The 57671-nt window shown below is 63.1% G+C and carries 49 protein-coding genes, 2 tRNA genes and 2 riboswitches (2 of these 53 running past the window's edge); of the genes, 17 read left to right on the forward strand and 34 right to left on the reverse strand.

Features of this window, described 5'->3' with window-relative positions; translation table 11 throughout:
- The 13 genes from hypB to GU3_RS12145 form a co-directional block, all read right to left on the reverse strand.
- Window positions 1-414: the 5' portion of a hydrogenase nickel incorporation protein HypB gene (gene hypB, locus GU3_RS12085; protein WP_014292821.1), read on the reverse strand. 339 nt of this gene lie to the left of the window's left edge; only the first 414 of its 753 coding nucleotides appear in the window; the start codon lies at window positions 412-414; the stop codon falls past the left edge of the window.
- Entirely contained in the window at window positions 414-740 is a 327-nt protein-coding gene (locus tag GU3_RS12090; protein WP_014292822.1) for a hydrogenase maturation nickel metallochaperone HypA, read from the reverse strand. The genes hypB and GU3_RS12090 overlap by 1 nt, the downstream gene beginning before the upstream one ends.
- 2 nt (window positions 741-742) lie before the next feature.
- Window positions 743-1777 (reverse strand): hydrogenase expression/formation protein HypE, encoded by a 1035-nt coding sequence (hypE, locus tag GU3_RS12095; protein ID WP_014292823.1) that lies wholly within the window; start codon window positions 1775-1777, stop codon window positions 743-745.
- On the reverse strand, window positions 1770-2909 hold the full coding sequence (gene hypD / locus GU3_RS12100; RefSeq protein WP_014292824.1) for a hydrogenase formation protein HypD: 1140 nt from the start codon (window positions 2907-2909) through the stop codon (window positions 1770-1772). The genes hypE and hypD overlap by 8 nt, the downstream gene beginning before the upstream one ends.
- Entirely contained in the window at window positions 2899-3156 is a 258-nt protein-coding gene (locus GU3_RS12105) for a HypC/HybG/HupF family hydrogenase formation chaperone (RefSeq protein WP_014292825.1), read from the reverse strand. Before GU3_RS12105 ends, hypD begins: the two co-directional genes overlap by 11 nt.
- A gap of 49 nt (window positions 3157-3205) precedes the next feature.
- On the reverse strand, window positions 3206-6016 hold the full coding sequence (hypF, locus tag GU3_RS12110; protein WP_014292826.1) for a carbamoyltransferase HypF: 2811 nt from the start codon (window positions 6014-6016) through the stop codon (window positions 3206-3208).
- 94 nt (window positions 6017-6110) lie between these two features.
- A complete protein-coding gene (locus tag GU3_RS12115) occupies window positions 6111-7412 on the reverse strand; it encodes a dicarboxylate/amino acid:cation symporter (protein WP_014292827.1) in 1302 nt (433 codons plus the stop codon).
- 168 nt (window positions 7413-7580) lie between these two features.
- Window positions 7581-9317 (reverse strand): PTS fructose-like transporter subunit IIB, encoded by a 1737-nt coding sequence (locus tag GU3_RS12120; protein WP_014292828.1) that lies wholly within the window; start codon window positions 9315-9317, stop codon window positions 7581-7583.
- Entirely contained in the window at window positions 9314-10264 is a 951-nt protein-coding gene (pfkB, locus tag GU3_RS12125) for a 1-phosphofructokinase (protein WP_014292829.1), read from the reverse strand. Before pfkB ends, GU3_RS12120 begins: the two co-directional genes overlap by 4 nt.
- Complete coding sequence (gene ptsP / locus GU3_RS12130) at window positions 10261-13113, reverse strand: phosphoenolpyruvate--protein phosphotransferase (RefSeq protein WP_041543190.1); 2853 nt, start codon at window positions 13111-13113, stop codon at window positions 10261-10263. Before ptsP ends, pfkB begins: the two co-directional genes overlap by 4 nt.
- Window positions 13114-13261: 148 nt before the next feature.
- Window positions 13262-13951: an SDR family oxidoreductase gene (locus GU3_RS12135; protein ID WP_014292831.1), complete on the reverse strand. Its 690-nt coding sequence runs from the start codon at window positions 13949-13951 to the stop codon at window positions 13262-13264.
- A gap of 100 nt (window positions 13952-14051) precedes the next feature.
- Window positions 14052-14699, reverse strand: a complete 648-nt coding sequence (locus GU3_RS12140; protein ID WP_014292832.1) for a TIGR01621 family pseudouridine synthase — start codon at window positions 14697-14699, stop codon at window positions 14052-14054.
- A 76-nt stretch (window positions 14700-14775) separates the two neighbouring features.
- Window positions 14776-14866 (reverse strand) — tRNA-Ser (locus tag GU3_RS12145).
- 196 nt (window positions 14867-15062) lie between these two features.
- Between GU3_RS12145 and GU3_RS12150 the strand changes: the two genes are divergently transcribed.
- The 3 genes from GU3_RS12150 (at window position 15063) to GU3_RS12160 (ending at window position 18323) form a co-directional block, all read left to right on the forward strand.
- A complete protein-coding gene (locus tag GU3_RS12150) occupies window positions 15063-15722 on the forward strand; it encodes a Bax inhibitor-1/YccA family protein (RefSeq protein ID WP_014292833.1) in 660 nt (219 codons plus the stop codon).
- Window positions 15723-15831: 109 nt separating this feature from the next.
- On the forward strand, window positions 15832-17967 hold the full coding sequence (yccS, locus tag GU3_RS12155; protein WP_014292834.1) for a YccS family putative transporter: 2136 nt from the start codon (window positions 15832-15834) through the stop codon (window positions 17965-17967).
- A gap of 26 nt (window positions 17968-17993) precedes the next feature.
- Window positions 17994-18323, forward strand: a complete 330-nt coding sequence (locus GU3_RS12160; RefSeq protein WP_014292835.1) for a TusE/DsrC/DsvC family sulfur relay protein — start codon at window positions 17994-17996, stop codon at window positions 18321-18323.
- A gap of 129 nt (window positions 18324-18452) precedes the next feature.
- Here the strand turns inward: GU3_RS12160 and dedD are convergent, their stop codons facing one another.
- The 6 genes from dedD to GU3_RS12190 form a co-directional block, all read right to left on the reverse strand.
- Window positions 18453-19082 carry a cell division protein DedD gene (dedD, locus tag GU3_RS12165; protein ID WP_014292836.1) on the reverse strand — a complete coding sequence of 210 codons (630 nt, stop codon included), beginning with the start codon at window positions 19080-19082 and terminating at the stop codon, window positions 18453-18455.
- Window position 19083: 1 nt separating this feature from the next.
- Entirely contained in the window at window positions 19084-20343 is a 1260-nt protein-coding gene (folC, locus tag GU3_RS12170; RefSeq protein ID WP_014292837.1) for a bifunctional tetrahydrofolate synthase/dihydrofolate synthase, read from the reverse strand.
- Window positions 20343-21206, reverse strand: a complete 864-nt coding sequence (gene accD / locus GU3_RS12175; protein WP_014292838.1) for an acetyl-CoA carboxylase, carboxyltransferase subunit beta — start codon at window positions 21204-21206, stop codon at window positions 20343-20345. Before accD ends, folC begins: the two co-directional genes overlap by 1 nt.
- A 106-nt stretch (window positions 21207-21312) precedes the next feature.
- Complete coding sequence (gene truA, locus GU3_RS12180; protein WP_014292839.1) at window positions 21313-22104, reverse strand: tRNA pseudouridine(38-40) synthase TruA; 792 nt, start codon at window positions 22102-22104, stop codon at window positions 21313-21315.
- A gap of 107 nt (window positions 22105-22211) precedes the next feature.
- Complete coding sequence (locus GU3_RS12185; protein WP_237711141.1) at window positions 22212-24260, reverse strand: FimV/HubP family polar landmark protein; 2049 nt, start codon at window positions 24258-24260, stop codon at window positions 22212-22214.
- 141 nt (window positions 24261-24401) lie between these two features.
- Window positions 24402-25511, reverse strand: a complete 1110-nt coding sequence (locus tag GU3_RS12190) for a 4-phosphoerythronate dehydrogenase (RefSeq protein WP_014292841.1) — start codon at window positions 25509-25511, stop codon at window positions 24402-24404.
- A gap of 113 nt (window positions 25512-25624) precedes the next feature.
- Here GU3_RS12190 and GU3_RS12195 point away from each other — a divergent pair, with 113 nt between their 5' ends.
- Window positions 25625-26368 carry a phosphatase PAP2 family protein gene (locus tag GU3_RS12195; RefSeq protein ID WP_014292842.1) on the forward strand — a complete coding sequence of 248 codons (744 nt, stop codon included), beginning with the start codon at window positions 25625-25627 and terminating at the stop codon, window positions 26366-26368.
- Between the two features lie 76 nt (window positions 26369-26444).
- Here the strand turns inward: GU3_RS12195 and fabB are convergent, their stop codons facing one another.
- On the reverse strand, window positions 26445-27659 hold the full coding sequence (gene fabB / locus GU3_RS12200; protein WP_014292843.1) for a beta-ketoacyl-ACP synthase I: 1215 nt from the start codon (window positions 27657-27659) through the stop codon (window positions 26445-26447).
- A 106-nt stretch (window positions 27660-27765) separates the two neighbouring features.
- On the opposite strand from fabB, the gene mnmC reads away from it, so the two are divergent.
- Entirely contained in the window at window positions 27766-29751 is a 1986-nt protein-coding gene (gene mnmC, locus GU3_RS12205; protein WP_014292844.1) for a bifunctional tRNA (5-methylaminomethyl-2-thiouridine)(34)-methyltransferase MnmD/FAD-dependent 5-carboxymethylaminomethyl-2-thiouridine(34) oxidoreductase MnmC, read from the forward strand.
- 4 nt (window positions 29752-29755) lie between these two features.
- On the opposite strand, the gene GU3_RS12210 is transcribed toward mnmC, so the two are convergent.
- Window positions 29756-30232: a DUF922 domain-containing protein gene (locus tag GU3_RS12210; RefSeq protein ID WP_237711142.1), complete on the reverse strand. Its 477-nt coding sequence runs from the start codon at window positions 30230-30232 to the stop codon at window positions 29756-29758.
- A 200-nt stretch (window positions 30233-30432) separates the two neighbouring features.
- Here GU3_RS12210 and corA point away from each other — a divergent pair, with 200 nt between their 5' ends.
- Together corA and GU3_RS12225 are read left to right on the forward strand one after the other, a co-directional pair.
- Entirely contained in the window at window positions 30433-31380 is a 948-nt protein-coding gene (gene corA, locus GU3_RS12215) for a magnesium/cobalt transporter CorA (protein WP_014292846.1), read from the forward strand.
- A gap of 124 nt (window positions 31381-31504) precedes the next feature.
- Window positions 31505-32682 (forward strand): IS3 family transposase gene (locus GU3_RS12225; protein ID WP_148265847.1). Its coding sequence is split into 2 segments (ribosomal slippage): window positions 31505-31796 and window positions 31796-32682, totalling 1179 coding nucleotides; the frame shifts between segments, so codons are not numbered across the junction.
- An 86-nt stretch (window positions 32683-32768) separates the two neighbouring features.
- Here GU3_RS12225 and nrdD read toward each other — a convergent pair.
- Both nrdD and nrdG read right to left on the reverse strand, forming a co-directional pair.
- The gene (gene nrdD / locus GU3_RS12230) at window positions 32769-34541 is read right to left on the reverse strand and encodes an anaerobic ribonucleoside-triphosphate reductase (RefSeq protein ID WP_014292847.1); all 1773 of its coding nucleotides are present in this window, start codon (window positions 34539-34541) and stop codon (window positions 32769-32771) included.
- The gene (gene nrdG / locus GU3_RS12235; protein ID WP_014292848.1) at window positions 34538-34993 is read right to left on the reverse strand and encodes an anaerobic ribonucleoside-triphosphate reductase activating protein; all 456 of its coding nucleotides are present in this window, start codon (window positions 34991-34993) and stop codon (window positions 34538-34540) included. Before nrdG ends, nrdD begins: the two co-directional genes overlap by 4 nt.
- A 186-nt stretch (window positions 34994-35179) precedes the next feature.
- Here nrdG and GU3_RS12240 point away from each other — a divergent pair, with 186 nt between their 5' ends.
- The gene (locus GU3_RS12240) at window positions 35180-35647 is read left to right on the forward strand and encodes a CreA family protein (protein WP_014292849.1); all 468 of its coding nucleotides are present in this window, start codon (window positions 35180-35182) and stop codon (window positions 35645-35647) included.
- Window positions 35648-35784: 137 nt separating this feature from the next.
- Window positions 35785-36234: a Dps family protein gene (locus GU3_RS12245; protein WP_014292850.1), complete on the forward strand. Its 450-nt coding sequence runs from the start codon at window positions 35785-35787 to the stop codon at window positions 36232-36234.
- A gap of 53 nt (window positions 36235-36287) precedes the next feature.
- Here the strand turns inward: GU3_RS12245 and uvrB are convergent, their stop codons facing one another.
- Window positions 36288-38288 (reverse strand): excinuclease ABC subunit UvrB, encoded by a 2001-nt coding sequence (uvrB, locus tag GU3_RS12250; RefSeq protein WP_014292851.1) that lies wholly within the window; start codon window positions 38286-38288, stop codon window positions 36288-36290.
- 151 nt (window positions 38289-38439) lie between these two features.
- On the opposite strand from uvrB, the gene GU3_RS12255 reads away from it, so the two are divergent.
- Window positions 38440-38515: transfer RNA gene (locus GU3_RS12255), tRNA-Asn, on the forward strand.
- 494 nt (window positions 38516-39009) lie between these two features.
- Here the strand turns inward: GU3_RS12255 and nagE are convergent.
- On the reverse strand, window positions 39010-40497 hold the full coding sequence (nagE, locus tag GU3_RS12260; protein WP_014292852.1) for an N-acetylglucosamine-specific PTS transporter subunit IIBC: 1488 nt from the start codon (window positions 40495-40497) through the stop codon (window positions 39010-39012).
- 155 nt (window positions 40498-40652) lie between these two features.
- On the opposite strand from nagE, the gene nagA reads away from it, so the two are divergent.
- From nagA to GU3_RS12280, 4 genes are all read left to right on the forward strand, one after another.
- On the forward strand, window positions 40653-41795 hold the full coding sequence (nagA, locus tag GU3_RS12265) for an N-acetylglucosamine-6-phosphate deacetylase (protein WP_014292853.1): 1143 nt from the start codon (window positions 40653-40655) through the stop codon (window positions 41793-41795).
- Window positions 41792-43006 carry an ROK family transcriptional regulator gene (locus GU3_RS12270; protein ID WP_014292854.1) on the forward strand — a complete coding sequence of 405 codons (1215 nt, stop codon included), beginning with the start codon at window positions 41792-41794 and terminating at the stop codon, window positions 43004-43006. The genes nagA and GU3_RS12270 overlap by 4 nt, the downstream gene beginning before the upstream one ends.
- On the forward strand, window positions 43003-43320 hold the full coding sequence (locus GU3_RS12275; RefSeq protein ID WP_014292855.1) for a translation initiation factor: 318 nt from the start codon (window positions 43003-43005) through the stop codon (window positions 43318-43320). The genes GU3_RS12270 and GU3_RS12275 overlap by 4 nt, the downstream gene beginning before the upstream one ends.
- Window positions 43321-43366: 46 nt before the next feature.
- A riboswitch (yybP-ykoY riboswitch) is annotated at window positions 43367-43540 on the forward strand.
- A gap of 23 nt (window positions 43541-43563) precedes the next feature.
- A complete protein-coding gene (locus tag GU3_RS12280; RefSeq protein ID WP_014292856.1) occupies window positions 43564-44127 on the forward strand; it encodes a TMEM165/GDT1 family protein in 564 nt (187 codons plus the stop codon).
- Window positions 44128-44184: 57 nt separating this feature from the next.
- Here GU3_RS12280 and nhaD read toward each other — a convergent pair whose 3' ends face one another.
- The gene (gene nhaD, locus GU3_RS12285) at window positions 44185-45630 is read right to left on the reverse strand and encodes a sodium:proton antiporter NhaD (RefSeq protein WP_014292857.1); all 1446 of its coding nucleotides are present in this window, start codon (window positions 45628-45630) and stop codon (window positions 44185-44187) included.
- 250 nt (window positions 45631-45880) lie between these two features.
- On the opposite strand from nhaD, the gene argA reads away from it, so the two are divergent.
- Together argA and lysC are read left to right on the forward strand one after the other, a co-directional pair.
- Window positions 45881-47209: an amino-acid N-acetyltransferase gene (gene argA / locus GU3_RS12290; RefSeq protein ID WP_014292858.1), complete on the forward strand. Its 1329-nt coding sequence runs from the start codon at window positions 45881-45883 to the stop codon at window positions 47207-47209.
- Between the two features lie 82 nt (window positions 47210-47291).
- Window positions 47292-47463: riboswitch (Lysine riboswitch) on the forward strand.
- Window positions 47464-47531: 68 nt separating this feature from the next.
- A complete protein-coding gene (lysC, locus tag GU3_RS12295) occupies window positions 47532-48869 on the forward strand; it encodes a lysine-sensitive aspartokinase 3 (RefSeq protein WP_014292859.1) in 1338 nt (445 codons plus the stop codon).
- Window positions 48870-48945: 76 nt separating this feature from the next.
- On the opposite strand, the gene GU3_RS12300 is transcribed toward lysC, so the two are convergent.
- Both GU3_RS12300 and ald read right to left on the reverse strand, forming a co-directional pair.
- Window positions 48946-50229 (reverse strand): DUF4010 domain-containing protein, encoded by a 1284-nt coding sequence (locus tag GU3_RS12300; protein ID WP_014292860.1) that lies wholly within the window; start codon window positions 50227-50229, stop codon window positions 48946-48948.
- A 2-nt stretch (window positions 50230-50231) separates the two neighbouring features.
- Complete coding sequence (ald, locus tag GU3_RS12305) at window positions 50232-51356, reverse strand: alanine dehydrogenase (RefSeq protein ID WP_014292861.1); 1125 nt, start codon at window positions 51354-51356, stop codon at window positions 50232-50234.
- Between the two features lie 159 nt (window positions 51357-51515).
- Between ald and GU3_RS12310 the strand changes: the two genes are divergently transcribed.
- On the forward strand, window positions 51516-52064 hold the full coding sequence (locus GU3_RS12310) for a cupin domain-containing protein (RefSeq protein WP_014292862.1): 549 nt from the start codon (window positions 51516-51518) through the stop codon (window positions 52062-52064).
- A gap of 3 nt (window positions 52065-52067) precedes the next feature.
- Here GU3_RS12310 and GU3_RS12315 read toward each other — a convergent pair whose 3' ends face one another.
- The 6 genes from GU3_RS12315 to GU3_RS12340 all read right to left on the reverse strand — a co-directional run.
- Window positions 52068-52610, reverse strand: a complete 543-nt coding sequence (locus GU3_RS12315; protein ID WP_014292863.1) for a cupin domain-containing protein — start codon at window positions 52608-52610, stop codon at window positions 52068-52070.
- 10 nt (window positions 52611-52620) lie between these two features.
- Complete coding sequence (gene potI / locus GU3_RS12320; protein ID WP_014292864.1) at window positions 52621-53466, reverse strand: putrescine ABC transporter permease PotI; 846 nt, start codon at window positions 53464-53466, stop codon at window positions 52621-52623.
- Between the two features lie 3 nt (window positions 53467-53469).
- Window positions 53470-54360: a putrescine ABC transporter permease PotH gene (gene potH, locus GU3_RS12325; RefSeq protein ID WP_014292865.1), complete on the reverse strand. Its 891-nt coding sequence runs from the start codon at window positions 54358-54360 to the stop codon at window positions 53470-53472.
- A 12-nt stretch (window positions 54361-54372) separates the two neighbouring features.
- Window positions 54373-55494 (reverse strand): putrescine ABC transporter ATP-binding subunit PotG, encoded by a 1122-nt coding sequence (gene potG, locus GU3_RS12330; protein ID WP_014292866.1) that lies wholly within the window; start codon window positions 55492-55494, stop codon window positions 54373-54375.
- A 197-nt stretch (window positions 55495-55691) separates the two neighbouring features.
- Entirely contained in the window at window positions 55692-56798 is a 1107-nt protein-coding gene (locus GU3_RS12335) for an extracellular solute-binding protein (RefSeq protein ID WP_014292867.1), read from the reverse strand.
- Between the two features lies 1 nt (window position 56799).
- A protein-coding gene (locus GU3_RS12340) for an aspartate aminotransferase family protein (protein WP_014292868.1) crosses the window boundary here: on the reverse strand, window positions 56800-57671 show its 3' portion. Its footprint extends 502 nt past the window's final position; only the last 872 of its 1374 coding nucleotides appear in the window; its start codon lies beyond the right edge, outside the window; its stop codon occupies window positions 56800-56802.

The raw sequence follows: 57671 nt of genomic DNA on the forward strand, positions 1-57671 counted from the left end.
CAGCCCCGCCTGTATCATGTGCGCGTCCAGATGACAGCCGGTGCCGGTGTTGATCTGCACCACCCGGCCGCCACAGGCCTGAATGCGCCGCGCATCGTTCTGAGTGTGCTGATCCCCTTCCAGCACCGCCATCGGCGGCCAGCCGGCGCCGGCCTGTCTGGAGGCATTGACATGGGTAAAGGTGGCTTCCAGCAGCCGGGTCTTGCCGGCGCCCGGGGTGCCCATCAGGTTGATGCAGGTAATACCATGGGCGGTCAGCCAGTCGCGGTTTTGCCGGGCCAGTTCATCGTTGCCGGCCAGCAGCGCCTGCTGAAGTTGCAGGCTGTCACCTTCATGGCGAAGGTGACGATGGATTTCGCTGCCCGGTGTCGACAACCGGGCCTTGTCGCCGGAACATCCGCAGTGACCACACATCAGCCGAATCCTATTTCCGTTAACAGCAGTTGCCTTCCTGACGTCAAAGTATAGTCGTGGCTGCTGCAGGGACAGGCGTCCCCCGCCTTGTCCGGGGTGAAATGCCGGCCGCAGTGCCGGCATTCGGCCCGGGCCGGCACCACCTGGATGACCAGCTCGGCACCGCTTAACCCGGCCTCTTCCTTGACCATGTCAAAACAGAACTGCAGCCGCTCACCATCCACGCAGCTCATGGTGCCCACCTCGACGGTAATGCGGCGGATCTCCCGGTGTTGATAAGGCTTGAGCCGGGTCAGCAGGGCCCGCACCACCGAGAGCTCATGCATGCTCAGCAGATCCGTGGCAATTGCAGGCCATGAGGCACCTCCAGCAGCCGCGCGCCACCGTAGGGACCGATCAGGCTGAGCCGTCCCGGCGAAGCCGGCGCCCTTACCTCGCCGATAATGCGGGCATGGCGGCCCAGGGGGTGAGCATGCCACAACGCCAGGGCCTGCTCGGCCTGCTCGGGGGCGATCACCATGGCGGCCAGCCCTTCATTGGCAAGCAGCAGCGGCTCCAGCCCCAGCAGTTCGCACAACGCCTGGGTCTGCGGGCGAATGGGCAGATCCTGTTCGGTCAGCCGAATCTCCACCGACGACGCTTCGGCCATTTCGTTCAGCACCCCTCCCAGGCCACCGCGGGTGGCGTCGCGCAGGCAGCGTACGCCCGCGCATTGCGTCAGCACCGGCTGAATAAGCGTGTGCAGGGCGGCACAGTCGCTGGCAAGCTCTCCCCCCAGTCCCAGCTCTTCCCGGGCCAGCATGACAGCGGCGCCGTGATCCCCTACATGACCGTTGATCAGCACTTTGTCGCCGGGCCGGGCCGCGGCAACGGACAGGGTCAGCCCCGCCGGGATCACGCCCACGCCGGTGGTGTTGATAAAGAGTTTGTCGGCCATGCCCCGTTCCACCACCTTGGTATCCCCGGTGACGATGGTAACCCCGGCCTGGCGGGCGGCCTCGGCCATGGAGCCGACCAGGCGTTGCAGCAGCGGCAGCGGCAGTCCTTCCTCGATGATAAAGGCGGCACTCAGATAAAGCGGCACGGCGCCGCCCACGGCCAGATCGTTCAAGGTGCCGCACACCGCCAGCTTGCCGATGTCGCCCCCGGGAAATTCCAGCGGGCTGACCACAAAGCTGTCGGTGGTCAGCGCCAGCCGGTCCCCCCGGGCCTGCAGGCCGGCCAATGGCAAGCGGGCCTGATCCTCCTTTTGCAGCAAGGGCATGTCGCCAAAGGCGGACAGAAACAGACCGTCGATCAACCCATGCATGGCCCCGCCCCCGGCCCCGTGAGCCAGGGTGATGGTCTTTTCGGCGCTAGTCACGGCGGGCCTCCTCGGGGTGGTCTTGCTCGGGCCGGTACTGGTAGTAGGCGGCGCAGGCCCCCTCGCTCGACACCATCAGGGCGCCCACCGGGTGCTCGGGGGTGCACCGGCGGCGAAACAGCGGGCACTGATCCGGCTTGATCCGGCCGGTGAGCACGCCATGGCACCAGGCAGGATCATCGGCGGCCTTGCCCGGCCCGGCCACGGCCAGCAGCCCGGTCGCATCCAGATGCCGGTATGGTGCGCGTATCCGCACCCCCGAGCCCGGCACCCGGCCAAGGCCGCGCCAGTGGCCGTCAACGCCCGATTCAAACGCCTGCTCCATTGCTTGCAGGGCGGCCGGGTTGCCGGTGTCCGCCACCACCCGGGCATAGGCGTTTTCGATGTCACAACGCCCCTGATCCAGCTGCAACACCAGCTGATACAGGGCCTGCAGAAAGTCCACCGGCTCAAAGCCGGCGATCACCAGCGGCTTGTGGTACTGCCGAGCAATGGGGGCATACACCCGGCTGCCGATCACCATGCTGACATGCCCCGGCCCCACAAAGCCATCCAGCTTCACCTCGTCCGCCTCAAGCAGGGCGGTCAGGGTCGGTATCAGCCGAATGTGGTGACAGAGAAAACGCAGGTTACCGATGCCGGCCCGGTCGGCGGCCAGAATCGAATGGGCGGTGCCCGGCATGGTGGTATCGAAACCGATGGCAAAAAACACCACCTGTTTGCGGGGATGTGCCTTTGCCAGCGTCAGGGCGTCATAGGGGGAATAAAGCACCCTCACCCCGGCGCCCTCGGCTTTGGCCTGCAGCAAACTGCCCCGGCTGCCCGGCACCCGCAGCGGATCACCAAAGCTTGCCAGGATCACATTGGGCTGCCGGGCCAGAGCGACCGCCTGATCCACCGCCGCCACCGGCAGCACGCACACCGGGCAGCCGGGGCCGTGAATAAACTCGATGGTGTCGGGGATGAGCTGGTGCAGCCCGAAACGAAAAATGGCATGGGTATGGCCGCCACACACTTCCATGATCTGCAACGGCCGGCCAAGGCGCGCCGCCACCCGCCCGGCCACCGGGGTCATGGCGGCCAGCAGGGCCCGTACCCGGTCGGCATCACGAAAGTCTGTGTTAAGACTCATCCCATTCCCTCTGCTCAATTTGCGACAGCAAGGCCAGGGTGCGGTCGGCTTCCTGCTGGTCAATCAGCGCCATGGCAAAACCCACGTGCAGCAACACCCACTTCCCCACCAGCGCCGAGGGCGCGCGCCCATCGGCAGCCAGCAGCGCGATATTGATTTGCCGGCGTACCCCGGCGGTCTCTGCCAGCGCCAGGCCGGCGTCGGCATCCACAATGCTCACGATTCGGGCCGGTATTCCCAGGCACATAACCACCCCCTTCCCCTCGGCGCAGGTCGAAACAACCTGCTCGCGCCGGCTAACGCGGCGCCTTCCCCCTGCTCCTGCCCCGGGCAAGGGCGATGGCGGCCTGACCCAGGGCAATGCCCCCGTCGTTGCTGGGCACCCGGCTTTGGGTCAGCACCGTCAGCCCCATGGCTTCCAGCGCCTCAATCAGGGCCGCCAGCAGCAGGCGGTTTTGCATCACACCACCGCTCAGGGCCACGACGTCAACGCGCGCTTGGCGTTGCAACTGCTGCACCATTCGGCACAGCCCACTCACTAAACTTAGGTGAAAATTGGCCGCCAGCACCGCTTCGCTTGCCCCCGCCAGCAGGGCATTGATCATCATGGGCCACATCGGGGCCGGATCCAGTTGCCAGAGTCCGCCTTCGCGGCTTACCCGAACGTCATAACAGGCGCTGGCCTGCGCCCGGCCGGCCAGGCTTTCAAGCTTCATGGCCGCTTCCCCTTCAAAACTCTGCTCGGCAGGCGCCACCCCCAGCAGTGCCGCCACCGCATCGAACAATCGCCCCGCCGATGAGGTCAGCGGAAAACGCGGCGCCATGGCCAGCAACGTCTCGGCCTCATCCCTGAACAGTAACGGACAGCGGGATTGCAGCTCCGGCCATAAAGAAAACGATGCCCGCTGGGCCAGCAGGTTGCGCCAGGGCTGGCGGCTGGCCTGATCGCCCCCCAGCAAAGGGAAAGGCCGAAGCCGCCCCAGCCGGCGGTAAGCGGCATAATCGGCCAGCATGAACTCCCCGCCCCACAGGCTGCCGTCATCGCCAAGGCCCAGGCCGTCGAGCACCACGCCCAGCACCGGCTCATTTGGCCCATGGCCGTTTTCCACCAGGCAGGACACCAGATGGGCATGATGATGCTGCACCCGGTACAGCGGCAGTCCGCGCTCCCTTGCCAGGCGCACGCCCAGCCGGGTGGCGGCATAGTCGGCATGCAAATCGACGGCAATGGCCCGGGGCTTGAGGCCCAGCAGCGCCGGCAGACGCTCCACCTCCTGCCCTAACGCATCCAGACAGGCCGGACTGGCCAGATCGCCCATGTGGGCAGACAGCACCGCCCGGCCTGAACCGGCCAGGCAGCAACTGTTCTTCAAATCCGCGCCCAGCGCCAGCACGGTGCCGTTCAGCCCGGCAGGCAGGGGGATGGGATCCGGGACAAAACCCCGGGCCCGGCGGATCAGCCTGGGCCGGCCGGCCACCACGGCCAGCACCGAATCATCGCAGCGGTTCACTATGGGTCGGTTATGCAGCAGAAACGCATCGGCCAGTGGGGCCAGCGCCGACAGGGCCTGCCGGTTACCGGTACAGATGGGCTCGCCTCCGGCATTGCCCGAGGTCATCACCAGCGGACCGTCCAGTTCGTTCAGCAACAGCCAGTGCAGCGGCGAGCTCGCCACCATCACACCGAGGTGCGCCAGCCCCGGCGCCAGCGCGTCGGCCGCCATGCCCGCCAGCCGCGGTCGCAGCCGCGCTCTGGGCAACAGCACAATGGGCGCCGCCGGGCTGCTCAGTTGCTCCCGCTCGGCGTCATTCAGTTCAAACCAGGCGTCCACTTGCGCCGAATCCCGCATCATGACCGCAAAGGGCTTGGCGGGTCTGTGCTTGCGCTCGCGCAATAACCCAATGGCCGTTGCCGAGCCGGCATCGCAGGCCAGCTGAAACCCGCCAATGCCCTTGAGCGCCAGCACTCGACCTTGCTTCAGCCAGGTGGCACATTGCGCCAGCAGGCTCGCCGCGGCCCCTCGAATATGCTGCCCTTCGGCACCTTGCAGCCACAAATGCGGACCGCAAACGGCACAGGCCACGGGCTCGGCATGAAAACGCCGGTTGCCGGGATCGCCATACTCTTCATCACAGGCAGTGCACAGGGCAAACGCCGCCATGGCGGTATGGGCCCTGTCCCAGGGCAGGGCCCGCACGATGGAATAGCGGGGGCCACAATTCGTGCAGTTGATAAAGGGATAACCATGGCGCCGGTCAGTGACGTCGTTGAGCTCTGCCAGACACGCCGGACAAGGCGCCAGATCCGGCGGGATCCGGGCGCCCTGTCCCTTCGTCTGGCTGTTCACCACCCCAAACTCACGGGGCACGGACACCCAGTGAAAGGGCTCGGTATCGATACGCTCAATGCGGGCATGAGGCGGGCATTCGGCCCGCAACCGCCGGCAAAATGCCGCCACCGTGGGCTCATCGGCGGCCAGCCGGATTTGCACTCCGGCGCCGATATTGCCGACCTCCCCCACCAGACCGAGCCCGGTGGCCAGCCGATAAACAAAGGGGCGAAAACCCACCCCCTGCACACACCCGGTAATGTGCAGGCGGTAACCCGCCGGCGCTTCGCTCACCAGACCCGGCGGCCTCAGCTCTTGCGTTACATAGCCATGCAGGCGCCGGCACAAGGCCGGCAGGGCACAAGCCAGCTCATGGCTGAGCTCGAGGGTACAGGGCGTAAAACGGTGCCCGCCAATCACCATCAGATCGACAACCGGGGCCGGTGATACCAGTTGCGGCACCAGCCTCAGCAGCCCCTTGATGCCGCCGCCATGTTCAGGCCCGTCACTGCCCGCCAGCACGTCCGCCGTCACATTGCGTAAAAGATTAATGCCGCCGGCGGGCCCGGCGGTCAAAAAAGTGTCCACCAGTATCACGCGCCGGCAGTGGCGAAACAGCGGCAGCAGACTCACTCCCCCGGTGCCCCCGTCCACCAGCTCGACCCCGTCGGGCCAGGAAAAGCGCCGGCACAGCGCCAGCGCGCGCAGACCGGCGGCGTCGTCCCCCCGCAGCGGATTTCCCAGAAACACAATCCGTACTTCGGCCGTCGCCTTCATTGCCGCCCTTCTTCGATGCCTGGTCTTTCAACTATGGCTCACCCACCAAAAACGGGCGCCGCAGCGCCCGTTTTTGGTGAAGCAGGTGCATTCGTCATTCCTTGCCAAAGTGCACGTCTTCTTCCTTTTCACCGGCATGAGGATCGTGAAAACGCGTCAGGTTCATGGCGCCTTCGCTCTTGCCCACGATGCAGGTGACCACAGCGTCACCGGTAATGTTGACGGCGGTGCGGATCATGTCGAGCAGGCGGTCCACCCCGATGATCAGCGCAATGCCTTCCACCGGCAGCCCCACCTGGTTCAGCACCATGGCCAGCATCACCAGGCCCACGCCGGGCACCCCGGCGGTACCGACGGAGGCCAGGGTCGCGGTCAGGATCACCATCAGATAGTCGTTGAAGGTAAGATCGATGTTAAAGGCCTGGGCGATAAAGGCGGTGGCCACCCCCTGCATGATGGCGGTGCCGTCCATGTTGATGGTGGCGCCCAGGGGCACGGTAAAGGACGCCACCCGGTTTTCCACCCCCATGCGGCGGGTGGTGGTTTCCAGGGTGACCGGAATGGTGGCGTTGGAGGACGCGGTGGAAAAGGCAAACATCACCGCGTCTTCCATTTTCCTGAAGAACATCAGCGGATTCAGGCCGGTAAGCGCCCGGAACAGGGTGGAATAGGTCACCAGCGCATGCAGCAGCAGGGTGCCCGCCAGCACCAGGAAGTAACCGATCAGGTTGAGAATGGCGTCCAGCCCGAGCGAGGTGAACAGCTGGGCCATCAGGCAGAACACCCCGTAGGGCGCCAGGTTCATCAGCAGCGCCACCAGCTTCATGATCACTTCGTTCAGATCCACAAACAGCGCCGCAATCCGCTCTCCGGGCTTGCCCGCCAGGCTGATGGCAATGCCGAACAGCACCGCAAACACGATGATCTGCAGGGTATTGCCCTCGGCCATGGCGTGAATGGGGTTGGTGGGGAACATGTTGATGATCACCTCGGCCAGGGACGGGGCTTCCCGGGCGGCAAAGGTACTGGCGGTCACCAGATCGGCCCCTTCCCCGGGCCGAAACAACTCGCCCATTCCCAGTGCCAGGCTAATGGCCACGGCGGTGGTGAAGAGGTAGAGGATCAAGGTCTTGCCCCCCAGCCGTCCCAGGGTGGAAATGTCTTTGAGGGAGCTGGTGCCGCACACCAGTGATACGAATATCAGCGGCACCACCAGCATGTTGAGGCTGGCGATAAAAATTTTGCCGCCCACCAGGAACAGGCCATTCACCAGATAGTCCTGTACCGGGGCCACATCGGCAAACAGGCCGCGAATAACAAAGCCGGTCAGCACACCGGCTCCCATGCCCAACAGTACCCGCGTGGTCAGTGACCACTTTTTTTCGCTCGCATTCATGGCGGAATACTCCTTATTCAGGATCCCTTGCGGGGTTGCAATAAAGAGGCGCAAGGGTACCAGTACCGAGCGAGAAAAACTTAACCAAAAGCCAAAAAGTTGAAATATTCGACCAAATTAACACCGAAAATCTAACATTAAACACCAAAAAAACTGACCCTTGTCACATTAAGCTCCAGTCTCGCTTTCTTCGGCGCTGACTGCCAGCAGTTGGGCATCGCTGCGCTTGAGCACAGAATAGACCACGCCGGTGAGCAGGGCACCGGCGGCAATGGCCAGCACATACCACGTCAGTTGCTGGATGGCGTTGGGGATGAACAGCACGAAGATGCCGCCATGGGGTGCCAGCAGCTTGGCGCCAAACAGCATCGACAGGGCGCCGGTCAGTGCCCCGCCGGCCATGCAGCAGGGGATCACCCTGAGCGGATCCCGGGCCGCAAAGGGAATGGCCCCTTCGGAAATAAAACACAGCCCCAGCACGAAGGAGGCCTTGCCCGCTTCCTGCTCATTGAGGTTGAACTTGCGCCGGGCCAGGAAGGTGGCGATGCCCATGCCCAGCGCCGGCACCATGCCCGCCGCCATGGCCGCCGCCATGGGTCCATAGGTTTGCGAGGCCAGCAGCCCGACCGAGAAGGCATAGGCGGCCTTGTTGACCGGACCGCCCATGTCGAAACACATCATGGCCCCGATGATGATGCCGAGCAGCACGGCGTTGGCCGAGCCCATGTTGTTGAGGAAGTCGGTCATGGTGTTCATGATGGCCGCCACCGGCCCGCCCACCACATAAATCATCACCAGGCCGGTAAAGAGGCTGGCGAACAGCGGGATGATCAATATCGGCTTGAGCGACTCCAGGCTTTTGGGTATGGGCACCCGCCTCGCCAGCCAGTGAGCACTGTAACCGGCCAGAAAGCCGGCAATGATGCCGCCGAGAAAGCCGGCCCCCAGGGTACTGGCCAGCATGCCGCCGATCATGCCCGGGGCAATGCCCGGCCGGTCGGCAATGGAATAGGCGATGTAGCCCGCCAGCACCGGTATCATCAGAGCAAAGGCCGAGCCGCCCCCAATCTGCATCAGGGCCGCCGCCAGGGTCCCTTCCTCTTTGAAGGCCTCGATGCCAAAGACGAAGGACAGGGCGATAATCAGCCCGCCGGCCACCACCATGGGCAGCATGAAGGAGACCCCGGTCAGCAGGTGCTGGTAGGGGCCGGGCGCTTTTTTGTCCTGCCCGGGGCTTTGGGCTGCCCTGCCTTGCTGCTGCCAGACGCGGGCCTCGGCAAGCGCCGTTGCTATGGTCTGTTGCGGCTTTTTCAATGCCGGGCCGGTGCCGGTGCGATAGACCCGCTTGCCGTTAAACCGGGCCAGGTTCACCTCGATGTCGGCGGCCACGATCACACAGTCGGCCGCACGAATGTCGTCGGCGGTCAGGGGGTTCTGGGCGCCTACCGAGCCTTGCGTTTCCACCTTGATATCGTACCCCAGGCTGCGGGCGGTCTCGGTCAGGGCTTCCGCCGCCATAAAGGTGTGGGCCACCCCGGTGGGACAGGCGGTGATCGCCACCAGCCGCACCGGCTGGTCCGCAGACGGCTCGGCCTCAAGGGGCGCGGCCCGGGCCGCCGCCTGCTGCAACCAGGTCCTGGGGTCGTTCAGCGCCGGCTGCAGGTCATCCACAAAGCAGGGCTTGCCGACAAAGCGGGACAGATCCAGCTCACGGCTGCTGGCCACCACCACCAGCTCCGCCTGGTTGATCTGGGTCTGGGTAAAGGCCGTGACCGGCGCCAGCTGACTGTGGCATTCCACCGCCACCTGCCAGCCCTGCTCCTGGGCAGCCCGCTCCAGCATGCGGGCCGCCAGGTAGCTGCCGGCCATGCCGCTGGGGCAGGCGGTAATGATAAGAACCTTCATGCTAATGCTCCCGGAACATGGATGGGCTCGATATGAATGTCGCGCTGAAAGGCGGCAAAGACGGTGTGATCGTAAATACCCACGCCGATCTGCGTCACCGCCATCAGCGACAGCGCCGCCGCCCGGCGCAGGGTGTCGGGCTCATTCAGCCCGTCCAGCAGGCCGGCGCACAACCCCGCCACCAGGGAGTCGCCGGCCCCCACCGTGCTGACCACCCTGACGCTGGGTACGCGCGCGCGCCAGTGGCCATGGGGGCCAAACCAGTACACTCCCTCATCACCAGCCGAGACCACCACCTGCGTGATGCCCTGGGCCCTGAGCGCCTGAGCGCTGTCAATCAGGGCCGCCTCGCTGTCGATGGGCCGGCCCATCAGACTTTCCAGCTCGTCCCGGTTGGGCTTGATCAGGTAGGGCCGGGCGCGCACACCGGCCTTCAGCGCCGCGCCGCTGGCATCCAGCAGGACGGTTTTTCCCCGCTCCCGCCATTGCACCAGCAAGGCGTTCAGCTGCGCCGGGCTGACCCCCGGCGGCAGGCTGCCCGCCACCACCAGCACATCCAGGTCGTCGGCCAGGGCCTGGAGCCGGGCCTGCAGCCGGTGCCAGTCGTCCTCGCTCACCCGCAGCCCGGGCAGGTTGATGTCGGTGATCCGGCCATCGGCTTCGCTCACCTTGACGTTGACTCGAGTATCACCGGGCAGGCGAACAAAGTCGTCGGCAATGCCATGGCGCTCAAACAGGGCACAAAACGGAGCCTCGTTGTTCGCGCCGAGAAAACCGCTGGCGCGAGGAGAATGCCCCAGCTCCGCCAGCACCCGGGCCACGTTAATGCCTTTGCCCGCCGCGCCCAGGTGGCCGGCGCTGGCCAGGTTAACCTGGCCGGGGTGAAGCTGGGCCAGCGACACGGTCAGATCCAGCGCCGGGTTCAGGGTCAGGGTCAGTACCTTCATTGCATGTCTCCCACCAGCGCCCGCACCGCCTGCGCGTCTGATGCCGCCAGGGCTCGCTCGGCCAGCGCCCGGCACCGGGCCAGGCTGCACTCACGCACCCGGGCCTTGACCAGCGGTACCCGCTTGGGACTGACCGAGACTTCGTCCACCCCCAGCCCCAGCAACAGTGGCAGGGCCTGGAGATCCGCGCCCAGCTCACCGCACACCCCCACCCACCTTCCTTTGGCATGGGCCGCCTCCACCGTCATGGCAATCAGTTTGAGCACCGCCGGGTGCAGGCCGTCGGCCAGGGCCGCCAGCTCGCCATTGCCCCGATCCGCCGCCAGGGTGTACTGGGTCAGATCATTGGTGCCAATGCTGAAAAAGTCCGCCTCCCGGGCAAACAGCCCGGCATTCAGGGCAGCGGACGGCACCTCCACCATGATGCCCAGCTGAACATTCGCCGCCCGCACTTCGGCCTGGATTCGGTCGAACAGCTCCTTGGCAAAGCGCCACTCGGCCCAGTCCGCCACCATGGGAAACATGATGCGCAAGGGCCGGTCACCGGCGGCGGTGAGCAGGGCCCGCAGCTGGGTTTCCAGCAGTTCGGGGCGGCGCATGCACAGACGAATGCCGCGTACCCCAAGAAAAGGGTTGTCCTCTTTGGGAACCGGCCAGTAAGGCAGCGGCTTGTCGCCGCCCACGTCCAGGGTGCGCGCCACTAGGGGCCGGCCATTGAGGGCGGCAAAGACCGCCTGGTATTCGGTTTGTTGCTGCGCCAGATCCGGTGCCCGGCTGCGCCCCATAAACACAAACTCGGTACGCAACAGCCCCACCCCATCGGCGCCGGCGGCCACCGCCGCGGCGGTGTGCGCGGTATCGCCCAGATTGGCCCCCACTTCAAGCCGGTGCCCGTCTGTGGTGATCGCCGGCTGGTCACGGTGGGCCCAAGCCGCCGCGGCCCGCTGTTGCTCCTGTTGCTGCTGCGCCTTGGCCCGCGCCAGTACCTCGGGTTCAGGCGCTACGTGCAGGGTACCGGCGTCGCCGTCGAGAATGACCTCGGTACCGGCATTCAGGCTCATCACGGCCCCGCCCATGGCCACCAGTGCAGGTATGCCCAGGGCCCGGGCCAGAATGGCACTGTGGGACGACGCCCCGCCGCCGGCGGTGACCAGCCCCAGCACCCGCTCGGGGTTCAGGTTCACCACCTCGGACGGCCCCATGTCTTCCGCCACCCAGATATGGGGATGGTCGGGAGGCATGGGCAGCGGTACATCGCACAGTATGGCCATGACCCGGCGGCCGATGTCACGAATGTCGGCGGCACGCTCCGCCAGCAGGGCATTGGGGCTGGCCGCCTGCCGGGTGGCGGCGGCGTCGATTTCCGACCACCAGGCGGCGGGCGCCGAGGCGCCCTGGCGCAGCCGCTCGCCGGCGCCGTCCAGCAGCGCCGGATCGCTCAGCAGCTCCCGGTGCATGGCCAGAATGTCCCGGGCCTGGGGCTCACTGGCGGCGTCGGCCGCCTCGGCCAGTGCCTGATCGGCTCGATTCAGGGCCTGGTTCAGCCGCTCTTGCTCGGCCTGTGCATCGCAGGCGATATCGGCATAGTCAAAGCGCATCGGCACAGCCATATACACAGGTCCGATGGCAATACCGGGCGAGGCCCCCACGCCCCGCACTTCGGTGTTGGGCGCCAGTTCATGTACTTGGTGCACAACCCCGTTGTCGGCGGCTATTGGCACCGGCGCTTCCCCCAGCCCGTCATTGACGGCCGCTTCCAGCTGCGCCAGAGCTTCACTGGCATCGCCACCCTCGGCGGTAAACCGCAGCTGATGCCCGGGCCGTACGCCCAGACCAATCAGTTTCATCAGGCTTTTGGCATTGACCTCATGACCATCGCCGTCCAGGTTGCACACGCGAATGTCGGCCTTGAACTGCCTGGCAAGCTGCACCAGCATGGCCCCGGGCCGGGCGTGCAGCCCCTGAGGGTTGCGCACCGTCACCACCCGTTGGTTACTGGCCAGGCCCTGCTCGCCGGGCGCCCCGGGTCCCTGGCTCAGGGCACGCCGCAATGCATCGGCGCCGGCCAGGCCGGCCAGGTGCTCTCCCTTGCCTGCCACCAGCCAGTCGGCCAGTTGCCCCAGCAGGTGTTTATGGTCCAGGCCGTTGACCGCCAGGGCCAGCAGGGCCCGCACCGGCTGGCCGTCATGCTCAAAGCCCGGCGTGGTCACCACCGCCGCCCGGGGCTCACCGGCGGTGGCCGCCTGGCTCAGCCACCAGCCCTGGCCCAGGTGCAGGCGGTGTTGCTGCCAGGCCGCCAGTTCCTGCTCAGTGGCCTGCAACAGCTCGGCGGCGGCACGCTGCAAGGTGTCCAGATCGCCGACCTGTACCCCGGTGCGCAGGGTGTCGCTATCCCATTCCAGTGCCGAAGGCACCTCCCTCTCATCCCCCTGCAGCAACTGCAGAATGTCGTCGCTGTCCACCGCCCGGCGCACCCGCTCGGCCAGGTCGTCCCGGGACAGCGCCCGCGCCAGCCGGCGCAGCAGCGCCAGGTGTTCATCGGAGCCGGCGGCAATGCCCAGCACCAGGTAGGCCTTTTCGCCGTCCCCCCAGTCCACCCCGTCCGGCAGGTGCAGCGCCTTGACGCCGGTCTTGTTCACCAGATGGCGGCACGCCTGCGTGCCGTGAGGAATGGCAATCCCCTGCCCCAGGTAGGTGGCGGTCTGGGCTTCCCGCTCGAGCATGCCGGCACCGTAACCGGCCTGCACGTTGCCGTCCTGCTCAAGCCAGTGGGCCAGCGCGGCGATCACCGCCTGCTTGTCGGCCAGGGTCTGGCCCATTCTTACATCCTGAGGAGTCAGAGAAAGCATGACATCACCTGTTTAAAAACCGGAATATTGACAGCCTAGAGGAAATACCGGCATTTGCCTGCTGCATCATGCTGTCCTGTTTGAGCGGTCCGGACAAGGACGGGAACGTCACGGCGTGACACCGGACGGCTTCGCCGAGCCGGGAAGGTCAGGGCTGAATTTCCTGACCATCCCAGGCAAACAGCCGTCCCGACTGGGCGGGCGTGAGGCCGTCAAGTACCCTCAGCAAGTGCCGGGCCGCCTGCTCGGGTGTCTGCAATTGTCCCGGAGGCAGGCCGGCGCGAAAGGGGGCCGACAGCTGAGTGGCCACGGTGCCCGGGTGCAGCCCCACCACGCAGGCGGCGGGAAAGCGCCGGCTCCATTCCACTCCCAGGTTTTTGATGGCCATGTTGAGGGCCGCCTTGCTGATGCGGTAGCTGTACCAGCCCCCGCCGCGATTGTCACTGATGCTGCCCACCCGGGCCGAGAGCGCCGCCAGCAGCAGCGGCTGACGCCGCTCGAGGCGCGCCGACAACAGCCGTGCCAGCGCCAGGGTAGGCCAGGTATTGACCCGCATGTGCTCGAGCAGGGCGGTCTCGGTGAGCTGCTCAATGCGTTTTTCCGGCTGCCACTGCGCGCTGTGCAGCATGCCCACGGTATTGATCACCCGCTCCGGCAGGGGCAGTCCGGCGCAGACGGCCTCCAGGGCGGCTTCGTCGGTGACGTCAAGGGCATGCCAGTGCACGCCCGCCAGCCCGGGGTCTGCGCGGCTGAACAGCCTCACCTCGTCGCCCCGCTCAAGGCAGGCCGCCGCCAGCGCCCGACCAATGCCGCCGCCCCCCATGATCCAGTAACGCATACAGGCTCTCCGGTTAATAATGGTCGCTATTGAGACCGTAACAAAGAATGTTTGGTTGCAGCCGGTGGCACGTGAGACGGCAGACGTGAGGCGTGATAACTTACCGCTCTGTGCTTTGAGCCCATTCACTCAAGGGCTGATACCACTGAGTAAACAACTCGCCCTCGATGGCGGGGGCCGTTACCGTCATGCGCTCGCCCTGCCAGTCAAAGGCCAGCCGCCAGGCATGCAGGTAGCCCCGATCGGCGGCAGTGCCACCGTAGCGGGTGTCACCCAGTATGGGACAACCCAGGCTCTTCAGGGCCACCCGCAGCTGGTGGGTGCGGCCGGTATGGGGCTCCAGCACAACGCCCCTCAGGCCCGGTGCCAGCGAGGTACTGAAAAACCGGGTCACCGCCAGATGCGCCTCCCCCCGGGTCAGCTTCCAGCTGCCGTTACGGGCCTTTTCCATGCCGCCCTTCACCCAGCCCTGCTTTTTGACGGGCTTGCGATCGGTCAGCGCCAGATAGTGCTTGGTGGTGGTGCGCCCGGCAAACTGGCCACTGAGCACCCGGTTGGCCTCGGGATTGCGCGCCAGCAGCAGGACGCCCGTGGTCATCTGGTCGAGCCGGTGCACCGGGTAAAGCGGCTGGTTCAGTTGTTCACTCAGCCGCCGCACCAGGCCGGGTTCATCCCCTTGCTGGTGCATGCCGATGCCGGCGGGCTTGTTGATGACAACAAAGTCGGTATGGTCGAGCACAATGTTCATGGCAAACTCCGGCGGGTCTGATGCAATCAGTCCAATGCAAAAAGCCCGCTGCAAATGCAGCGGGCTTTTTGGTGTCTGGCGGAGGAGGTGGGATTTGAACCCACGGTGGGCTATTAACCCACGCCGGTTTTCAAGACCGGTGCATTCAACCACTCTGCCACCCCTCCTGACGGGCGCCAATACTACTGAGCCCGGTGAACCTTGTAAACCGTTAAATGCCGTCTACGGTTCAAATGAGCAAGAAACCGCCAGCCAGTTCCACACAGGCGAAACACAATGCTCGACAACCGGGTCATAATATGTCCAGAATAAGAGCAAATTCATTCGAGTCATTTTGAGTCAGATACCCAAGGAGTCTGGATCATGCGTTACAACAACACCCTTTCACGCACCCACAGCGGCGCGCTGGAAACCAACAAGGTATTGCGCAATACCTATATGCTGCTGGGCATGACCCTGGTGGTGGCCGCCCTGTCCGCCGGGGTCAGTGCCATGCTGGCCCTGCCGCACCCGGGCCTGATCATTACCCTGGTCGGTTTTTACGGTTTGATGTTCCTGACCGAGCGCAACCGCAACAGCAGCCTGGGCCTGCTGTTCATCTTCGCCTTTACCGCCTTCACCGGCTATACCATCGGCCCCATTCTGAACTACTACCTGAGCACCAGCTCCGGCACCGAAACCGTGATGCTGGCCCTGGGGGGCACCGCCCTCACCTTCCTGGCGCTGTCCGCCTATGTGCTGACCACCAAAAAGGACATGTCGTTCCTGGGCGGCATGATGATGGCCGGCTTTGTGGTGATCCTGGTGGGCTTTGTGGCCAATATCTTCCTGGCCCTGCCGGCCCTGAGCCTGGCCCTGAGCGCCCTGTTTATTCTGTTCTCGTCCGGCGCCATTCTGATGCAGACCAGCGCCATCATTCACGGCGGCGAGCAGAACTACATTTCCGCCACCGTGACCCTGTATGTGTCCATCTTCAACATCTTCCTGAGCCTGCTGCAACTGCTGGGCATGAGCCGCGACTAAACGGAAAATGCCTGACCAGGGCGGCCATAAGGCCGCCCTTTTTTATGCCGCTGCGTTCCCGTCCGGGTTCCGGTATGATGACAACACGCCCCCTGTAACGAGACACTCCATGCCCCCTGCCAGCCAGTGGCTGAGACGCATTTTCACCGACAGTCATTTTTTCTTCGCCCTCAAGGTGTTGCTGGCGATGGCCAGCCTGCTGCTGGCCGGCTGGTGGCTGGAGCAGGTGCCCGCGGCGGTCACCCTGTCCCTCGGCGCCATGGCCGGGGCCTTGAGCGAAACCGATCAACCTCCGGCCCGGCGGCTGGGCCAGTTGCTGCTGGGGCTGCTGTGTTTTTTTGCGGCCATTACCGGGGTCACCGCCCTCATCGACACTCCCTGGCTGTTTGGCCCCGTGCTGGTACTGGTGACGTTCGGGCTGATCCTGGCCGGTGCCTGGGGCCAGGCCGCCGGCAAGCTTGGCTTTGGCACCCTGCTGGTGTCCATCTACGCCATGCAGGGCCATGTGGACAGCCCCGGGTTCTGGTATCAGCCGCTGCTGCTGACCGCCGGTGCCGCCTGGTATGGCCTGCTGTCCTGGCTGGTCCTGCTGGCCTGGCCCTACAAGCCGGTGCATGAACAACTGGCCCAGTGTTATTTCGCCCTGTCCCGTTACCTGCTGGCCAAATCCCGCTTTTTCGACAGCCCCGACGAACTGCACCGGGGCCTGCGCCATGAACTGGCCCAGCTCAACATTCAGCTGGTGAACCATCTGGAGCTGAGCAAACAAATGCTTAACCGTCGTCTGCGGGGCGGGCCCGAAGATGCGGAGCTCAATCGCCTGCTGGAGCTGCATTTGCTGGTGCAGGGCATGCATGAGCGGGCGGCCTCCAGCCATTATTCCTATGGCCGGCTTAACCAGGCCCTGGATCATGCGGATGTGCTGGCCGGCTACCAGATCCTGCTGGTGGAGCTGGGTGAGGCCTGCTACCGGCTGGGGCTGGCCATTCTCACCCACCACCCCTTTCAGCCCGGCAAACGCATTGCCTGGGAGCTGTCGGCGCTCAAGGATCAGCTCGACTACAGCCACCTGCGCCGCCACTACGCCGCCGAGCTGATCATTCCGCTGCGGTTTCTGACCCGCAACATGGAGCATGTGCATCAGGCCCTGCTGAAGGCCGAGGCCCTGACCGCCCATCATCAGGATAATGAAGCCGGCAGCCCTGCCGCCGAGCTGGCACGCCCGGCCCCTCAGGGCCTTGGCGAGCGACTGCGGAGCCTGCTGACCCCCAACGCCATTCTGTTTCGCCACGGGGTACGACTGAGCGCCTGCTTCGCCCTGGGCTATGGCCTGATCACGGCACTGGAGCTGGAGCGGGGCTACTGGATCCTGCTGACCATACTGTTCGTCTGCCAGCCCAGCTTCAGCGCCACCCGCCAGCGCCTGACCGAGCGGACCCTTGGCACCCTGGCCGGCATCGCCGCCGGCGCGCCCCTGCTCTGGTTGTTTCCGTCGGTGGAAAGCCAGCTGCTGATCCTGCTGGTCTGTGCCTTTGTGTTCTTTACCCAGGTCAGGGTGCATTACAGCTGGGCCGTCTGTTTTATTACGCTATTCGTGCTGCTGGCCTTCAACCTGCAGGGCGTGCACCGGGATCCGGTACTGCTGCCCCGCCTGCTCGACACCCTGGCCGGGTGCGTGCTGGCCTTTGTGGCGGTGTGGTTAATCTGGCCCGACTGGCAGCGCCGCCACCTGCCCCGGTTGCTGGCCGACGCCATGGAGGCCAATGCCGCCTACCTAAACGCCATCAGCCGGCAGCCCGCCGACGGCAATCCGGAGAACCTGCCCTACCGCATCGCCCGCAAGCAGGCCCACCTGGCCGACAACCAACTGGCCCAGGCCTGGCAGAATATTCGGGTGGAGCCGGTCTCCAGGCACTGGCTCAACCTGGGGTTTGAAATTGCCTACCGCAACCATGCCCTGCTGTCTTACCTGTCGGCCCTGGGCGCCCATCGCCGTCCGGATCAGGCGCTGCCCCAGGCCTTTGTGACCGGGCTCAACGAACGGCTGTGCGCCGCCGCCAACGCCCTGCGCCACGGGACGCCCCTCCCTGAGCAGCCTCCCCTGCCGGCCATGATGACCGACAACGAAGACGACTGGCAGGTTCTGGTGCGCCAGCTGCTCAACAACATGGCGCTGCTGGTCAACGATCTGCATCAGCTGGCCGGTGGCGTGCGCCAGGATGCACAAGCCACCCGGCTTGGGTAAGATAAGCGCTCCAACGAGGAGACCCCATGTTTGAATTTGAAGGCCGCCCCATCGAAACCGATGCCCAGGGCTATCTGAAACACCACCAGGACTGGCAGCCGGCCATGGCCGAGCGGCTGGCCGAAGAAGAAGGCATTACTCTCACTGCCGAGCACTGGGAAGTGATCCACTTTGTGCGCACCTTTTACCTCAAGTACAACACCTCGCCCGCCATTCGGGCGCTGGTCAAGGCCATGGCCAAGGAGCTGGGGGAAGACAAGGGAAACAGCCGTTACCTGTACCGGCTGTTTCCCAAGGGGCCGGCCAAGCAGGCCACCAAGCTGGCGGGCCTGCCCAAACCGGTGAAGTGCATTTGAGTCAAGCGCCTGACGGCGCTGATGCAGGCTGGCAGCCTACGCTCCAACCCACTGTGCAACAGGCAAAAAAACTCCGGCTCAACGCCGGAGTTTTTATATCGCAATTCCGGCCGCCGAGCCGGCATTTTGCTATTGGGCCATCACCCGGCCCTTGAGACCGGTGAGACGCTCCAGGGCCGGCAGTTGCTGCTCCAGCCGGCTTTTGGCATCGGGGCCAATCCACACTCGGTTAAGCTCGCCCTGACGAGGCACCGAGGGCGTGGTCTGCACCCGGTAACCGGCTGCCTGCAGCTTTCTCACCAGGGCATTGACGTTGTCGGCATTGCGAAATGCCCCCAGCTGCACAATGAAGTGGCCGCCGGCGGGTTGTACCACGGGAGCCGGCTTGGGAGCAGGCGCAGGGGCCGGCTTGGGCGCCACCGGTTTGACCTCGGGGGCCGGACGCACCGGCCCCGGGGTGGGTGCCGGGGCAACCACCGGGGCCGGCTCAGGCGCGCTGGCAACGGGGGGCTGGGATGCCGGCGGCACGGACGGCGCTTCCTTCACTTCTTCCAGGGTCCAGGTTTCGGCCTTCGGCGCGTCTGCCGGTGCAGCAGGCACCGGAGGACGCACCGGCTCCAGCTCGGGTCGCAGGGGAATACTCACCGCCTGATCCGGCAGGGGCGGCTGTTTGCCGTCCAGCAGATCCGGCAGAAAAATCACCCCCAGCGCGACCAGCAAGATGGTGCCTACCAGACGGTGCTGAAACTGGGTGGCCATTTCAGTGCTCTCCTTGTTGAACGCCATGCCAGGCCAGGGCCTCGGCCACGGTAAAGAAAGAGCCGAACACGATCACCCGCTCCCCGTCGGCGCACGCGGACAGGGCCGCTTGCAGGGCCTCGGTCACCGAGCCGAAATGATGTTCAACGCCCACGGCCTGCGCCAATACCGCACCGCTTGCGCCACGAGGGCCGCCCAGGGTCGCCGGATACCAGTGGCGAACCAGGGGCTGCAGCGGTGCCAGGGTGGCGGCAATGTCCTTGTCTTTGAGCATGCCCACCACCCCATGAATGGCGCCGTTGCCGCTGTCGACTTGCAACCGTGAGGCCAGATAAGCCGCCGACTCCGGATTGTGCGCCACATCCACCCAGAGGTTGGGCGCCAGCCGCTGCAGCCGGCCGGCAAGCCGGGCCTCACGTAGCCCAGTGGCAATGGCCTCGTCAGTCAGGGCAAAGGGCGAGGCCGCCAGGGTGGCCAGGGCCGTGGCCGCATTCATCAGCGGCAGGCCGGGCACCGGCAGTTGCTCAAGTTCAAGGCCCAGCCCCGCAAAGGACCAGCTATCGCCCTGCTGCTGCCAGTGAAAGTCCCGGCCGCTGAAGGCCACCGGGGTGCCGAGTTTGCCGGCCTGCTCGCCAATGCTGGCGGGTGGGTCGAGATCGCCGCACACCGCCGGCTTGCCGGGACGCAGAATGCCCGCCTTTTCAAAGCCGATGGCCTCGCGATCACTGCCCAGCCAGTCGGTGTGATCCAGGGCAATGGTGGTGATCACCGCCTGATCCGAGTCCACCACATTGGTGGCGTCGAGCCGGCCGCCCAGGCCCACTTCCAGCAGCACCACGTCCGGGCACGCGGCCCGGAACAGCCAGAGGGCCGCCAGGGTGCCAAACTCGAAATAGGTCAGTGCAATATCACCCCGGGCCGCTTCCACCGCCGCAAAGGCCTCGCAAAAGGCCTGTTCGGCGGGAACGTCCCCGTTGATGCGTACTCGCTCCCGGTAGTCGAGCAGATGGGGCGAGGAATACACGCCCACACTCACGCCGCCGGCGCGCAGCATGCTCTCCAGCAGGGCACAGGTGGTGCCCTTGCCGTTGGTGCCGCCGACCGTGATCACATGGGCCGGCAGGCTCAGCAAGCCGAGCCTGCCGGCCACGTGCTGCATGCGCTCCAGACCCAGCTCAATATGGGAAATATCAAGGCGTTCAAGCACCGCCAGCCAGTCGGCCAGCGACCGGGAATGCGGCTTGGCGACGGGACTTTGCATCAGAGGTCCAGCGGCTCCTGGTTCATCAGCTTGCCGAGCAGGCCGGCCAGCCGATCGCGCATTTCGCGACGGTCAATGATCATGTCGATGGCGCCGTGCTCCAGCAGGAACTCGCTGCGCTGAAAGCCTTCGGGCAGCTTTTCACGCACAGTCTGTTCAATCACCCGGGGGCCGGCAAAGCCGATCAGCGCCTTGGGCTCACCCACGTTGACATCGCCCAGCATGGCGAGGCTGGCGGAGACCCCGCCCATGGTGGGATCGGTGAGCACGGAAATATAGGGCAGGCCGGCCTCGGACAGGCGGTTCAAGGCGGCACTGGTCTTGGCCATCTGCATCAGGGAAAACAGGGCTTCCTGCATGCGGGCGCCACCGGAGGCGGAGAAACACACCAGGGCCCGGTTTTCTGCCAGGCAGGCTTCCACCGCCTTGACGAAACGGGCACCCACCACGGACGCCATGGAGCCGCCCATAAAGGAAAACTCAAAGGAGCAGGCCACCACCGGCAAACCGCGCAGGGTGCCTTTCATCACCACCATGGCGTCTTTTTCGTTGCTGCTCTTCTGGGCGGCAGAAATACGGTCCTTATAACGCTTGGAGTCCTTGAACTTCAGAATGTCCTGGGGCTCCAGCTCGCCGCCCAGCTCTTCGCGGCCGTCCTGATCCAGAAACTTGTCGAGGCGGCTGCGGGCGCTGATGCGCATGTGGTGGTCGCACTTGGGGCAGACTTCCAGGTTGCGCTCAAGCTCGGCACGGTACAGTACCTGCTCGCACTGGGTGCACTTGGTCCAGACCCCTTCCGGAATATTGTGACGACGAACGCCGATGTTCTTGTTCTTGGGGAGAATTTTCTCAAGCCAGCTCATGGAAATCCTTAATCATTTTTCGTGGTTGTCACGCAGCGGTCATTAAATCATATATCCGGCCGCGGGTTGATAAAAATTAAGGTCGCAGATCAGTGCCTGCCACCTGTCAGAGTGGGTCCGGCAGCCACAGCGGGCCAGGAATGGTCACGGGCAACCCGAACTCCTGCGGGTAATCCACCCCCACCAGATAAAGCCCACCGGCCTTGGCGGTGACCCCGGCCAAATTGCGATCCCGGCCTTCCAGCACTTCCTGTACCCAGGCGCCGTCGGCCTCCCCCATGCCCACCTTCAGCAGGGTGCCGGTGATGTTGCGCACCATGTGGTGCAAAAAGGCATTGGCCTTGATGTCGAGCACAATATAGTGGCCAAATCGCTGCACCTTAAGATGCATCACGTTGCGATACGGGCTTTTCGACTGGCACTGTACCGCACGAAAGGCGCTGAAATCCCGTTCGCCCAGCAGGCACTGACCCGCCTCGTGCATACGGTCGGCGTCGATATGACCGGCGTAGTGACTGACGCCGGCACCGTGGATGGCCGGGCGCATATTGTGATTGAAGATAATGTAGCGGTAGCGACGAGCGGTGGCGCTGAAGCGGGCGTGAAAGTCATCGGGCACCGCCTTCACCCAGCGCACTGCGATATCCGGTGGCAGGTTGGTGTTCATTCCCAAGGTCCAGGCGCCGTCCGGGCGGCTGGCCTGAGTGTCGAAGTGCACCACCTGGGCGGTGCCGTGCACCCCGGCGTCGGTACGACCGGCACACTGCACGTCCACCGGGTGATCGGCGATTTTTGAAAGGGCTTTTTCCAGCTCTTCCTGGACACTGGGGACTTCCCGCTGCCGTTGCCAGCCGTAATAGCGGCTACCGTCATACTCTATGCCAAGGGCGATGCGCATATTCAGTTCCAAGAAAAAAGGAGGGCAATTATACCCGTTGCCACGACAAAATGAAGAACCGGCCGTAAGCGGCCGGTTGGTACTCAACACTCGGGGTGGCGTTAGATTTAGCGTCTGCCGAGCCGTTGCAGCAACTTGCGGGCGTCGTTCTGCTGCTGCTCGTTGCCTTGCTCCAGGGCCTCGTTGAGCAGCTCCCGGGCACTGTCGAGATCGTCGATTTCAATGTAGGCCCGGGCCAGATCCAGCTTGGCGCCCATGCCGCCTTCGTCCAGATCGATGTCCACGTCCTGACCATTGCCCAGCAGACTGGCATAATCGTCGAGCTCATGACGGGCTCCCTCACGAGCGCCGGAGAAAGACGAAGCATCCTCCGGCTTTGCTGTTTGCTCCCCGGCCCCGGGGCCCTGCTGCTCGGCCAGGGAGTCGGCCAGCACATCGTCAAAACGACTGACGGCGTCATCGTCAAAGGCGCCCTGATCCGCCAGCGACACCGGCTCGGTCTGCGTTGGCGGCTCCGGTGCCGGCCCCTCATCCGGTTCATCCAGATCGAACAGGCTGTCGTCCAGGTCCTGCTCGGCGTCGGCAGGCCGCTCTTCAAACAGCCGCTCGTCGAGGGAGTCGTCAAAGGCCAGATCCGCTTCAGGCTGCATGGCCGCGTCATCAAACAGGGTATCGTCGGGGGTGTCATCAAAGGCCGGCTCCCCCTGCTCACGGGCCGCCTGATCATCAAACAGGGTGTCGGCGAAGTTTTCGTCCGGATCCGCAGTGGCGCCGGCTACTTCATCGTCAAACAGCAGATCATCGGGGTTTTCTGCCTGAGGCGATGCCGCCTGGCCCCTGGGGGGCTCGTCATCAAACAGCACTTCATCCACATCCGTTTGGGGAATGTCCGCAGCCGTCCCGGCCTCTTCCCGTTCCTGACGTTCCTGCTCTTCCAGGAAGCGGGCAAAGGCGTCTTCGTCGATTTCCACCTCCTCGTCGGCACCGGCAGTGCGGGATGTCGGCTCCTCGTCCACGGTACTCAGCTCGGTGGCAAAGAGATCATCAAAGTCGTTAGGCTCGTCTTCCATCATCAGCGGGGAAGCCTCCGCTTCCTGCTCGGCCAGATCGTCCCGGATCCGCTTGCGCCACCACAGGGTGAACAGCGCCAGCAGCAGCAGGGCCGGCAGGGTCAGCAGCAGGGCCAGGTTGAGCGGCTGTTTCAACAGTTCACTGAACCAGCCGCCCTGCTCCACCGCCGCCTTGGCCTCGGGCATGGCCTGCTGCGCCCGCACCATTTTCAGCTCGTTGACTTCGGCGGTGAGCTGTCCCAGACGGTGACGCAGGGCCTGATTGTTGTCGGCCAGTTGCGCCAGCTGCTCGTTGGACATCGCCACCTGTTCGCGCAGCTCGTCCAGCAGCCGGGCCTGTAACCGCTCCAGGGCGGCCTGCTCGGCCCGCTCGGGACCGCTGGCCACGGCTGGTTCTGGCGCAGCTTCTGTCGCGCTGGGCTGGGGCGTGGCGGTTGCCGGCTGCGCCGCCCGGGGCTCACTCAGACCAGTGGCCTGGCTCGGGGCGGGTGCACTGGCCGGCTCGGCTTGGGCCGTGGCCTGAACGGAGGCCACCGGTGCCGGCCTGGGCGCGGTTTCCGCCACCGGCGGCGTCGCCACCGCCGGCGCCGCGGTGTCGGCCGGCCGGCTGCTGGCTACCGGGGCCGCGCGCGACGGAGCAGGCGTGGCCGGCGCCCGGGTCACACTGCGGTTGCCCTGGCGGCTCAGCCGGCGAAACTCGGTCTCCGCTTCCCGGGCCGAGCGTTGCTGGGCCTGACTGACCGTCGGCAACCGCAACATGGCGCCCCGCTGCAGGTAGTTGATGTTGCCCCGCACAAAGGCGTTGGGGTTGAGATAATACAGCGCCACCATGGTCTGCTGCACCGTCACCGGAGACCGGGTATGCCGGGCCGCAATGGACCAGAGGGTATCGGTGGGCGTGATGGGGCCATAGCGGCTGGCCTGGGCCGGGGCCGGCGGCGCTTCAGGCGTCGAAGACGCCGGGCTGCGTACGGCCGGCGTGTCCGGGCCTCTCAGCTCGATATAGAATTCCTGTGCCGTGGCCGACAAAGTACAGGACAGCCACAGGGCCAGCACGGAATAAAGCGGTGGTCGGCGTCTTTTCATTATGTCGTTGGTATCCCTTGTTCTGACCGGGGCCGGCATTGGCGGCCGCCCGGCTGACCATGGCACAAGTGTAGAAAAAAACAGTCCCAATAGGAACTTATCTATTGGCACATCAGATGAATGGTTATCGGCCAAGGGCGCTCAGGCTTTAAATCCCAAGGCCGCGGCCCCCGCCCTGCCGCCGCACCACTGCAACGAGCCCAGCTCCCGCCGCTCCGGGTATTCCTTGCGCAACCGGTCGAAAAAGCCCGGCTCGCCCGAGGCCAGGCCACAACGAAAATGGCGATCATCCCGCTCAAGGTCAACCACCAGCCGTACCAGCCGCTCAAGCAGCGCCTGATCCGGCGCCTCATTGAGCATGACCGACGACACCGCCGGGGCCGGCAACAGTTCATCCAGCGTATGCTGCTCCGGCCGCCCGGCATGCCGGCACAGTGCCCGGTACAGGGCAAAGGTGCCTCTGGCCTTGCCCTCCAGGCTATAGCCGGCAATATGGGGCGTGGCGATCAGCACATGGGGCACCAGTTCGGCCAGCACGGCGGGCTCATGCTCCCACACGTCCATCACCAGTGTCAGGGGCCATGCCCCCTGCTGGCGCGCCAGCAGGGCCTGATTATTCCAGACATCGCCCCGGCAGGCATTGATCAGCACCTGATTTTCATCGAGCCGATCAATGCGCTCCCGGTTCAGCAGGTGATGGGTGGCATGGGCCCCCTGATGGGTGATGGGCACATGAAAACTGATGATGTCGGCGGTCAGTGCCCGTTCGATGTCCACCAGCCCCACCGCGCCGGCCTCGGCCCGGGGCGGATCGCAGCGCAGTACCGTCATGCCCAGCCCTTCGGCCCGGCCGGCGACCTCGCTGCCGGTGTTGCCGGCGCCGATCACCGCCAGGGTCTTGTCCGCCAGTTGCCAGCCTTTGTGAGCCGCCACCCGCAGCAGGGCCGCCAGCACATAGTCGCCCACCGCCACCTTGTTGCAGCCCGGGGCACTGGCAAAGGCAATGCCGCGCCGGGCCAGCAGGCCGGTGTCGATGTGATCGCAGCCAATGGTGGCGGTGCCAACAAAACCGAGCCGGCTGGCTTCACTCAGCAGGGGCTGATCCACCCTGGTGATGGAGCGGACCAGCAGGGCATCGACATCGCGCAGCTCCCCCGGGCTGAGCGCCCGGCCCGGGCGGGTGATCACCTCGGCCCAGCCGGCAAACAGCTCGCGGACAAAGGGCATGTTTTCATCGGCCAGCACTTTCATCGTTGTCTCCTGGTTATAACGGCCGTCATTGTACTCCGACTTGAGCCTGGCTTCACTGCCGCCGTGACCGGCTTTCTGCTAGACTGCCGGCCTTGTTGTTGCCGAGATGCCTCATGACCCTGCGTTTGCTGTTGTATGTATCCTTGTTGCTGATCCTGCCGGTGGCCCTGGCGAGCCTCGCCTGGCAGTGGCAGTGGTACTGGTTTCCGTTGCTGGACCTGGACGAGCCGCCGGCACTGTTGGCCTACGGCCTGACCCTGACCGTGGGCAAACTGGGTATTGGTCTTACCCTGCTGGTATTGAGTGCGGTCACCCTGCATCGCTGGCGCCGGCGCCCCGGCCAGCTGGCCGTGTTTCTGATCTGCCTGTTGGCCGCCCTGGGCGGCGCCTTCATTACCAAAACCGTCGCCAAGGTCTATTTCAAGGAGCCCAGGCCCTATGTACTGTGGCTGGAGCAAGAGGGCAAGCTGGCGGACAGCCGCAGCTTTTACGCCAGTCCCGAGGCGGAGCGTGAAACCCAGCTGGCCCGAAGCCTGCTGAGCGTGAACGAGGCGCAAATTCCCGGCTGGCTCAAACACCACTGGCAGGAAGAGGTCAACTACTCCTTTCCGTCCGGTCATGCCATTGCGGCCATGACCATTGCCGGTTTTTTCTGCCTGTTGCTGGGCTATCGCCGTCAGCCCTCCTGGATGATGGTCACCCTGGCCGGCTGGGCGGTGGCGGTGTGTTACTCGCGCCTGCTGCTGGGCCTGCACTGGCCGGCGGATATTCTGGCCAGCAGTGTGCTGGGGGTGTTGTTTGGCGGTGCCGGGGCCTGGGGATTTGTGATGCTGGACAAACGACTGGGAGAAAGCTGAAAGCCCTGTGTGCCGTGTTCCCAAACGGTGAATATAAAAAAAGCGCCCACAGGCGCTTTTTTCATTTCCAGTCTGTTCAGCCCTTGTACTTGCTGAACACCAGGCTGGCGTTGGTGCCGCCAAAGCCAAAGCTGTTGGACATGACGGTGTCCAACTCGGCGTCCTGGTACTCGGTGACGATGGGCAGGCCCACGGCCTTTTCATCGAGCTCGGTGATGTTGATGCTCGGGGCGATAAAGCCGTGCTCCAGCATTAACAGGGAGTACACGGCCTCGTGCACACCGGCGGCACCCAGGGCATGACCGGTCATGGCCTTGGTGGCGGAGATATAGGGAGCCTTGTCGCCAAACAGGGCGTGAATGGCTTCCAGCTCTTTCACATCGCCCACCGGGGTGGAGGTGCCGTGGGTGTTGACGTACTGCACGGGCACCGGCGCCGTGGCCATGGCCTGCTTCATGCAGCGCACCGCGCCCTCGCCGGACGGGGCCACCATGTCGTAGCCGTCGGAGGTGGCGCCGTAGCCGGTGATTTCGGCGTAGATCTTGGCACCGCGGGCCAGGGCGTGCTCCAGCTCTTCCACCACCACGATGCCGCCGCCGCCGGAGATCACGAAGCCGTCACGGCCGGCATCATAGGTGCGGGACGCCAGCTCAGGGGTGTCGTTGTACTTGCTGGACAGAGCGCCCATGGCATCAAACTGCAGCGCCAGGGTCCAGTCCACTTCTTCGCCGCCGCCGGCAAACACGATGTCCTGCTTGCCCATCTGGATTTGTTCCAGGGCATGGCCGATACAGTGGGCCGAGGTGGCACAGGCGGAGCTGATGGAGTAGTTGATGCCCTTGATCTTGAAGGGGGTCGCCAGGCAGGCGGAGGTGGTGGACGACATGGTGCGCGGCACCATGTAAGGACCCACACGACGCACACCTTTCTCGCGAAGGGTGTCGCAGGCCTCAATCTGGTTCTTGGAAGACGCGCCGCCGGAGCCCACCACCAGGCCGGTACGCTCATTGGACACCTGGCTTTCATCCAGGCCGGCGTCGGCAATGGCCTGCTCCATGGACAGATAGGCAAACGCGGCGGCGTCACCCATAAAGCGCATCACTTTACGATCGATGTGTTCGGCCGGGTTAAGCTTGAGGTTGCCCCAGACTTGGCTGCGCAGCTTGTAGTCGGCAAACTGCTGGGAAAAGGAAATGCCGGAACGGCCGGCCTTGAGGGAATCAAGCACCTCTTCCTTGTTGTTGCCTATGCTGGAGACCACACCGATACCGGTAATGACTGCTCTTCTCATCTATCGTTCCTACTGTTTCGATTTGGTGCCAATTCTAACCACAAAGCATGGTCAAACTGGTCAGCTTTCACATAAAATGACCGTTTTTTGCGGCCCCGGAGCGTCAGTGTCACACCGTTTTATTACCACCGCCCGTCTCAACTGGAATGACCAGGGAACCCCGGTCGCCACCGCCTTTGACGATGTCTATTTTTCCAACGACAACGGCCTGGCCGAAACCCGTTACGTGTTTCTTGGTAACAACGGCTTGCCCCAACGCTTTGCCGACCACGATCGCGACCTGTTCGTGGTGGCCGAAACCGGCTTCGGGACCGGCCTGAATTTTCTGGCGACCTGGCAGGCCTTTGCCGACTACAAGCGGCAGCAGCCCCAGGGCAACACGCGCCGGCTGCACTTTATCAGCGTGGAGAAATTTCCGCTCTCCCGCGACGACCTGCAACTGGCCCTGCGCCAATGGCCAGAGCTTACCATTTTAAGCGAACATTTGTTAGCTGAATATCCGGTACTGGTTGATGGCTGTCACAGATTGTGGCTTGCGGAAGACGTGTGTCTGGACTTGTGGCTGGGGGACGTGGCCGAGGTGCTGCCGCAAATGGATGCAGGGCTGGCCGGCCGGGTGGATGCCTGGTATCTGGACGGCTTTGCGCCGGGTAAAAACCCGGAGATGTGGACCCCCGAGCTGTTCACGCAACTGGCCCGCCTGGCCCGTAACGGCGCCACCCTGGCCACCTTTACCGCCGCCGGTTTCGTGCGCCGCGGGCTGATGGAGGCGGGCTTTGAGGTAAAGCGGGTCAAGGGCTTTGGCCGCAAGCGGGAAATGCTGGCCGGTTACCGCCGCACCGACAACCGTGCCCCCTGCCCTGCCCCCTGGTACTGGCGTCGGCCTGGGCTGGGCGAGCACACCCTGATCGTCGGTGCCGGGGTGGCCGGCGCGGCCCTATCCCGCACCCTTGCTCGCCGCGGCCAGCGGGTGACCCTGGTGGAGCAGGCAGACGCCCCCGCTCGAGGCGCCTCCGGCAACCGCCAGGGCGCCATTTATCCGCTGCTGAACGGCGATCACGACACCCTCAGCCAGTTTTATCTGCCCGCCTTTCTCTATGGCCGGCGCGAACTTGCGCGCCTGGCCCGGCGCCGACCCTTTACCCATGACTGGTGCGGCGTGGTGCAGCTGGCCCACGACGAAAAAAGCGGTAACAAAATCGACAAACTGACCGCCGGCGGTTTTCCGTTAGCGCTGGTACAGCCGTTGTCGGCCGAAGAAGTGAATGAAACGACCGGCATAGAGGCCCATCTGGGTGGCGTGGCCTATCCGCTGGGGGGCTGGGTGTGCCCCCATGAACTGACCGCCGCCCTGCTGGCAGACGCCGGTGATATTGAGTGCCACTTCAGCACCTCCGTCACCGGGCTGGAGCGGACTCAAGAAGGCTGGCAAGTACAGACCGGGAGCGGAGAAACCTTCAGCGCCGACAATGTGGTGCTGGCCAACGGCCATGCCTTGACCGCCCTGGCGCAAACCGAGGCCCTGGCGCTCTATCCGGTGCGCGGCCAGGTTAATCACCAGCCCACCACCCCTGCCCTGGAAACGCTCAAAACCGTGGTCTGTTATGAAGGCTACCTCACGCCCGCCTGGCAGGGCCTGCATTGCGTGGGAGCCAGCTATGACCGGCGCGACGCCGGGCTGGATTACCGGGAAAAAGACGAAACCGACAACCTGGCCAAGCTGCAGGCGACCCTGCCCGCGCTGGGGGAGTTGCACGCCAGCCCCGGGGACGGCCGGGTGGGCATTCGCGCCGCCTGCCGGGATCACCTACCCCTGGCCGGGGCTGCGCCCGACAAAGCCGCTCAGCTTGACGATTATAAAGACATGCCCAAACGGGCCGGTCAGGCCTTTCCCCTGGCCACCGATCATGCGGGCCTCTATGTGCTCTCAGGCATGGGCTCCCGGGGCATGTGCTCGGCGCCGCTGCTGGCGGAGCTGCTCGCCGCCCAGATCCACGACGAGCCGCTGCCCCTGGGCCAGGAGGTGCTGGATGCGCTCAATCCCAACCGTCACTGGCTGCGCAAAATGTTGAAGGGTAAACCGGTGGAGTAAGGCGTTATTCCGCCGGGCGAATAAGACCCAGCTGGCGACCGAAGTCGTGCTGGCGCTGAAAATCCCCGAGCAGGGTCTGGGCAATGCCGAGCTGGTGGTAACCCACGTTGTCGGCCACCTGGTGCAGCTGCAGGCAGTCGGCCTGAGGAGCAATGTCGAACAGGGAGCGTTCCAGCCACTCGGCGGCCAGCAGGGCGCGCTCGCGCACCAGCCGCTCATAGGCGGTGAGCGCCAGCCGGTAGTTCTGCCATTCGGGGGTTTGCGGCCACTGCAGCGGCTCGGTCACGGTGGCGGTGAGTGACACCAGTACCTGAGACGGCACACAGCCGTCTTCCACCAGTTCGCCGCTGAGCTGCCACGACATGCGGTAATCCACGTCCGCCAGGCTGGGCTGCAGGGCCGAGGAGCCGTACACATCCACCGTTTGCCGGGCCTTGAGCTCCATGGCGCCCAACGCCGGCATGGCAAGCAATGCGAGCAAAGCACAAGAAACCACTTTCACCACTTCTCTCCCGGTAACGGCGCTGGCGCCATGTCCTGATTATAAACCCGCCGTCGCCTCAAGTCATTTGAGTCTATGGTCGAAAAGCCCGCAATTGGCGGAGACCATCCCATCCCCCGCCTGACAAGCACGGCGCCGCTCTATATAGTGCAATCAAGCATGACTGGTTGGAGCGCTGCATGATCACCGCCTATATCCTCAACGGAAAATCCCTTGAAATTCAGCCCCTGAGCCTGAGCGACAAACCGCCGGCCAATACCCTGTGGCTGGATATTCACAAGCCCGACGAGCAGGAGCAGAGCTGGATGAAGCAGCTGTTCGTGGAAGAAGTACCCGAACTGGACGAGCTCGACGACATCGAGGCCTCGGCCCGCTTTTACCGGGACAAGGACGGCCTGCACATTCATTCCCTGTTCCCCCAGCGCCTGGGCAAGGAAATCGACGGCATCAACGTGCTGTTCACCCTGCGCAACAACATGCTGATCAGTTTCCGGGAGGACGATCTCGGCCTGATGAGGCTGCTGCGTCATTACATGCGCCAGGACCGGCTGGAAGTGGAAGACGCCACGGATCTGCTGCTGGAGATCTTTCAGCTCAAGATCGAGTACATCTCGGATCTGATTGAAGACGGCTACAAGACCCTGGAAGACACCGCCAAGGAAGTGCTGCATGTGGAAGACTTGCGCGAAACCATGTCGAACCTGATGTTGCAGGAAGACGGCAACGGCCATATTCGGCTGGCCTTGTACGACACCCGTCGCGCCCTGCGCTTTATGCGCCGTACCCTGCGCAAGCAGGCCAGCGACGAACAACGCAAATGGATCGACGAGCTGCTCTACGACATTGAATCGCTGCTGCCCCACACCCAGTTTCTGTTCGACAAGATCAATTTTCAGCTGGAGGCGGCCATGGGCTTTACCAGCCTGGAGCAGAGCAAGGTGATCAAGATTTTCTCGGTGGCTGCCGTGGTGTTTCTGCCGCCCACACTTATCGCCAGCATCTACGGCATGAACTTTGCCTTCATGCCCGAGCTGGCGCTGAAATACGGTTATCCCCTGTCCCTGGTGCTGATGCTGATGTCCGCCTGCGGCACCTATTACTTCTTCAAGCGCAAGGGCTGGCTGTAAGCTTGAGGGGTTAGGGATTAGGGATTAGGGATTAGGGATTAGGGATTAGGGATTAGGGATTAGGGATTAGGGAAAGTGGACTGGCCCGAAAAAAGTAGACACCTTCATTTAATGAGAAGGTGTTATGAAGTACAAACCCCACCGTCACTTTAGCGATGCATTCAAACGTGAGGCCGTCGAGGCCTCGCTATCCACCACAGAGACACAAGCTCAGCTTGCTGGCAGACTCGGGATCCATCCTAACCAATTGAGTCGCTGGCGCAGAGAGTGGATCATGACCAAGAAATCATCTGACAAAGCAGTTGAAAACATCGGACCAGAAAAAAGCCTGCAGGAGCTGGAGCGCGAGGTGGCTCGGCTGAAGAAGCAGCTTGAGCGGAAAGAGCTGGAGAACGAAATCCTAAAAAAGGCACAAGAGTACTTCGCCAAGCACGGCAAGTAAGGTTTGCCTTTATCGAGGCTCACCGAAGTCAACGCTGGCGGGTCTCGATAATGTGTGAAGTACTCGATGTGTCACGAGCGGGATATTATCGCTGGCGAGCACGTCAGCACTCGCCGGGAGCGCGTACCATCGAGCGACGGACGCTGAGCACCTTCCTGCTCGAGCGAGCCAGGCAACTGAAGAATGTGCCGGGTTATCGCAAGATGTGGCTGGAAGCACGGGATGCCGGGTTCTGCTGCGGCAAGAACCAGGTTCAGGGCTTGCTGAAAGACGCTGGTTATCGTTCATGCACGGCTCCTAAAGCAGGATATCAAAAGCCAGCATCATCCTTGCCTGTGTTGCCGAATCTGCTGAATCGCCAGTTCTCGGTGGGGTCAGCGAACCGAGTTTGGGTATCAGATATCACCCAAATCCGGTGCAGTGAAGGCTGGCTCTACATTGCTGCAGTCCTGGACCTGGGCACACGCCGCGTGGTGGGCCGAGCCATGGGTGCGATCAATAGCGCTCAGCTGGTGCTGGAGGCCCTTGAGCAGGCATGGCAACATCAGCTGCCAGATGGGACACAGCTGTTGTTCCACTCGGACCAAGGGAGTCAGTATCGGAGCGAAGAGGTGATGAGATGGCTCAATACACGGGGAATCACCATCAGCATGTCACGCCGAGGTAACTGCTGGGATAACGCCTGTTCGGAAAGCTTCTTCGCGCTGCTCAAGAAGGAATGGACACATCCATTAGGAATGCTCGGAAGAGACGAAATGGCAGATGAAGTCCGGTATTATACGGACGAGTATTACCCGAAAGTGCGGCGCCACATGGCGCTGGGAGGAATAACTCCCAATGCCTACGCAGCTGCCGCTTAACTTAAGTGTCTACTTTATCGGGGCCACTCCAAAAGAGCTTAAAACGGCTCCTCGAATCCCTATTCCCCATTCCCAACTCCCTGTTGTTAAACGTGGTAGAAACGCCGACCGTGCTCCTGCCGGCGACCGGCGCTGAACGCAGATACCCGCTTGAGATAACCGATCACCCGGGTGGCATGATCGATGTTGTCGCTGCCGCATTCACCACACTGCCAGTCGGTGTGCTTGCTGATGTGGCCGCAGTCATTGCACAGGGTGCTGCGCACGTTCACGGTAAAGTAGTGACAGCCGGTTTGGGCGGCGATGCGGTACAGCTGTAAATACCCCGCCGCCGACAGGTGCTCATCCAGGTTCAGGTGCAACGCCGAGCCGCCGTCCAGGTACTGCACCAGCTCGCGGCCGTGCAGCACAAACTTGTCCAGCACCTGGGTGTCATCGTCTTCCACCACATAAAAGTAGGAGTTGTAGCAGTCCCGGGGCACCGCATAGCCGTCGGCTCTGTCCCATTTGGCATTTTTCACCCCCAGGTTCTCGGCGGGCACAAATTCGGTATTGAACAGGTAGCCGAACTCCCGCCGCGCCGCCCGGTTGGCGTCGTAAATGACTTTCAGCCGCTCCCGCACAAAGGCCCGGTAACCGGCGTGATTGCCGGCGCGAATGCCCCGGGATTCCGCCGCTTCCACCATGCCGTTGACGCCGATGGTCAGAAACTGCTTGTCGAGGCTGATAAAGCCGGCATCGTACACGGTCAGCAGGCCCTGCTGCTGAAATTCTTCCATCAGCCGGCGGTAGGCCACCTGATAACGCTGGATCTTTTGCACCTCGGTGCGCAGATCCCGGCCGTCCTGCTCCAGCCTGTTCATGTTCAGGGTGATCACATTGATGGAGCCGGTGGCCACGCCCCCGGCTCCCAGGGTATAGGAAAAGGTATTGTCGGTCATTTCGTTGCGCAGCCGGCAGCAGGATGCCAGGGAGTCGGCACTGTCGGACATGTACACAAAAAAGCTGTTGCCCCGGCTCATCTCAGCGGCGCACAGGGCGGCAAACTCCTCATCGGCCGGCGCCCCGTTTCGAGTGAGCATGGCGGCGGTGACCACCGGAAAGGTCAATACGGCCTTGCGCCGCTCTTCGTTGAACCAGTTGAGAAAATACGCCTGTAGCCGGCGCACCGACGCGGCCACGGGTGCCGTGCCATCGGGAAACACAAAGTGCTCGAACAGGCTGGCAAAGTAGTCCCGGTCAAACAGGGACATGTTCCAGAACACGCTCTGGTAGCCCCGGGCCGCCGCCGGCTGGTTGATGGCGTAGACCACATGCTGCAGGTGGTTGTCGATGGCCTTGCCATGGGTGTTCAGGTAATCGTCACCGTAATCCTGGCGGGCGAAGTAATCGAAGTAGACCAGAAACTCCACCGTGGCCACGGCCCCGGCGAACTGGCTGCTGACCGCAAACACCAGGTTCACAAAGGCGCCGCAGAACGACTCCAGATGCCGGGGCGCCCGGCTCTCGCCGCCGAGTCGGGTCAGACCATCGAGCAGAAAGGGGTACATGGTCATGGACACGCAGTAGGGCTTGAGGCTGGTTTCGTCATGCACGTAAATTTCGTGGGTCTCAATCTGGCGCTCATATTCCGCCGCCAGCTCACTGCCGAACAGGGCGGCAATCTTGTTTTTGACCAGGCCCCGGTTCACCTGCACGAAAAAGTCCTTCATCAGCTCGGCTTCGGCCGTGGCGATGTTCTTGTGGGTGACGTTGGCGTTGGGATCCATGCTGGAGCCATCGGCGGCGTTGGCCGCCATCATGTAGCGGTGAAAACTGTCCAGCTTGGCGTTCAGTTGCTCCGAGTGCAGGCGAATCATGGTGCTCTCCGAAAATGATGGTTAAGCGACTCGCCGGTATTCAGACAGCGCAGCCGCTGGTTGGTATGAGGAGAATCGAGGCCGCCCAGGCTGGCGCGCCAGGGGCCGGTTTTAAGGTAATCCAGCTCCGCCATCAGCAGCCCCGACACCCGCTCGCGGCCGGTGTAAAGGCAGGTTTTCAGGCCCTGGCTGCGGCAGTGGCGCAGCAGCGCCAGTAGGCCGTGGCGATCCCATTCTCCGCCAAAAAACAACACACAGCTCACCAGCCCCGCGTACCGCTCCAGCCATTGCTTCAGCCGCGCCTCGGTCAGCGGCGTGCCCGCAGTCGGGTTCCAGCTGTGCTGGCTGTGACAGCCGTCGCAGGCGAGCGGACAGCCGGTCACCAGCCAGGCCAGGCTGACTTCGCCCGGCACTTCCTGCAATACCACCCGGGGTTCAAAGGCATTCAGCATAACGACCCTCGAATAACCATATGTTGTGGTTACACTCTAGATAAAACCACAACATATTGTAATCGCGTTGTCGGGCGATCTGCGTTTTCCCTGATCTGGATCAGCCTGGTGCAATGGCTGCTGCCATTGGCCTCGGGGTCGGCTTTGTGTTATCACAACCGGTAACGTCACCAATCAAGGAATGGCATGAAAAACAAGCGCATCACGATACTGCTGGCGGCCCTGGGGCTGGCCGGGTGCGACAACAACGAGGTGGGAGATGTGTCTCTGGGGCTGTTCACCACCAAGGACATCAAAATTGAAGTGCTGACGGATCCGGAGGTGCCCGGTGTCACCTGTCACATGTCCAACATAGTGGCGGATCTGGATCTGGCGGACCCGTCCGACATGTCGATCAGTTGCCGTCAGACCGGCGAGATCACACCGGCCATGATTGCCGGCATCGACCGTTCCACCAGCGGCGATATTGTGTTCAAGAAATCGAAGAGCATCTTTCTCAAGAGCCTGAAGATTCGCCGCATCTTTGATGACACCAGCCAGAGCCTGCTGTACATCGCCTACAGCACCAAGGAAACCAGCGGCAGCTACAAGCATTCCATGTCGACGGTGCCGCTGTGGGGTACCGCAGCCTATCAGCTCCCCAATGCAAAATAACCCCCATGCGTCCGCGGTGACGTGGTCGCTTGTCAAGCAGAGAGGGAGAACGTCAAGAGGGCGAAATTGGGGGGCAGGCTGTTGATATTCCACATTATCTTTACTAGCCTGAAGGCTCAACCACAGGAGGAACGTTCATGACAGACCATTCCAGACAGGCCTGTGCAAACGCGCTGTCGCGCGTGCTTGCCGACACCTATGTACTCTATCTCAAGACCCACAACTACCACTGGAATGTGGAAGGGCCCAACTTCCGGCAACTGCATCTGCTGTTTGAAGAGCAGTACCAGGACATGTGGGCGGCATTGGATGACATTGCCGAGCGCATCCGCGCCCTGGGTGAATATGCCCCCGGCACCTATGCCAAATTTGCCGAGCTGGCAAAAATCAAGGAAAACCAGAACATTCCCCGGGCCAACGACATGCTGAAAGAGCTGACCGCAGACAACGAGCAGCTGGTTGCCACCATTGCCGAAGCCACCAAAATCGCTCAGGACGCCGGCGACGAGCCGACTGCCGGGCTGCTTACCGATCGTCAGACCATTCACGAAAAAGCCGCCTGGATGCTTCGCTCCATGCTGGCCTGATGCCCGAGCACGCCGCCGGCCACCGGCGGCGTTATTCTCCTTCCCTTCTTTCTTCAACTGCGGATCAGCTGCTCCCTGAGCAGGTGAATACGATCCCGCACCGCCGCCGCCTGCTCGAATTCCAGGTTCTGGGCATGGGCCAGCATCTGTTTTTCCAGCTCGTCAATCTGCTGGCTGAGCTCCCTGGCGCTGGGCAGATGCTCGGGCAGCGGGGTTTTCTCTTTCGCCCGCTTGGAGCCTATCCGCTTGGTACCGTCGAGATCCATCACATCGGTAATGCGCTTGTTGAGGCCCCGCGGCACTATGCCGTGCGCTTCGTTAAAGGCCTGCTGCTTGGCCCGGCGCCGCTCGGTTTCCCCGATGGCGGCGGCCATGGAGCGGGTAATGCGGTCGGCGTAAAGAATGGCCTTGCCATGAAGGTTGCGCGCCGCCCGGCCTATGGTCTGAATAAGGGAGCGCTCGGAGCGCAAAAAGCCTTCCTTGTCCGCATCGAGAATGGCCACCAAGGACACTTCCGGCATGTCCAGGCCTTCCCGCAGCAGGTTGATGCCCACCAGCACGTCAAACTCGCCCAGGCGCAGATCGCGAATGATCTCCATACGCTCCACGGTGTCGATGTCGGAATGCAGGTAGCGCACCTTGACGCCGTGCTCGTTCAGGTACTCGGTGAGGTCCTCCGCCATTCGCTTGGTGAGGGTGGTGACCAGCACCCGCTCGCCCCGCGCCACACGCAGCCGGGCTTCGGAGAGCAAGTCATCCACCTGAGTGGCCACCGGTCGCACCTCAAGCTCGGGGTCAAGCAGGCCGGTGGGCCGCACCACCTGCTCGGCGATGTCGGTGCCGGACTTGTCGAGTTCATAAGGACCCGGCGTGGCCGACACGAACACCGTTTGCGGCATCAGCGCCTCGAACTCCTCAAAACGCAGGGGCCGGTTGTCCAGCGCCGAGGGCAGACGGAAGCCGTATTCCACCAGGGTTTCCTTGCGGGAACGGTCGCCCTTGTACATGCCGCCGATCTGGGGCACGGTGACGTGAGACTCATCAATGATCAGCAGGCCGTCGCCGGGCAGGTAGTCAAACAGGGTGGGCGGCGGCTCGCCTTCGGCCCGGCCCGACAGGTAACGGGAGTAGTTCTCGATGCCGGAGCAATAACCCAGCTCCTGGATCATCTCGATGTCGAACTGGGTGCGCTGGCTGATGCGCTGCTCTTCCAGCAGCTTGTTGGCCGAGAGCAACTGGGCCTTGCGCTCATTAAGCTCCTGCTTGATGTGCTCAATGGCCTGCAGCAAGGTCTCCCGCGGCGTGACGTAGTGGGTTTTGGGGTAGATGGTGAAACGGGCCAGGGTTTGCAGCACGGCACCGGTGAGCGGGTCGAACAGGCTGATGCGCTCGATTTCATCGTCGAACAATTCCACCCGCACCGCCTCACAGTCCGATTCCGCAGGAAAGATATCCACCACCTCGCCCCGCACCCTAAAGGTGCCCCGCTGAAAGGCGGCGTCGTTGCGCGTGTATTGCAGCTCCGCCAGCCGGCGCAGCATGTCCCGCTGCTCCAGCACATCGCCGGTGCGCAGGTGCAGCATCATGCTGAGGTAGGACTGGGGATCCCCCAGACCGTAGATGGCCGATACCGAGGCCACGATGATCACATCCCGCCGCTCCATCAGCGCCTTGGTGGCGGACAGCCGCATCTGCTCGATGTGATCGTTGATGGAGGCGTCCTTTTCAATAAAGGTATCGGTGGTCGGCACATAGGCCTCGGGCTGGTAGTAGTCGTAATAGGAAACGAAATACTCCACCGCGTTGTGGGGAAAAAATTCCTTCATCTCACCATAAAGCTGGGCCGCCAGGGTCTTGTTGGGCGCCAGCACCATGGTGGGCCGGTTAAGGGTGGCAATGACGTTGGCCATGGTGAAGGTCTTGCCGGAGCCGGTCACCCCCAGCAGGGTCTGGTGTGCCAGTCCGGACTCAATCCCGTCCAGCAGTTTTGCTATGGCGGTGGGCTGATCGCCCCCCGGTTGATAATCGCTCACCAGTTGAAATGTTTTACTCATCGGCCCTGCCTCCTCACTGTGCCGGGCCAGTGTACCCCCGACCGGTGTTTTTAGGCAAAAAAGCACGCTGACCGCCGCCAGGGGCAAAACGTCATTTTAGGCTTGACCCGCCCCCCCATGGCACGTATTATTCGCGGCCTCTTCATGAGATTCCCCCTTAGTTCAGTCGGTAGAACGGCGGACTGTTAATCCGTATGTCGCTGGTTCGAGTCCAGCAGGGGGAGCCAGTTTTTCGCCTTCCGGCCCTTGACTTATCCACTTCGTCAACCACTCTCCCGAACAAACATTCACATTCTTGTGTTTTTGTTCCATGCCTCGCCGGTGTTCATAAACCGAGCGGGATTTTTCCGTTGCATTTTTTATCTTATTGATTTTATTAATCTTATTTTTTGCCTGTTTTTTTACCGCCTTAATTGAAAGCCGCGTCCTGTCTGGCTTCTCACCGGTTCCGCTCACTCAATCCACACCCTTATCCACAGAAATGGTGGATAACCTGCTGCATCCCTGCCGGCACAAGGCTTTCCGCGGCTGTGTATAACCCGCGGCCATTTCAGTGCCGAACGAAACACAAAAAATTGTCGACAGGTCAAGGCTCGAGAGTGGCACGGGTCTTGTTGGTTTTTTACAGACAGGGTCGCCGGAAAGGGGCCCCGAGCCGAAGGATGAGGTGTTTTTTATTCCCTTTAACGCTAAATACATCGCTAAAGCATGAAAAGCGTCATTATGATGACGCTCGCCGCCGCCGCAGGGCCTCGGCCATGGCATCGGCGCGGGAGCCCAGCACCACCTGCAGATGATGTTTATCCAGACGGACCACCCCACGGGCACCCAACGTCCTGAGCCGGGCATCGTCTGCCAGGGCGGTATTGCGCAGGGTTAGCCGCAGCCGGGTAATGCAGGCGTCAATGTGCTCCAGGTTCGCCGCCCCGCCCAGGGCGGCAATCATGTCGTCGGCAAGATCCTCGCCGGCCTTGGCCGGTGGCGCCGTATCGGGCTCCCGACCGGGCGTAGCCAGATTCAACATGCGAATGGCGGTATAAAATACCGTGAAATAGACCAGCGCCATGACCAGCCCCAGTCCCAGCAGCCGCCAGGGATGGGTGGCCAGCCCCCAGTTCAGCACCAGATCAAACAGGCCGGCAGAAAAGCCAAAGCCGTGCAGCACGCCCAGTCCGTTGGCCGCCACCAGCGCCAGCCCGGTCAGCAGGGCGTGCAGACCGTACAGCAGCGGCGCCAGAAACATGAAGGTAAACTCCAGCGGCTCGGTAATGCCGGTCAGAAAGGACGTCAGCGCCACCGACAGCAGCAAACCGCCGATGCGGGCGCGCCGTCCCTTGGGAACGGCCAGCACCATGGCCAGGGCCGCCGCCGGCAGGCCGAACATCATCACCGGAAAAAAACCGGCCATAAACACCCCGGCGGTGGGATCCCCGGCAAAAAAGCGGTTCAGATCGCCCCGAATCACCTCATCGGCCACCTGAGTAATAGTGGCGCCGTCCACCCCGGGCACGGCGCCACCCAGGCTGAGGGTGCCCGCCAGTGCCGGCGACAAGCAGATATTCTGCAACGGACCCGCCGCCTCAAAGCTCACCTTGACGCACTCGCCCAGGCCAAACCAGAACAGGGAATTGAGCACATGGTGCAGGCCCACCGGGATCAGCGCCCGGTTCAGCACGCCGTAGGCAAACTGCCCCAGTGGGCCCGAGCCGGCAACGGCGCGGCCAAAGGCGTCGATACCCTGCTGAACGGTCGGCCAGACCCATCCGACGCTCACCGCCGCCAGCAGGCACAACAGGCCGGTCATGATCGGCACCAGCCGCTTGCCGCCAAAAAAGCCCAGCGCGTCGGGCAACTGGACCCCGTGAAAACGGTTATAACTGTGGCCGGCGATGATGCCGGCGATAATGCCCCCGAAAAACGACAGCCTGATGTCGGCGTTGATGGTGACCACGGCCCCGGTCAGCACCACATAGCCCACGGCCCCGGCCAGGGCCGCCGTCCCCGCCTCGTCTTTGGCCAGCCCCACGGCAATGCCTAAGCCAAACAGCAGCGGCAGTTGATCGAAAATGGCACCGCCCGCCGCCGCCATAAAGGGTATACTGAGCAAATCCGGCTGCCCCAGGCGCAACAGCAGGGCCGCCACCGGCAGGGTGGCAATGGGCAGCATCAGGGCCTTGCCCAGTTTTTGCAGATATCCCAACAGCTTCACGGTGTTCTCCTTGCGTATCACAAGCCAGCCCGCCGGCCCATGGTAAGGAACCGACACATTTTTTATTATAAAAACAACATTGCCCATCAAGGTTCCAGACATGCGCCATTTTCAGCAGCACGACGCCCGTCTGTTTTGCTGCCCGGAGTAACCCCATGTACGCCCTGACTCACTGCACCCTGTTTGACGGCGAACGCCTGCATACCGACACCGCCCTGGTGATCGACGGCGAGCGCATCCTGGCCCTGGTCCCCGAGCAGGCGCTCGATGCCGGGCTCACGCAAATTCCGCTGCACGGCGCCGTGCTCAGCGCCGGCTTTATCGATCTGCAGCTCAACGGCTGTGGCGGCGTCATGTTCAACGATGCCATCAACGCCGATACCCTCGACCGCATGCACGCCACCAACCTGGCTTTCGGCACCACCACCTTTTTGCCCACCCTCATCACCTGCCCCGACGCGCACATACGCAAGGCGGTGGCGGTGGTGCGCGATTACATGGGCAAACACCCCTACCGGGTGCCCGGTCTGCACCTGGAAGGTCCCTACACCAACCTGGCGCGCCGGGGCATTCACCCGGCGGCACAGATCCGGCGCCTCAATGCCGCCATGCTGGAATTTCTGTGTGACAACGCCGCCGCCATCGCCATGCTGACCCTGGCCCCCGAGGTGAACGAACCGGCACACCTGGCACGGCTGAAGGCCGCCGGCATTCGTCTTGCCATGGGCCATACCGGCGCCGACTACGATCAGGCCATGGCCGGCTTTGCCGCCGGCATCGGCTTTGCCACTCACCTCTACAACGCCATGACCCCCACCGCCAACGGCCGCCAGCCCGGCGCCGTGGGGGCGGTCTTTGACGCCCCCCATGTGGGCGCCGGCATTATCGCCGACGGCCATCATGTTCATTACGCCAATATTCGGCTGGCCCACCGGGTGCTGGGCGAGCGCCTGTGCCTGGTAACCGACGCCACCGCCGCCGCCGGCGCCCCGGCAGGCTTTGCGCAGTTCGACTTTTGCGGCACCACCGTTTACCTGCGAGACGGCCAGTGCGTTGATGAACAGGGCACCCTCGGAGGCTCGGCGCTGACCATGATCGAGGGGGTGAAAAACCTGGTACAGCAGGCGGGGCTGAGCCTTGAACATGCGCTGGCCATGGCCAGCCGCAATCCGGCCCGGGCGCTGGGGCTGGAGGCCCATCTCGGCACGGCCTCTCCCGGCCGGGTCGCCAATCTGGTAGCATTTGACGCACACTTCAACGTCGTGACCACCGTCGTCAACGGACAGCTTTCATCATGACCCGCGGAAAAATCGCTAACGTCGACCTGGTCAAACAGGTCAACAGCTCGGCCGTGTATCGGCTAATCGACAGCCGGGGCCCCATTTCCCGGGTGCGCATCGCCGAGCTCAGCCACCTGGCGCCGGCCAGCGTCACCAAGATCACCCGCGCCCTGCTGGAGCAGGGGCTGATTCGCGAGCTGGAGCACCAGGCCTCCACCGGTGGCCGGCGCGCCATTTCCCTCACCACGGTCACTCAGGACTTTTACCTGGTGTCGGTCAAGCTGGGCCGGGAAGAGCTGCAACTGACCCTGTATGATTTGTCCGGCAGGGAGCATGGCCGTCAGGTGATTCCTTTTCCCCGCCGGGAACGCGACATTCTGCTGGCCGCCCTGCACCGGCACATCGCCGACTTTATTCAGCGCCACGCCAGTGAACGCCGGCTGGTGGCGGTGGCCGTGATCATGCCCGGCCTCACCGATGCTCAGGCCGGCCGGGTCATTTATCACCCCAGCTATCCCCTGGCCGGGGAGCCCCTGGCACAACAACTGGGGGACGCCCTGGGGCTGCCGGTGTTTATCGGCAACGACATTCGCGCCCAGGCCCTGGCCGAACATTATTATGGCGCCTCCAGGGACAGCCTCGACTCGGTGCTGGTCAGTGTGCATCACGGCGTGGGCGCCGGCATCATCACCGAGGGCCGCATTTTCAAGAGCCAGGGCCGGGACGTGGCCGAGATCGGGCATATTCACATGGACTCGCTGGGGGACCGCTGCGATTGCGGCAATGTGGGCTGCCTGGAAACCATGGTGGCCGATGCCGCCCTGCTGCGTCAGGCCGAACGCCTGCTGGAGCAGGGCTATGACAGCTGCCTGGCGGGCCAGCCGCTGACCATGAGTGCCTTGTGCCGGGCGGCGCTGGCCGAAGACCGGCTGGCGCTGACCATTTTGCGCCGAGCCGCCGAGCGCCTCGGCCAGGCGGTGGCCATTGTGGTCAACCTGTTCAATCCGCAGCAGGTGCTGCTGAGCGGCGCCCTGTGCGAGGCCGAGGAGATCGTGTTTCCGATCATCAACCGGGCCATCAGCCATCAGTCCCTACCCGGCTTTCATCAGGGCCAGCCCATTATACGCGCCCGCTTTCAGGACGATCAGACCATCGGCGGCCTCGCCCTGGTCAAGCGCGCCCTGCTGGAAGGCGAGCTGTTGCAACGCATTATGGAGCCAAAAGCATGAGCAATATTGTTTTCAGTACCGATCCCGACTGGCAGCCGGAGCAAAACGGCGGCCAGGCCGATCCGGGTCTGTTTCCCGATGACGGCCTGGTGCGCCTGCGCCGGGAAACCAAAGGCCGCAAGGGCGCCGGCGTCGTTTGCGTATATGGCATCGGCCCCGACCGGGTGGGCGAGGTGGCCAAGAAACTCAAGAAACAGCTGGGCACCGGCGGCGCGGTGAAAAAAGGCGTGATCGAAATCCAGGGCGATCGCCTCGCGCAGATAAAACAATGGCTGGAAAAGGCCGGTTTTTCTGTGAAGCAGGTCGGGGGCTGAGCACAATGGCCTTGAACTGGCAGATCAAATGACTAAAATAGCCACTTCCCTGCTCAAGGGGGAGTAGTCGCTATCGGGAGCCATCCCGAAGACGGTCGTCAACATAGTTGGTGCACAATCACCATGGTGGCCGTGACCTTAGCGGGTTTGACGAGACCTTTGACAGACGAGTGCCGATACCGGGGACGGGCGGCAGACGTCTGCTCATTGGTAACAATAACCCCGTCCCCTTTGGTATGACTCTTGGAAGCACTGACCACCTCTACCCTGGCGGTATCCATCGCCGAGATCGGCGACAAGACCCAGCTGCTGGCCCTGGTGCTGGCCTGCCGGTTCAGAAAGCCGGTTCCCATCGTATTCGGTATTTTTCTCGCCACCCTGCTTAACCATGCCCTCGCCGGCTCGGTGGGCGTCTGGATACAAGGCTGGCTGGATCCGTTGTGGCTGCGCTGGCTGCTGGCGGCCTCCTTCTTCGCCATGGCAGTGTGGATGATGATCCCCGACAAACCGGACGACGAAGACAGTCGCTTTTACCGCCTGGGCCCCTTTGTGGCCACCTTTGTGCTGTTTTTCCTGGCGGAGATCGGCGACAAGACCCAAATTGCCACCACCCTGCTGGCGGCGCGCTTCGTGGATGAGTTCTGGCTGGTGGTGGCCGGCACCACCCTGGGCATGATGGTGGCCAACCTGCCCGCGGTGTTCGTGGGCCACAAGGGCGCCGGCCGTATTCCCATGCACTGGGTTCACGGCGTCAGCGCCCTTATCTTTGTGGCACTGGGGGTAACCACCCTATGGTGGCCGTGGTAAGCGGTGTTTCGGCAGCGGCAACACAAAACAGGCCCCGCATTGCGGGGCCTGTTGCTGTCAGCCGTACAGGTTAAAGCTGTCGCTGTTGAGCCAGAGGTGAACGGCAATGCTGGCCACGTACCCCAGGGCAATGACCGGAGCCCATTTCAGGTGCCCGGCAAAGGTATACATGCCCCGCGCCTGCCCCATCAGCGCCACCCCGGCGGCGGAGCCGATAGACAGCAGGCTGCCGCCCACGCCGGCGGTCAGGGTGATCAGCAGCCAGTTGCCATGGGACATTTCCGGCTGCATGGTCAGCACCGCAAACATCACCGGAATGTTATCGATGATGGCCGACAGCACCCCCAGAGTGATATTGGCGTATACCGCGTCCCACTGGCTGTAGAGCAGATCCGACACCAGCGCCAGATAGCCCATGTAGCCCAGGCCCCCCACGCACATCACCACGCCATAGAAGAACAGCAGGGTATCCCACTCGGCCCGGGCCACCCGGCTGAACACGTCAAAGGGCACCACACTGCCCAGCCGCTTCAGTGCTTCGTCGTCGCCCCGTTTGCGGGCCATGGCACGCTTGCGGGCCAGTGAGCCCGGCAGGGTCTGGCGCAGGTAATAACCGAAGAACTGCAGATAGCCAAGACCGGTCATCATGCCCAGGACCGGCGGCAGGTGCAGCAGGCTGTGGCAGGCCACGGCGGAGGCGATGGTCAGCAGGAACAACAGCACAATCCGAATGGCACCGCGCTTGAGCTCCACCTCTTCATACTGAGCCGCGGGCTTGCGGTTTTCGATAAAGAAGTTCATCGCCAATGCCGGCACCAGATAGTTGACCAGCGACGGAATAAACAGCGTAAAGAACTCATTGAACTTGACGATGCCCGCCTGCCATACCATCAGGGTGGTGATATCCCCAAAGGGGCTGAAGGCCCCCCCAGCGTTGGCCGCGATCACGATATTGACACAACACAGGTTGATAAAGCGTTTGTCCCCTTCGGCCACCTTGGTCACCACGGCGCACATCAGCAGGGCGGTGGTCAGGTTATCGGCGATGGGCGAGATGAAAAAGGCGAGAAAACCGGTCAGCCAGAACAGCGACTTGTAGCTGAAGCCCCGGCGAATCATCCAGGCACGCAGGGCGTCGAACAAGCGTCGCTCTTCCATGGCGTTGATGTAGGTCATGGCCACCAGCAGGAACAGCAGCAACTCTGCATATTCAAGCAAATTGAGACGAAACGCCTCTTCGGTCACACCGGGTATGCCGTGATTCATGTAAGTCCAGCCGATGGCGGTCCAGATGATACCGGCGGCAATCAGCACGGGTTTGGACTTGCGCAGGTGCAGGTATTCTTCCCCCATCACCAGCAGGTAGGCCACCACGAAGATGGCCACCGCAAACACCCCCACCCCGGTGGTGGTGAGATCCAGTTGTCCGGTGGCGGCAGCCAGGGCCGGCGTGCTCGACAACGCCGCCAGGCCACCCAGGAACAGGCACAGTTTCCTTGTCATTGTTATTCTCGCTTTTATTGTTTTGGCTATAGTTACCGGCTTTTTCCCGCGCGCGGGAAAGCCCTTGAAAAGGCTATCATAAAGCCGGGAAACGGCGCAGTCCGGTTACCCGACACGGTTCTCAGTTTTGATAAAATTCAACCTGCGTCAGCAATGGCGTCCACGGAAATAAACTAAATATTTAATCTTGTTTTTTGCATGAATTTTCACGATGATAAACCGTGTTTTTCAGGCTACCAAGGACAAGTCCGTGCGCGAAAATGATGCCGCCCTGGTCAAGGCGTTTCGTCAATCCAGCCCCTATGTCAACCTGCATCGCGGCTCCACCTTTGTCATCATGCTGGGTGGCGAAGCCATTGATCAGGATAACTTTCCCAACATCATCAGCGATATCGCGCTGCTCACCAGCCTCGGCATTCGGCTGGTGATCGTGTTCGGCGCCCGCCCCCAAATAGACCGCGGCCTGGCCGAGGCGGGGCTGAGCGGTGTATTTCACAAGCACACCCGGGTCACCGACGAACCCAGCTTTCGGGTGATCAAGGACGTCTGCGGTGGCCTGCAGATGGACATCACCGCCCGGCTGTCGATGGGACTGGTCAACACCCCCATGCAGAATGCCCGCATCAACGTGGTCACCGGCAACTTCGTCATTGCCCAGCCGCTGGGGGTGGATGACGGTGTCGACTATATCCATTCGGGCCGGGTGCGCCGCATTCACACCGACACCATTCACCATCAGCTGGCCAACGGCGCCACCGTGCTGATTTCCCCCATCGGCTTTTCGGTGACCGGCGAAAGTTTCAACCTGTCCTCGGAAGAGCTGGCCCGGCGGCTGGCCATTGAACTCAAGGCCGACAAGCTGATCGGCTTTTGCTCCCAGCGCGGCGTGCTCAATGAAGACGGCGTGGCCATTGCCGAACTGTTCCCCGAGCAGGCGGAGGTGCACCTGCAGAAGCTGCTGGAAGAGGGAGAAAGCCTGTCGGGCACCGCCCGCTACCTGCGCGCGGCCATTTCCAGCTGCCGGGGCGGCGTGCCCCGCAGCCACCTGGTGAGCTACCGGGAAGACGGCGCCCTGATCCAGGAGCTGTTTACCCGGGACGGCCTGGGCACCCAGATCGTCAGCCTGAGTGCCGAGCAAGCCCGCCAGGCCCGCATCGACGACATTGGCGGCATTCTCGATCTGATCCGGCCGATGGAAGAGGAAGGTGTCCTGGTTCGCCGCTCCCGGGAGCAGCTGGAAATGGAAATCGACCAGTTCACCATCATCGAAAAAGACGGCGCCATCATTGGCTGTGCCGCCCTTTATCCCTTTCCCGAGGAAGGCATGGCGGAAATGGCCTGCGTGGCCATTCACCCGGACTACCGCCGGGGCAGCCGGGGCGACATGCTGCTGCAAAAGATCGAAGAGCAGGCCCGCAAGCGCGGCATGAGCCGGCTGTTTATTCTGACCACCCGCTCCATTCACTGGTTTCAGGAGCGGGGCTTCAAGCCGGTGGATGTTGACGCCCTGCCCATGGGCAAGCAGAAACTGTACAATTTTCAGCGCCGCTCCAAGATCATGATCAAAGAGCTGAACTGAACGATTTACCCCCTTAACCATTGACAGCAGAGCCTGAAGTCAGTAGTTATAGGGCCGTTTCAGTACCATGTGCTGAAACAATGAAATGAGAAGAGGCGCGTTGTTCAGGCAGCCGGCAGCAGGAGTCGCCACTCCGAGGATCGCCGGTCAGGGGAGCAACGCCGAGACGGCGGCCGGTGGCAGAACGGTCGCGGTCGGCCGCGAAGGCTGAATCCTTCGGGCTGTCACCTGTTGGGTGGAGTGCTTCCTGATGACCTTTCCATGTCTTCGCAGTCGTTCCCCCCGTAATTTGAAATTACCCAGTAAAAGCAAGGAGCTTGCCTTGAACCAACCCGTTGTAGCCAAATTCGGTGGAACCAGTGTTGCCGACGCCGATGCCATGGGCCGTTGCGCCGCCATTCTCGAACAAAACTCCGGTACCCGGCTGGCGGTGCTGAGCGCCAGCTCCGGCGTCACCAACCTGCTGGTGGCACTGGCCTCGGGCAGCCATGGTCCGCAAGAGCGGGAACAACTGCTGCAGAAGCTGACCGCCATTGAGCACGGCATTCTCGACAGCCTGGATCACCCCGAGATGCTGACCCGACACATCGACGACATTCTCAACCACATTCGCGAGCTGGCCGACAGCGCCGCCATCAGCCCGACCAAGGCCCTTGCCGACGAGATTGTGGCTCAAGGGGAGCTGATGTCGACCCGGTTGTTTGTGGAGCTGCTGCGCCGCCGGGGCACCGATGCGGTCTGGTTTGACGTGCGCAAGGTAATGCGTACCGACGATCGCTTTGGCCGCGCCACCCCGGACCTGGCCAACCTCAAGGCGGAAGTGGAAAAAGAACTCAAACCCCTGTGCGACAAACAGCTGGTGGTCACCCAAGGCTTTATCGGTGCCGCCCCCGATGGCCGCACCACCACGCTTGGGCGGGGCGGTAGCGATTACTCCGCCGCCCTGCTGGGTGAGGCGCTGGACGCCGCCGCGGTGGAAATCTGGACCGACGTGCCCGGCATTTACACCACCGATCCGCGACTGGTGAGCGAGGCCCGCGCCATTCCCGAAATCAGCTTCAGCGAAGCATCCGAAATGGCCACCTTTGGTGCCAAGGTACTGCACCCGGCCACCCTGCAGCCGGCGGTACGCTGCCAGATCCCGGTGTTCGTGGGCTCCAGCCGAGCGCCGGAAGAAGGCGGCACCTGGATTCGCAACAGCACCCCCAGCCAGCCGCTGTTCCGGGCCCTGGCCCTGCGCCGCAACCAGGTACTGCTAACCCTGACCAGCCAGAGCATGTTCCAGGCCCACGGTTTTCTGGCCGAGGTGTTCGGCATTCTGGCCAAACACAAGATTTCGGTAGACCTCATCACCACCTCCGAGATCAGCGTGTCCCTCACCCTGGACGCCGGCGCCGAGCTGCTGACCCAGGAAGTCCAGGACGAGCTGGCCAGGCACTGCCACCTCAAGGTGGAAGACGGCCTGGCGCTGGTGGCGCTGATCGGCAACCGCATGAGCGAGGCCGGCGGCACCGCCAGCCGGGTGTTCCAGGCGGTCAACGACGTCAACATTCGCATGATCTGCTACGGCGCCAGCCCCCACAATTTCTGCTTCCTGGTGGATGAAGCGGTCGCCGGCCAGGTCATCGCCGATCTGCACAGGGAGCTGCTGCCGGCGTAACGCCCGAAGCAGCACACCAGAAAAAACGGCGCTGTGTGGTCACAGCGCCGTTTTTGTTTGCGGAGCCCACGCACCGTCAGTTCAGTCCCCAGGCGGTGAGCAGCCCCGCCAGCAGGGAGATGCCCATGGACCAGGCCACCCGCCGGCCCAGGGCCCGATCGCCCAGGCTGACCGCCATGCCCGCCTTCACCAGGTTGTTGACCGACGCCGCCAGTACGATGCCCAGCACCGCCGTACCCGGCGCCAGACCACCCAGGGACATGCGCGTCAGCGACAGGGTAATGGCGTCCACGTCGGTCACCCCGGAGGCCAGCGCCAGCAGCAGCACACCGGCATTGCCCAAGGCCTGTTTGAGCCATTCCCCCAGTAGCATGATCAACAGGATCAGGCCACCAAACAGCAGCGCCGCCTTTAAATCCAGCGGATTCATGTTAAGGCTGGGTTGCTCCACATTGACCTGGGCGCGATGGCGTAGCCAGATCCAGACCGCCGGACCATAGAGCAGCAGCGTCATCACCAGCACCGGCCACCAGAGCCTGGCCAGCAGAGCCGGGTTGATCAGGGCGCAATACACCAGAATGCGGGGAAACATGGTGCCGCAGGCCAGCAGCACACCGGCGGCCAGCAGCGGCGCCAGCGCCGGGGTGGCTGTCGACAGCCGGGAATAATGCAGGGTCAGGGCGGTGGATGACGTCAGCCCGGCAAACAGGCTGGTAAAGAGAATGCCCTTTTCGGTCCCGCCCACGCGAATGGCAAAATACCCCAGAAAGGAAACGGAGGCGATCAGCACCACCATCCACCAGATCTCGAACGGGTTGACCACCCCGCCCGGCCCCATGTCCCGGTTGGGCAGCAACGGCAGCATCACCACCGTGATCAGCAGCAGCTTGAGGCCGGCATCCAGCTCATGCTCCTGCAGCTTGCGCAGCAAGCCGTGAATTTCCCGCTTGTTGTCCAGAATGAAGGCGGTGATCACCGCCGCCGTGGCGGCGATGGCCGGGCTGTCGAGCATGGCCTGCGCGCCAAAACAGAAGGTCAGCAACAGGCCGATGCTGCCGGTAATGCTGAAATCGTTAAGGCTACGGGACTGGGCCCGGTAGGCCACCAGGTTGATGGCCACCACTCCCAGCAGGCCCACGGCAATCAGCCAGTGCCCCACGGTGTGCCCCAGCAACGCAATCAGTCCGCCCAGCAGCCCGACCAGGGCATGGGTACGAATACCGGCCACCCGCTGACCGGCCTCGGCATCCCGCCGTTGCCAGCCCCGCTGAATGCCGATAAGCGCCCCCAGCAGCAGGGCAATACCAAGGCGCACCAGGGTCTGGTGATCCGTCCACAGATCGGCGGCCAGGTCATTCATGCTCAGTCGTTGCCGGCCAGTACCCGCTCCAGGGGTTCAACGACCAGGCCATGGGCCTCGGCCACCGCCTGGTACACCACACGGCCGGCATGCACATTCAGGCCACGGGCCAGGTGCGCATCCTCATTCAGCGCCCGGCGCCAGCCCTTGTTGGCCAAGGCCAGCACAAAGGGCAGGGTGGCATTGGTCAGGGCCAGGGTGGCGGTGCGGGCCACACCGCCGGGCATGTTGGCCACGCAGTAGTGCACAATGCCATCCACCTCAAAGGTCGGCTGCTGATGGGTGGTGGGCCGGCTGGTTTCAAAGCAGCCTCCCTGATCGATGGCGACGTCCACCAGCACCGCGCCCCTGGGCAGCCTTTTCAGCATGTCCCGGGTCACCAGCTTGGGCGCCGACGCGCCAGGGATCAGCACGGCCCCAATCACCAGATCGGCCCGCTCCAGCTCGGCGTCAATGGCATCGGCGGTGGAATACAGGCTCTTGAGCGCCGGGCCGTACAGGGCATCAAGCTGGGTCAGCCGCGGCAATGACTTGTCGAAAATGGTGACATCGGCACCCAGTCCCATGGCCATGCGCGCGGCGTTGATGCCGACCACGCCGCCCCCCAGCACCAGTACCCGGGCCGGCGCCACACCGGGTACCCCGCCCAGCAACACGCCTCGCCCGCCTTGCGCCTTTTCCAGGCAATGGGCGCCGGCCTGCACCGCCATGCGACCGGCCACCTCACTCATGGGCGCCAGCAGCGGCAGACCGCCCCGGTCGTCGGTCACGGTTTCATAGGCGATGGCGGTACAACCCGAGCTCAGCAGGCCCTGAGTCTGGGCCTCATCGGGCGCCAGATGCAGATAGGTGAACAACACCTGACCGGGCTTCAGCCGGCGGTATTCCTCCGGTTGCGGCTCCTTGACCTTGACGATCAGCTCCGCTTCGGCAAACAGGGCCTCCACGTCCGTCACCAGCTCGGCACCGGCGGCCGCATAGTGCTGGTCGGCAAAACCGTCCCCCTCGCCGGCCCCGGCCTGCACCCGGACGCGATGTCCGGCCCGGGTCAGCTCGCGCACACCGGCCGGCGTCATGCCCACCCGGTATTCGTGATTCTTGATTTCTCTGGGTACTGCGATATCCATGTTCAACCCCTGTGTGCCTTGGTGTTTTCGCGTAGAATGGCGCTCACCACGCTGCCGCTTGTCTTGGTGACTGTCGTTTCTTCTGTTATAGAAGCTGGAGCGACATTCTGCTTGCGCGCCAATAAAGATTCAATTGTAACCAGGGAGAAAACCGCCGTTATGGACATAGGCCTTCGCCTCAAAACCCTTCGCCAGCAGGCAAAACTGTCCCAGCGGGAGCTGGCCAAGCGATCCGGGGTCACCAACGGTTTTATTTCCCAGGTTGAAAAGAACCAGGTCAGCCCCTCCATCGGCTCCCTCAAGAAACTGCTCGACGGCTTTCCCATGACCCTGGCGGAGTTTTTTGCCGAAGAAGCCTCCCCCGAGGCAATCAAGCCCGTGATCTACCGGGCCGATGACCAGCCCGAGCGGGGCACCGGCAACATCAGTTACCGGCTGATCGGCAGTCACTTTCCCGAGCGCAGCATCACCCTGCTCAGGGAAACCATGCCCATCGGCGCCGACACCGGCCCCGAGTGGCTCAGCCATCCGGGCCAGGAATGCGGTGTGGTCATTGCAGGACGGCTTTTACTGATGGTGGGCGAGCGCCGTTTCGAACTGGGACCGGGCGACGGCTATTACTTTGACAGCACCGAGCCCCACCGCTTCGTCAATATCGGCGACACCGAGCTGTCCCTTGTTTCCGCCAGTCAGCCCCAGACGGTGTAAGCTTTAAAACGTCGGCGGTGTCGCCGCCGATATCAGCTCGCACACCTCGCTGCCGAGGTTGCGAAAGCGGTGCGGCCGGTTGGTGTCGAAATAATAACCGTCGCCGGCTTTCAGCACCCGGCACTCTTCTCCCACGGTAATTTCGATTTCACCGCTCAGCACCAGCCCGGCTTCCTCCGCCTCGTTGCTGAGCATGTCCGGCCCGGTGTCGGCACCGGGGGGATAGCACTCCCGCAACAGCGCCAGCTTGCGATCCCCCGTTAACGGCCCCACCAGCCACATGGTGACGTCGTTGCTGCCACATTCCACCAGCTCGTCGGCACGGAAGAACACCTGCCGGCGCAAGCGGTGCTCCAGGCTGAAAAATGCCCCCATGGTGATGGGAAACCCGTCCAGCACCCGCTTGAGGGTGGCCACCGAGGGATTTACCGCCGCCTGTTCAATCTGCGAGATCAGGCTGTTGCTGACCCCGGCCCGGCGGGCCAGCTCCCGCTGAGTCAGGCCGTGCTGGTTTCTGAGCCATTTCAGGCGTTCAGGCAACTCCATGACCCCCTCCTCAGCCGGCCCGGGCGGCGGCGGCTTCCTGGGCCCGGCGCTTTTCGGCCCGGGCCATCAGCCACCAGCCTACAAAAGTCACCAGCGACACGATCACAATAATGATGGTGGCCAGGGCGTTGATCTTGGGACTGACCCCCAGCCGCACGCTGGAAAACACCACCATGGGCAGGGTGGTGGCATTGGGCCCGGACACAAAGCTGGCGATCACCAGGTCGTCCAGCGACAAGGTAAAGGCCAGCAGCCAGCCGGCAATGATGGCCGGCGCGATGATCGGCAAAGTGATCACGAAAAACACCTTGAGCGGCCGCGCCCCCAGATCCATGGCCGCCTCTTCCAGGGAGCGGTCCAGCTCCCTGAGCCGGGAGCTCACCACCACCGCCACATAGGCGGTACAGAAGGTGACATGGGCAATCCAGATGGTACTCATGCCCCGCTGGGCCGGCCAGCCCACCAGATCTCCCATGGCCACAAACAGCAGCAGCAACGACAACCCGGTGATCACCTCGGGCATCACCAGGGGGGCGGTGATCATAAAGGCAAAACCGCTCTCACCGCGAAACCGGCCGATGCGGGTGAGCACGAACCCCGCCACCGTGCCCAGCACCACGGCGGTGCTGGCGGCGAAAAAGGCGATGGTGAGGCTGAGCCCCACCGCCTGCATCATCATGTCGTCGGCCAACAGCTCGCCATACCATTGGGTGGACCAGCCGGCCCACACCGTCACCAGCCGGGAGCTGTTGAAGGAGTAGATGATCAGCAGCAGCATGGGCGCGTAGAGAAAGCCAAACCCCAGCCAGAGAATGACGGGGCGCGCCCAGGAGCGGCTGACGGGAATCGTGTTCATGGCTCAGCCCTCCATTTCTCTGCGCTGAATGCGGTGGAACCACATGATGGGCACCATCAGCAGCAACAGCATGATGCTGGCCACCGCCGCCGCCACCGGCCAGTCCCGGTTATTAAAGAATTCCTGCCACAGCACCCGGCCAATCAGCAGGGTATCGGGGCCGCCCAGCAATTCGGGGATCACAAACTCCCCCACCGCCGGAATAAACACCAGCATGGCGCCGGCAATAATGCCGCCCTTGACCAGGGGCACGATCACCGTCAACAGCGTGGTCATGGGCCGGGCCCCCAGATCCGCCGCCGCTTCCACCAGGGAATAATCAAGCCGCATCAGGGCGGTATAGAGCGGCAGCACCATAAACGGCAGATAGGCGTAAACGATGCCGATATAGACGGCGGTGTTGGTGTTGAGGATCTGCAGCGGCTCGTCGATGGCGCCAAGCCAGATCAGGGCATTGTTGAGAAAACCGGTGTTGCCGAGAATGCCCATCCAGGCATAGACCCGGATAAGAAACGAGGTCCAGGACGGCAGTATCACCAGCATCAATAGCACATTACGGGTGGAGGGTTTGGAATGCACGATAGCCCAGGCCAGGGGAAAGCCGATCAGCAGGCACAGCAGGGTGGAAATGCCGGCCACCTTGAGCGACTGCAGATAGGACTGAATGTACAGGCTGTCGCTTAGCAGAAACAGGTAGTTGCCGAAATTGAGCACGATCTGCAGCCGCTCGTCGGCAAACCTCAGCACCTCACTGTAGGGGGGAATGGCCAGTGCCGCTTCCGACAGGCTGATCTTGAACACGATCAGAAAGGGCACCAGGAAAAACAGCAGCAGCCAGGTATAGGGCAGCGCGATCACCAGCCGCTGGCCGGTGGCGGTTTTCACCTTTTTCATTCTGTGGCCTCCTCAGGTCATGAGCACGGCGCAGCTGTCCGCTTCCCAGCGCAAATGCACCGGATCACCCCAGGTGGGGCTGTTGCGCCGGTGCCGGTCCACGTTGGGCAGGGTGGCCAGAATGCGTTTGCCCGAAGGCAGCCGTACATGGTAGATGGACACATCCCCGAGGTAGGCAATCTCGTCCACCGTGCCGCTCAGCCGGTTGTGGGTCTGGTCGGGCTCCTGCACCGACAGGTGCATTTTCTCCGGCCGCACCGCTATCATGATGGGCAGCCCCTCGCCGATGGACACGCCATGGTTGATTTGCAGCGGCCGCTCCAGATCGGCGCAGCGGATCAGCGCGCTGTCCGCTTCGTTGCGCTCCAGCGTGCCTTCAAACACGTTGACCGAGCCGATAAACTCGGCACTGAACCGGCAGTTGGGGTATTCATACACATCCAGCGGCTCCCCCACCTGCACCAGCCGGCCCTGGTTCATGATGGCGATGCGTCCGGCCATGGTCATGGCCTCTTCCTGATCGTGGGTCACCATGACGCAGGTGACGCCCACACTCTCAATGATGTTGACCAGCTCCAGCTGCATCTCTTCCCGAAGCTTCTTGTCGAGCGCGCCCATGGGCTCGTCCAGCAGCAGCAGCTTGGGCCGCTTGGCCAGGCTGCGTGCCAGGGCCACCCGCTGGCGTTGGCCGCCGGACAGCTGATGAGGTTTGCGCCGGGCGAAGTCTTCCATGTGCACCAGCTTGAGCATTTCCGCCACCCGCTCGGCAATCTCGGCCTTGGGCAGCCGGTCCTGCTTCAGGCCAAAGGCGATGTTGGCTTCCACCGTCATATGGGGAAACAGCGCATAGGACTGAAACATCATGTTGATGGGCCGCTCATAGGGCGGTACCTCGGCAATGTCGACCCCATCGAGAAAGATCTCACCCTGGCTGGGCGGTTCAAACCCGGCCAGCATGCGCAGCAGGGTCGACTTGCCGCAGCCCGAGGCCCCCAGCAGGGCAAAAATTTCACCCTGCTGTATCTGCAGGCTGACGCTATCCACCGCCGGCTGACCGTCGTACAGCTTGCTGACCCCGCGAATATCAAGAAAGGGCGCCTTTTTCGTGCTGACCGGTTGTTCCTGTTCCGGCATGCTTGCCTCCGTGTTGCTTGCTCAGCGTGATCCTGTGGCTCCGCAGAGCAGCACCAGCAGGGTTGCCTTCTTCGACACGCTTCAAGCCCATCCTTGGGACGCTCGGCAAATGCCCTCCCTGGCATTTGACGGTCGAATCCGGCAATCCCTGTTGTTGCTGCTTAGGCCGGCCTTCATTACATACTCTTGAGGCTTGCTTATTTGCCGGTCTTAACCCGGGTCCAGGCACGGGTAATCGCCCGGTTCACCGCTTGCGGCAGCAGCTTGGCGGTGTAGAGCTTTTCCGCCACTTCCTGGCTGGGGTAAATGCCCGGATCGTTGAGGATATCCGCATCCACAAACTCGCTGGCCGCCTGGTTGGGGTTGGCGTAGGCCACATAGTTGGAAATGTCACCGATCACGTCCGGCTTCAGCAGGTAATTGATCAGCGCATGGGCGTTGTCAGGATGCCGGGCGTCCTTGGGAATGGTGAGCATGTCCACCCACATCAGGGCACCTTCCTTAGGGATCCGGTAGGCCACCTTCACGCCCCGTTCCGCCTCATCGGCCCTATCCCGCGCCTGCAGTATGTCGCCGGACCAGCCCACCGCCACGCAGATATCGCCGTTGGCCAGGTCGTTGATGTACTTGGAGGAATGGAAATAGGTGATATGGGGCCGAAGCTGCATCATCAGCTCGGTGGCCGGTCCGTTGTAGTCACTGGCGTTGGTACTGTTCGGATCCAGTCCCTGGTAGTTGAGGGCGGCGGCGAAGATCTCGGTGGGCGCATCGAGGAAGGCCACGCCGCACTGGCTGAGTTTTGCCAGGTTCTCCGGCTTCATCACCAGATCCCAGGAGTCCACCGGGGCATCTTCTCCCAGCACTTCCTTCACCTTGTCCACGTTATAGCCGATGCCGGTGGTGCCCCACAGGTAGGGCACACCATACTGGTTGCCGGGATCTTTTTCCGCCAGCAGCGTCATGATGCGCGGGTCCAGGTTGCCGTAATTGGGAAGCTTCGACTTGTCCAGGGGCAAAAAGGCCCCGGCCTGAATTTGCCGACCCATGAAGTCGCCGGTGGGCACCACCACGTCAAAGCCGGTGTTGCCCGCCAGCAGCTTGGCCTCCAGCACCTCGTTGGAGTCGAACACGTCGTAGGTCACGGCAATGCCGGTCTCCTGGGTAAAGTTGGCCAGGGTGTCCTCGGCGATATAGTCGGACCAGTTGTAGAAATTGACCTGGGCCGGCTCCTGGGCCTGGGCATGGAGCGCCAGCGTAATACCGGCGGCCAGCAGGCCGGCTTTAAACACGGGTTGTGGTGTCATGCTACTTTCCTTGTTGGTTGCTCAGGGTATGAAGGGTCAAATCCAGTGCTCGACGCGCCTTTTCCACCAGCTCGTCGATCTCGGCGCGGGTGATCACCAGGGGCGGCGAAATGATCATGGTGTCGCCCACCGCCCGCATCACCAGCCCGGCATCCAGGCTGTGCTCACGGCAGACCAGACCGGCACCGGCGTCGCTGGGAAAGCGGGCCAGGGTGGCCTTGTCGGCCACCAGTTCCAGCGCCGCCAAAAGCCCCAGGCCCCGGGTTTCCCCCACCAGGGGATGATCGGCCAGGCTGGCCCAGCGCTGTTGCAGGTAAGGGCCGATATCATCCCGCACCCGCTCGACAATGTGTTCCTGTTGCATCACCTCGATATTGGCCTGGGCCACGGCGCAGGCCACCGGGTGACCGGAATAGGTAAAACCGTGAAAGAACTCGCCGCCGGCGATCAGTCCTTCCGCCACCCGCCGGCCCACCGCCACGGCCCCGAGGGGAATGTAGCCGGAGGTAATGCCCTTTGCCATGCACAGCAGATCCGGCTCAAGACCGAAGTGCTCGCTGGCAAACCAGTGACCGGTGCGGCCAAAGCCGCAGATCACCTCGTCGGCTACCAGCAGAATGTCGTACTGCCGGCAAATGCGCTGAATTTCCGGCCAGTAGCTGTCGGGCGGAATGATCACGCCGCCGGCGCCCTGAATGGGCTCACCGATAAAGGCCGCCACCCGCTCCGGGCCGAGTTCGAGAATTTTCTGCTCCAACTGCCGGGCCCGCGCCAGGCCAAATGCATGAGGGTCGGTGCCCTGCCCCTCACCAAAATGATAAGGCTGGTCGATATGCACCATGTCCGGCAACGGCAACCCTCCCTGGGCATGCA

Source organism: Oceanimonas sp. GK1 (assembly GCF_000243075.1).
Lineage (GTDB): Bacteria > Pseudomonadota > Gammaproteobacteria > Enterobacterales > Aeromonadaceae > Oceanimonas.

Excerpts from the sequence above, each read along its gene's own strand:
- GU3_RS12335 (WP_014292867.1), bottom strand. The coding sequence starts at position 56,798 with ATGACACCACAACCCGTGTTTAAAGCCGGCCTGCTGGCCGCCGGTATT.
- corA (WP_014292846.1), top strand. The coding sequence starts at position 30,433 with ATGATCACCGCCTATATCCTCAACGGAAAATCCCTTGAAATTCAGCCC.
- GU3_RS12240 (WP_014292849.1), top strand. The coding sequence starts at position 35,180 with ATGAAAAACAAGCGCATCACGATACTGCTGGCGGCCCTGGGGCTGGCC.
- nagA (WP_014292853.1), top strand. The coding sequence starts at position 40,653 with ATGTACGCCCTGACTCACTGCACCCTGTTTGACGGCGAACGCCTGCAT.
- GU3_RS12105 (WP_014292825.1), bottom strand. The coding sequence starts at position 3,156 with ATGTGCCTGGGAATACCGGCCCGAATCGTGAGCATTGTGGATGCCGAC.
- nhaD (WP_014292857.1), bottom strand. The coding sequence starts at position 45,630 with ATGACAAGGAAACTGTGCCTGTTCCTGGGTGGCCTGGCGGCGTTGTCG.
- potH (WP_014292865.1), bottom strand. The coding sequence starts at position 54,360 with ATGAAAAAGGTGAAAACCGCCACCGGCCAGCGGCTGGTGATCGCGCTG.
- GU3_RS12140 (WP_014292832.1), bottom strand. The coding sequence starts at position 14,699 with ATGAACATTGTGCTCGACCATACCGACTTTGTTGTCATCAACAAGCCC.
- potI (WP_014292864.1), bottom strand. The coding sequence starts at position 53,466 with ATGAACACGATTCCCGTCAGCCGCTCCTGGGCGCGCCCCGTCATTCTC.
- potG (WP_014292866.1), bottom strand. The coding sequence starts at position 55,494 with ATGCCGGAACAGGAACAACCGGTCAGCACGAAAAAGGCGCCCTTTCTT.
- GU3_RS12185 (WP_237711141.1), bottom strand. The coding sequence starts at position 24,260 with ATGAAAAGACGCCGACCACCGCTTTATTCCGTGCTGGCCCTGTGGCTG.
- folC (WP_014292837.1), bottom strand. The coding sequence starts at position 20,343 with ATGCAAAGTCCCGTCGCCAAGCCGCATTCCCGGTCGCTGGCCGACTGG.
- GU3_RS12195 (WP_014292842.1), top strand. The coding sequence starts at position 25,625 with ATGACCCTGCGTTTGCTGTTGTATGTATCCTTGTTGCTGATCCTGCCG.
- GU3_RS12190 (WP_014292841.1), bottom strand. The coding sequence starts at position 25,511 with ATGAAAGTGCTGGCCGATGAAAACATGCCCTTTGTCCGCGAGCTGTTT.
- truA (WP_014292839.1), bottom strand. The coding sequence starts at position 22,104 with ATGCGCATCGCCCTTGGCATAGAGTATGACGGTAGCCGCTATTACGGC.
- GU3_RS12315 (WP_014292863.1), bottom strand. The coding sequence starts at position 52,610 with ATGGAGTTGCCTGAACGCCTGAAATGGCTCAGAAACCAGCACGGCCTG.
- GU3_RS12135 (WP_014292831.1), bottom strand. The coding sequence starts at position 13,951 with ATGCGTTACTGGATCATGGGGGGCGGCGGCATTGGTCGGGCGCTGGCG.
- dedD (WP_014292836.1), bottom strand. The coding sequence starts at position 19,082 with ATGGCCACCCAGTTTCAGCACCGTCTGGTAGGCACCATCTTGCTGGTC.
- GU3_RS12270 (WP_014292854.1), top strand. The coding sequence starts at position 41,792 with ATGACCCGCGGAAAAATCGCTAACGTCGACCTGGTCAAACAGGTCAAC.
- GU3_RS12160 (WP_014292835.1), top strand. The coding sequence starts at position 17,994 with ATGTTTGAATTTGAAGGCCGCCCCATCGAAACCGATGCCCAGGGCTAT.
- uvrB (WP_014292851.1), bottom strand. The coding sequence starts at position 38,288 with ATGAGTAAAACATTTCAACTGGTGAGCGATTATCAACCGGGGGGCGAT.
- ptsP (WP_041543190.1), bottom strand. The coding sequence starts at position 13,113 with ATGCTTTCTCTGACTCCTCAGGATGTAAGAATGGGCCAGACCCTGGCC.
- GU3_RS12245 (WP_014292850.1), top strand. The coding sequence starts at position 35,785 with ATGACAGACCATTCCAGACAGGCCTGTGCAAACGCGCTGTCGCGCGTG.
- hypD (WP_014292824.1), bottom strand. The coding sequence starts at position 2,909 with ATGAGTCTTAACACAGACTTTCGTGATGCCGACCGGGTACGGGCCCTG.
- GU3_RS12115 (WP_014292827.1), bottom strand. The coding sequence starts at position 7,412 with ATGAATGCGAGCGAAAAAAAGTGGTCACTGACCACGCGGGTACTGTTG.
- yccS (WP_014292834.1), top strand. The coding sequence starts at position 15,832 with ATGCCCCCTGCCAGCCAGTGGCTGAGACGCATTTTCACCGACAGTCAT.
- GU3_RS12310 (WP_014292862.1), top strand. The coding sequence starts at position 51,516 with ATGGACATAGGCCTTCGCCTCAAAACCCTTCGCCAGCAGGCAAAACTG.
- GU3_RS12090 (WP_014292822.1), bottom strand. The coding sequence starts at position 740 with ATGCATGAGCTCTCGGTGGTGCGGGCCCTGCTGACCCGGCTCAAGCCT.
- GU3_RS12150 (WP_014292833.1), top strand. The coding sequence starts at position 15,063 with ATGCGTTACAACAACACCCTTTCACGCACCCACAGCGGCGCGCTGGAA.
- nrdG (WP_014292848.1), bottom strand. The coding sequence starts at position 34,993 with ATGCTGAATGCCTTTGAACCCCGGGTGGTATTGCAGGAAGTGCCGGGC.
- pfkB (WP_014292829.1), bottom strand. The coding sequence starts at position 10,264 with ATGAAGGTACTGACCCTGACCCTGAACCCGGCGCTGGATCTGACCGTG.
- GU3_RS12275 (WP_014292855.1), top strand. The coding sequence starts at position 43,003 with ATGAGCAATATTGTTTTCAGTACCGATCCCGACTGGCAGCCGGAGCAA.
- nrdD (WP_014292847.1), bottom strand. The coding sequence starts at position 34,541 with ATGATTCGCCTGCACTCGGAGCAACTGAACGCCAAGCTGGACAGTTTT.
- hypF (WP_014292826.1), bottom strand. The coding sequence starts at position 6,016 with ATGAAGGCGACGGCCGAAGTACGGATTGTGTTTCTGGGAAATCCGCTG.
- GU3_RS12300 (WP_014292860.1), bottom strand. The coding sequence starts at position 50,229 with ATGAATGACCTGGCCGCCGATCTGTGGACGGATCACCAGACCCTGGTG.
- accD (WP_014292838.1), bottom strand. The coding sequence starts at position 21,206 with ATGAGCTGGCTTGAGAAAATTCTCCCCAAGAACAAGAACATCGGCGTT.
- GU3_RS12120 (WP_014292828.1), bottom strand. The coding sequence starts at position 9,317 with ATGAAGGTTCTTATCATTACCGCCTGCCCCAGCGGCATGGCCGGCAGC.
- ald (WP_014292861.1), bottom strand. The coding sequence starts at position 51,356 with ATGGATATCGCAGTACCCAGAGAAATCAAGAATCACGAATACCGGGTG.
- fabB (WP_014292843.1), bottom strand. The coding sequence starts at position 27,659 with ATGAGAAGAGCAGTCATTACCGGTATCGGTGTGGTCTCCAGCATAGGC.